Source organism: Amycolatopsis sp. NPDC102389 (genome assembly GCF_044765885.1).
In the GTDB taxonomy this organism is placed as follows: domain Bacteria; phylum Actinomycetota; class Actinomycetes; order Mycobacteriales; family Pseudonocardiaceae; genus Amycolatopsis.
In genome coordinates this window covers 1-55,267 of record NZ_JBIWKX010000039.1, presented here as the reverse complement: position 1 = coordinate 55,267, position 55,267 = coordinate 1, and the positions used below count along the sequence as shown (strand labels likewise).

Here is a 55,267-nt window from a genome sequence, read left to right as displayed (position 1 = left end):
ACTCGGCTTCGACACGCTGTGGTTCGGCGAGTACCTGGGGCGCGAGGCCTTCACACAGGCGGGCCTGCTGCTCGCGGCGACCTCCCGGCTGACCGTCGCCACCGGGATCGCGCGGTTCTCGCACCGGGCACCCGTCGCCGCGGCCGCCGCCGAGCGAACCCTCGCCGAGGCCTACCCGGGCCGGTTCATCCTCGGGCTGGGCGGACACCTCCCGGGCACGAAACCGCTGGAAGCGATGCGCGGCTATCTCGACGAAATGGACAAGGCCGAACTGTCCACACCGGACTCCCCGCGCCGGCGCCTGCTGGCCGCCCTGGGGCCGAAGATGCTCTCCTTGGCCGCGGAGCGCGCCGATGGGGCGCATCCGTACTTCGTCCCTGTGGAGCACACCGCGCTGGCGCGGGAAACCATGGGGCCTTCGGCTTTCCTCGCCGTCGAGCAGGCCGTCGTGCTGGGGTCGGATCGGGAGATCGCGCGGCGCCACGTGTCGACGTACCTGGACCTGGCGGCCCACCATCGGGCGAACCTGCGGCGGTTCGGGTTCACCGAGGAGGACTACGGGTCCGACCGGCTCGTGGACGCGCTCGTCGCCGTCGGGGAGGACGCGATCTCCGCGCGTGTACAGGCGCATCTGGACGCCGGTGCCGACCATGTCTGCCTGCAGGTCCTGACCGGGGACGACCGGATCCCGCTGGCCGAATGGCGGGTTCTGTCGGGGGTCGGGGGTAGCGTGCGGAAGCGTGACGTCACCGGCTGAGCTCGCCTTCGAAAAGGCTCGGGAACTGATCGACGCGCGAGACCTCGCCGGGCTCGCGCGCCTGATCGGCGACCTGCCCACCCTCGTCCACGCACACGGGAAGAACGGGAACGACCTGCTCGGCATGGCCGCCGCGACCCGCGACGAGCGGCTGTGCCGGATCCTGCTCGACCACGGGGCCGATCCGGCGTCCGCCAACGTGCACGGTTGGACAGCGTTGCACCAGGCCGGGTACGTCGGGCTGCCGCTACTGGTCACGATGCTGCTCGACGCGGGCGCGCCCGTCGACGTCCCGGCCAGGGGCGACGGCGGGACGCCGCTGGTGGTCGCGCTGTTCTGGGGCCATCGCGAGGCGGCGGAGCTGCTGGCTTCGCGCAGCCTCTCCCCCGGCAACCTCCGGGTGGCGGCGGGGCTCGGCCGGGCCGACCTGCTCGACGAGCTGCTCGCGCCGGACGGCACGCTCTCCCCCGCGGCGGGCGCGCATCGCGAATTCCACCGGCCGCACAGCGGTTTCCCGGAATGGCGGCCGAGCGATGATCCGGCCGAGATCGTGAACGAGGCGCTCTCGTGGGCGGCGCGGAACGACCGCTCCGACGCGGTGCGGACCCTGGTGGCGCGGGGTGCCGACGTGGACGCCGACGTCTACCGGGGCACGGCACTGACGTGGGCCGCCGCTCAGGGCAAGGCTTCGGCGATCAGGACCTTGGCGGAGCTCGGCGCTTCGGTCGACCATCGGGGGACGTTCGGCGGCCTCTCGCATGGGGAGGGTGTCACGGCGCTGCACCTTGCCGTGCAGGGCGGGCACATCGACGCGGTGCGGGCTCTGGTGGAAGCAGGGGCGGATCCTTCGGTCGAGGATTCGCTGTACTCGTCTTCGGCCTTGGGGTGGGCTGAGCACTTCGAGCAGACGGAGATCTTGGCGGTCCTGCGGGGCACCTGAGACCCCGCGCGCCGCGGCTGTCCCGATCCTGACGCCTCCTGGCCCGGCCGAGCCTCGCCGAAAGTACGACGCTCACCGAACAATGGGCCCATGCGAGCGATCAGCCAGAACCGCCTGGGCGGCCCCGAAGTCCTCGAACTCGTCGACGTCGCAAGACCTGCCCCTGGCCCGACCCAGATCCTGGTCCGGGTGCATGCCGCCGGCGTCAACCCGGTCGACTGGAAGACCCGCGAGACCGGCGGCATCGGCCCGATGGGCGATCCGCCGTTCATCCTCGGCTGGGACGTGTCCGGCGTGGTCGAGGAGGTCGGCGCGGGTGCGTCGTTGTTCTCCCCCGGCGACGAGGTCTTCGGCATGCCGTCCTTCCCGTTCCAGGCGGGCGCGTATGCCGAATACGTCGCCGCGCCGAGCCGTCACTTCGCGCGCAAGCCGTCCACTTTGGACCATGTGCACGCGGCCGCGGTCCCGCTCGCGGGACTGACCGTCTGGCAGAGCCTCGTCGACACGGCGGACATCCGGCCGGGGCAACGGGTTCTGATCCACGCGGCGGCGGGCGGCGTCGGGCATCTCGCGGTCCAGATCGCCAAGGCGCGCGGCGCCTACGTGATCGGGACGGCCAGCGCGGCCAAGCACGAGTTCCTTCGCGGCCTCGGCGCGGACGAGCTCATCGACTACCGCACGACGGACTTCGCCGAGGAAGTCCGCGACGTCGACGTCGTCCTCGACACGATCGGCTTGGAGTACGGGCCCCGGTCGCTCAAGACACTGCGCCGCGGCGGCAGGCTCGTTCAGCTCACCCGCACGAACGACGAGCGGATGCCGGAACTGGCCGAGGCCGCCGGAGTCACCGCCGGGTTCACCCTCGCCGAACCGGACCGCACCGGACTGCTCGCGCTGGCCGAGCTCGTCGGCAGCGGGCGGCTCAAGCCGTCCATCGACACCGTGTTTCCGCTGGAAGAGACCGCGAAGGCCCAAGAACTCGTGGCCACGGGGAAGACCACGGGGAAGGTCGTGCTGTCCGTCGCGGACTGACCAGGTGGACAAGTGGAGTCTGTAGTCCGTATCGTCAGAGGCGGACTACAGACTCCGTTTATGTCTGACTGGGAGAACTTCATGACCACACCCCGCGACGTCTTCGACGAACTTTCCGCGAGCATCACCGCTCGGCGCTGGGACGAGATCTTCGCGCTCTACTCGGAGGACGCCGTCGTCGAAAACCCGCAGCGGCCACCGGTGCCGACCAGGTACGAAGGCCGCGAGACCCTGCGGAAGCTTTTCGCCGGCGGACTCAACGTGCGCATGGACAGGGCGGATGTCCTGATTCACGGGACAACCGACCCAGAGGTGATCGTCGCCGAGTATCGCAACGTCGGCGAGGCACTGGACACCGGGAAGCCCTTCGACATCGCCAATATCCAGTTCCTCCGCGTGCGCGACGGGCTCATCGTCCACTCGCGCGACTATCACGACTATCTGCGCCTCATCGCGGCACAGGACGGCCTGGAGGAGCTGAAAAAGAGCTTCGAAACCGCGGAGCGGGAGCTCACGCCGGTCCCGCCGCGCCCCGCGTCGACAGCGGATCCGAAGAGCCCGCGTGGCGTTTTCGAGCGGCTCGCCTACGGTGTCGCGGACGGCGACTGGGCGGGCCTACCGGATCTCTACGCCGAGGAAACCCATGTGACGCACCCGTTCCTGCCCGGGGCGGCGACCTTGAAGTCCCGGGAAGACCTGCGTGAGCACTTCAAGTTCGGCGAACGCGGCAAAGTCCGGTTCCAGGTCCGGGATCTGGTCATCCACGAGACCCTCGATCCGGAGGTAGTGATCGGCGAATTCGCTTACCAGGGAACGGCGGGCGACAGCGCGGAATTCCAGGTTTCCAACATCTTCGTGCTGCGCGTGCGCGACGGGCTGATCGTCGAATCACGTGACTACGCCGACCACCTCGCCATCGCGGCCGCCACCGGCAGGCTCGACGAACTGATCGCACAGCTTTGAAGCTTGTCAGGTTGACCCTGACGGGATAGGTTGTCAGGACCAACCTGACAAGGGGGTCCGTGGTGAACCGCTGTTCCTTCTGCAAGCGTTCGGCCGACAACGTCGAAACCCTGGTCGCCGGAGCCGGTGTCTACATCTGCGACGAGTGCGTGGTGTTGTGCGCCGACGCGATCAAGAACAAGCCCGCCGGACTGAAGCGCGCCACGCCCGTTTGGGAAGGCGTCGACGACGCGGCCCTGCTGGAACACCTGCCGCGCATCGAAGCGATCCGTCATCTGATCGACGACGACCTGCGGTCTTGGGTCGGCGAGGCTCGTCGCCGTGGCATTTCGTGGGACCGGATCGGCGAAGCGCTGGGGATGCGCCGTCAATCGGCGTGGGAACGGTTCGCTTAGGCGGGCAAGTCGAATTCGCCGTCCCGGACGCCTTTCACGAACGCGTCCCATTCCGTCGGCGTGAACACGAGGACATGGCCGTCCGGATCCGACGCCTGTCGCATCGCGGTATAGGTGACGCCGTCGGTGTGCGGGACCAGCGCGTACTCGGCACGGTCTTCGAGGTTCGCACCCTCCGGCTCCGCCCGGATCCACACCGCGTCACTCAAATCCAGGTCGGGCCTGATATGAGCCTTGTCGTCCACCGGCTGCTCACTCATGGTGTCCACGCTATCGCTTTCCGGTACGCAAGCTGAAGGGGACTTTGCCCTCATCAGATACAGCGAAGGGGCCTTTCGCCGCATCGGATGCGGTGAAAGGCCCCTTCAGCCCACGAACTAGGCGGTCTCGGTGATCGGCCGGTCCACCCACGACATCAGGTCGCGCAGCTTCTTGCCGGTCTCCTCGATCGGGTGCTGGTTGCCCTGCTCCTCGAGCTTGGTGAAGTTCGGCCGCCCGGCCTCGTCCTCGGCGACCCATTCGCGGGCGAAGGTGCCGTCCTGGATCTCGCCGAGGATCTTCTTCATCTCTTCCTTGACCGCCGGCGAGATGACGCGCGGGCCGCGGGTCAGGTCGCCGTACTCGGCGGTGTCGGAGATCGAGTAGCGCTGGCGCGCGATGCCGCCCTCGTACATGAGGTCGACGATCAGCTTCAGCTCGTGCAGCACCTCGAAGTAGGCGATCTCCGGGGCGTAGCCGGCCTCGGTGAGCACCTCGAAACCGGTCTGCACCAGCGCGGACGCGCCACCGCAGAGAACGGCCTGCTCGCCGAAGAGGTCGGTCTCGGTCTCTTCGGTGAAGGTCGTCTTGATGACGCCGGCGCGGGCGCCACCGATGGCGGCCGCGTAGGAGAGCGCGAGCGCCTGCGCGTTGCCGGAAGCGTCCTGCTCGACCGCGATGAGCGCCGGGACGCCCTTGCCGTCGACGAACTGGCGGCGGACCAGGTGGCCCGGGCCCTTCGGGGCGACCATGGCGACGTCCACGTTCGACGGCGGCTTGATCAGGTCGTAGCGGATGTTGAAGCCGTGACCGAAGAAGAGCGCGTCGCCGTCCTTGAGGTTCGGCGCGATGTCCTGCTCGTAGATGAAGCGCTGCTTCGTGTCCGGCGCGAGGATCATGATCAGGTCGGCTTCGGCGCTGGCCTCGGCCGGGGTGAGCACGCGGAGACCCTGCTCCTCGGCCTTGGCCCGCGACTTCGAGCCCTCGGGCAGGCCGATGCGGACGTCGACGCCGGAGTCGCGCAGGCTCAGCGAGTGCGCGTGGCCCTGGCTGCCGTAGCCGATCACGGCGACCTTGCGACCCTGGATGATCGAAAGGTCCGCGTCGTCGTCGTAAAAGATTTCCACTGCCATGAGGGGTACTACTTCCTTTCCTGACTTACAAACAAAGAATGACTAGCGAGCGGAGGTGGCGGTGATCGAGCGGGAGCCCCGGCCGACCGCGACCATGCCGGACTGGACCAGTTCACGGATGCCATAGGGCTCCAGCATCCGGAGCAGGGCACCGATCTTGTCCGAGGTCCCGGTGGCTTCGACGGTGAGCGCCTCGGGAGACACGTCCACCACCTTCGCGCGGAACAACTGCACTGTTTCGAGGACCTGGCTGCGCACGGTGTTGTCGGCCCGGACCTTCACGAGCAGCAGTTCACGCTGCACGGCTGTGGACTTTTCCAGTTCCACGATCTTGATGACGTTGACCAGCTTGTTGAGCTGTTTGGTCACCTGTTCGAGCGGTAGCTCCTCAACGGCGACCACGATCGTCATCCGGGACACCTCGGGATTCTCCGTGGGCCCGACGGCGAGGGATTCGATGTTGAAACCACGCCGGGAGAACAGTCCGGAAACCCGCGCGAGGACACCGGGTTTGTTCTCGACCAGAACGCTCAGGGTGTGCACGCTCATCGGGCGTCTCCTTCTGCGGCCGCGTTGATTTCCGCCTCGGCGGCGACCTCGTCGTCGTCGAAGAGCGGGCGGATCCCGCGCACGGCCATGATTTCGTCGTTACCGGTGCCCGCGGCCACCATGGGCCACACCTGGGCATCCTTCCCCACCACGAAATCGATCACGACGGGGCGGTCGTTGATCTCCATGGCGCGCCGGATGGTGGCGTCGACGTCCTCCTTGGTCTCGCAGCGGAGCCCGGCGCAGCCGAGCGCCTCCGCGAGAAGGGTGAAGTCGGGGATGCGGTGCTTGTGGGTACCGAGATCGGTGTTGGAGTACCGCTCGGAGTAGAAGAGGTTCTGCCACTGGCGGACCATGCCCAGGTTGCCGTTGTTGATGACGGCGACCTTGATCGGCGCGCCTTCGATGGCGCAGGTGGCCAGTTCCTGGTTCGTCATCTGGAAACAGCCGTCGCCGTCGATCGCCCAGACCTGCTTGTCCGGCACGCCGAACTTGGCGCCCATCGCGGCGGGGACGGCGAAGCCCATCGTGCCGAGGCCGCCGGAGTTGATCCAGGTGCGCGGGTTCTCGTACTTCACGAACTGCGCCGCCCACATCTGGTGCTGGCCGACGCCCGCGGTGTAGACCGCATCCGGGCCGACGAGTGAACCGATGCGCTCGATGACGTACTGCGGCGAAAGCGTCCCGTCCTCGGGCCACTCGTAACCGGCCGGGTAGTCGTCGCGCCAAGCGCTCGCCTGCGTCCACCAGTCCGTCAGATCCGGCTTCGCGGACTTGTCGGTCTCGGCGCGGACGGCCTCGATCAGCTCGGTGATGATCTCCGCGCAGTCGCCGACGATCGGCACGTCCGCCTTGCGGTTCTTGGAGATCTCGGCCGGATCGATGTCGGCGTGGACGATGGCGGCGTCCGGCGCGAACGACGACAGCTGGCCGGTGACGCGGTCGTCGAAGCGGGCGCCGAGGGCGATCAGCAGATCCGCGCGCTGCATCGCGGCGACCGCGGCGACCGAACCGTGCATGCCCGGCATGCCCAGGTGCTGCGGGTGCGAATCGGGGAACGCGCCGCGCGCCATCAGCGTGGTGACGACGGGGATCCCGGTCAGCTCGGCCAGTTCCATCAGCTGGCGCGAGGCGTCGGCCTTGACCACGCCGCCGCCGACGTAGAGGACCGGGCGCCGCGACTTGCTGATCAGCCGGGCGGCCTCGCGGACCTGCTTGCCGTGCGGGCGCAGCGTGGGCCGGTAGCCCGGCAGCCGCATCTCCGTCGGCCAGGAGAAGGAGGTCATCTCCTGCAGGACGTCCTTGGGGATGTCCACCAGGACCGGGCCGGGGCGGCCGGTCGAGGCGAGGTGGAAGGCCTCCGCGATGGTGCGCGGGATGTCCGCCGGGTCGGTGACCAGGAAGTTGTGCTTGGTGATCGGCATCGTGATGCCGCAGATGTCGGCTTCCTGGAAGGCGTCCGTGCCGATCAGCGCGCGGGACTGCTGGCCGGTGATGGCGACGACCGGCACCGAGTCCATGTTCGCGTCGGCCAGCGGGGTGACCAGGTTGGTCGCGCCGGGACCGGAAGTGGCCATGCACACACCGACCTTGCCGGTCGCCTGCGCGTACCCGGTGGCGGCGTGGCCGGCGCCCTGTTCGTGACGGACCAGGACGTGGCGGACCTTCGTCGAGTCGAGCAGCGGGTCGTACGCCGGGAGAATGGTGCCGCCGGGAATACCGAACACGACCTCCGCGCCCACCGCCTCGAGCGAGCGGACGAGCGACTGCGCGCCCGTGACCCGCACCGGGGTCCCGGCGGGCGGCGCCGGCTTGGGTCGGGCACCGGAGGTACCGGAGTTCGCATCAGCTCGCGAGGTGGCACTAGTCATCGCTGTTTGCCTCGTCTTGTCTAGTCACTCGTTCGGGTATTCATTGGCTGGTTCGGCAGTGAAATTGTTCCAGGCAACAAAAAACCCCCGCCGACCGGAGTGGTCGCACGAGGGTCGCGCGTCGACGCAGCGGAGACTTCCCTAAGCGTCGACGCGCTTGGGAAGTACGAGGCCGGTCTGCGTTGTCACGAGAGTGAAGCTAGCCGGTCGCCGTCAAGAGTGTCAACTCTGCGGGACGGCGATTCCGCATGCTGGACACCTTCGATGTCTCGCGCGACCCGCGTTCGGGGCCTTCGAGGCGGCGGTGCACCATCTTTGACGTGGCAGAAGAAAAGCAGCGGGAACAGGCGAACGAGGACCGCAAGGCCGTCTTCAAAATCCCGAACACGGCATTGCTGGCGATCGCTTTCCTCGTCGTCTGTGTGACGCCTGTCGCGTTCGGCGACGTGCCGTATCTCCAGTGGCTCTACCTCTTCCCGATCGCGCTGGCGGTGTTCGTCATCCGGACCCGCACGACGGCGACGGCGAAGGGGCTGGAGGTCCGCACGATGTTCGGGCGCAAGGACCTGCCGTGGACGTCCCTCAAAGGCCTCGCCATCACTGACAAGGCGAAGGTGCAGGCGGTACTGAAGGACGAGACCAAGGTCGCTCTCCCCGCCGTGCGCACCCGCCATCTTCCGGTGATCTCGCTGGTCAGCGCGGGCCGGATGGCCGATCCTTCCGGGCTGACCGACGACGTGGGCGAGACTCCGGAAAAGCGCGGCGATTCCGGGGAGTAGGATTGGTAGGACCAGTTTGGCGCTCGTTCGCCCTGGTCCCCATCCCGAACCTTGGAGTCAGCCGTGCCTCAACTCCGTTCCCGGACCACCACCCACGGCCGCAACGCGGCGGGCGCGCGCTCGCTTTGGCGCGCCACCGGAATGACCGACAGCGACTTCGGCAAGCCCATCGTCGCCATCGCGAACTCCTACACCCAGTTCGTGCCGGGGCACGTGCACCTCAAGGACCTCGGCGAGATCGTGGCCGGCGCGGTGAAGGAGGCGGGCGGGGTCGCCCGCGAGTTCCACACGATCGCCGTCGACGACGGGATCGCCATGGGGCACAGCGGAATGCTCTACTCGCTGCCCTCGCGCGAGATCATCGCCGACTCGGTCGAATACATGGTGAACGCCCACCAGGCCGACGCGCTGGTGTGCATCTCCAACTGCGACAAGATCACCCCCGGCATGCTGAACGCCGCCATGCGGCTGAACATCCCGGTGGTGTTCGTCTCGGGTGGACCGATGGAGGCCGGGAAGGCCGTGGTCGTCGGCGGTGTCGCGCAGGCGCCGACCGACCTGATCACCGCGATCGCCGCGTCGGCCAGCAGCGAGGTCGACGAGGACGGTCTGTCCATTGTGGAGCGCTCGGCGTGTCCGACCTGCGGTTCGTGCTCGGGCATGTTCACCGCGAACTCGATGAACTGCCTCACCGAGGCCCTCGGGCTCTCGCTGCCGGGCAACGGTTCCACTCTCGCCACGCACGCCGCCCGCAAGGCGCTGTTCGAGGACGCGGGCCGCACGGTCGTCGAGCTGTGCAAGCGCTGGTACGAGCAGGACGACGAGTCCGTGCTCCCGCGCTCGATCGCGTCGAAGAAGGCGTTCGAGAACGCGATGGCCCTCGACATGGCGATGGGCGGTTCGACCAACACGGTGCTGCACATCCTCGCCGCCGCGCAGGAGGGCGAGGTCGACTTCACCATCGACGACATCGACGCGATCGGCCGCCGCGTGCCGTGCCTGTCGAAGGTCGCGCCGAACTCGGACTACCACATGGAGGACGTCCACCGCGCGGGCGGAATCCCGGCCATCCTCGGTGAGCTGCACCGCGGCGGGCTGCTGAACACCGACGTCCACTCCGTGCACTCGCCGGATCTCGAGTCGTGGCTGTCCACTTGGGACATCCGGGCGAAGGAGCCGTCGGAGCGGGCGATCGAGCTGTTCCACGCGGCGCCGGGCGGAGTCCGCACGACCGAGGCGTTCTCCACCGAGAACCGCTGGTCCTCTTTGGACACCGACGCCGCGGACGGCTGCATCCACGACGTCGAACACGCCTACACCAAGGACGGCGGGCTCGCGATCCTGCGCGGCAACCTCGCCGAAAACGGCGCCGTCATCAAGTCGGCGGGCATCGACGAGGAACTGTGGCACTTCGAGGGCCCGGCCCGGGTCCTGGAAAGCCAGGAAGAGGCGGTCTCGGCCATCCTCAAGAAGGAGATCCAGCCCGGCGAGGTGCTGGTGATCCGCTACGAAGGCCCGGCGGGCGGCCCCGGTATGCAGGAGATGCTGCACCCGACGGCGTTCCTCAAGGGTTCGGGGCTGGGCAAGAAATGCGCGCTGATCACCGACGGCCGGTTCTCCGGCGGCTCGTCGGGCATCTCGGTCGGGCACATCTCGCCCGAGGCCGCCGCGGGCGGGGCGATCGGCCTGGTCCAGAACGGCGACCGGATCCTGCTCGACGTCCACGAGCGGCGGCTCGAACTGCTCGTCGACGCGGACGTGCTCGCCGAGCGGCGCGCGAAGATGGAGGCGAGCGAGCGGCCGTGGCAGCCGGCCTCGCGGGACCGGAAGGTCACCGCCGCGCTGCGGGCCTACGCGCGGATGGCGACTTCGGCCGACACCGGCGCCGTCCGGGACCCGAGCAAGTAGCACGCATTCAGAGGACTAAATGCGCCCTTTGCGCATTTAGTCCTCTGAATGCGAGACGTCAGCGGCAGAGGACGATCACCACGACCGAGGCGGCCGCGGTCAGCAGCAACCCGATCAGCCCGAACGAAAGCGGCCGCTTCCGCCACGGGGTGTTGACGTCCAGCGCGATCCGCCCGGAGCCCGCGAGCAGGACGGTCAGCGAAGCGGCGGCCAGCAGGAGTTCGAACTCGAAACCCTGCCCCTGCTTCTGGAAGAACCCCCCGCCGAACTTCACGTAGACGATGTTCGCGCAGACCCCGAGCAGCGCGGCGGCACCGATCGGGGTGAACAGGCCCACCAGCACGAGCGCGCCGCCTGCCATCTCACTGATCCCGGTGATCCACGAAAGCAGCGTGGTCTGGCTGGTGTAGCCGAAGTCGCCGAGCACCCTGGCGAAGCCGCCGACCCCCGGGCCGCCGAAGGCGCCGAAGAGGTGTTGGAGCCCGTGCGCGCCCATCGTCACGCCGAGTACCACTCGCAGGACGAGCAGACCGAGATCGATCCCGCCCCTGGTCTCCGCCGGGCCGGGGCCGCTGTCGGCGTCGGCCACGTCCGAGATCATGCTGGTCTGATAGTCATCGCTCACGCGCGAAGGGTAGGGGAAACCGGCCCGTCAGGCGACCGAACCGCCGGAGCGGATCAGAACAGGGTCGCGGGTTCGACCGGTTCGGGCTCGGGCAGCGGGTCGAGACCGGGCACCAGGGCACGCACGTCGTCGTGGAACCGGCGGGCGAGCGCCGGGGCGTCGTCGTTGTCGGGCGTGTGCACGAAGACCGTCGGCGACCGGCCCTCGCGCAGCCATCCGGCGACCACCTCGGCCCACGGCCGCCATCCCTCGACGGTCACCTCGGCCGAGTCCCGGCCCAGGTAGCGGACGACCGGGTGGCCGGTCAGCGCCCGCGTCCGCCGCGGCAGCCGGGGTTTCTTGGCCCAGGCGTCCTGTTCGGCCTCGCTGACCGGCGGACTCGCGAAGAAGACCGTGGTGTCGAACGGCACCCACTCCGCGTCCGCGTCGGCGAGTGTCCTCTCCAGCAGCGACGTCGCGTCGGTGTGGAACGCCGGGTGACGCACCTCCACGGCGCGCCGGAGACCGGCGGGGAGACGGCGCAGGAAGCGGCCGAGGGCGTCGACGTCCGGCGGGCCGAACGAGCCGGGCAGCTGGGTCCACAGGACCGCCCGTTCGCCGAGGGGTTCGATCGCGTCCAGGAACGCCCGCATCTCGGTCTCGACACCGGCGAGCCGTTTCTCGTGCGTGACGATCTTGGGCAGCTTGACCACGAACCGGAAGTCCTGGCCGGTCTGCCGCGCCCACGTCTCGACGGTTTCCCTCGCGGGGGTCGCGTAGAACGTGGTGTTGCCCTCGACCGCGTTGCACCAGCCGGCGTAGGCCCTCAGCCGCTCCCCGGCGGGCGTCGACCGCGGCACGAACCGCCCGGCCCACGCCTTGTGCGTCCACATCGCGCACCCGACATGAAGATTCGCCACGCCGATCAGTATTCGCCGTGGACCAGGTTCTTCGGCAGCTCCCCGCCCAGATAGTGGCTCAATTCCCGGGCCACCACCGCGTAGGCGCGCTGCCGCCGCCCGCTCACGGCGCCCGCGACGTGCGGTGTCAGCAGCAGTCCCGGCACGTCCCACAGCGGATGCCCGTCGGGCAGCGGCTCCGGGTCGGTGACGTCGAGGGCGGCACGCAGCCGTCCCGACGCGAGTTCCGCGACGAGCGCGTCGGTGTCCACGACCGGTCCCCTCGAAACGTTGACGAGGATCGCGTCGTCCGGCATCGCGGCCAGGAACTCCGCGTCGACCATGCCCCGCGTGTGCGGCGTGAGTGGCACCATCAGGACGGTGACGTCGTGTTCGGGCAGCAGGGCGGGGAGTTCGCCACTGCCGTGGACACCCTCTCGGGCGGTCGCTCCCACCATCGTGCAGCGCACGTCGAACGTCTCCAGCCGCCGGCGCAGATGCCTGCCGAGGTCGCCCGCGCCGATGATGAGGGCGCGTTTGCCCTGCAGCGTGTCGGTGGTCCGGCGCTCCCAGTGCTTCCGCCGCAGGCCGTCGGTGAAACCGTCGAGACCTCGATAGATCGAGAGCAGGACCGCGACGACCCACTCGGCCGAGCTTCCGCCGTGCGCGCCGCGGCAGGTCGAGAGCAGGACGCCGTCCGGCACCTTGCCGACCCAGTCCTCGGCCCCCGCCACCAGCAGCTGCACGAGTTTGACGTTCGGCAGTTCGCGCCAGAGTTCCTCGCTGGGCTGGTCACCGGTCACGAGGACCTCGGCCTCGGCGGCTTCGGCGGGCACCCGCTCGCCGCGGCGGTACACCACCGGACGCACGCCCTCGATCTCCGAAAGCGCGGCCACTCCCTCTTCGTCGGGCACGAGAACGGTCACTGTCATGATCGCCACGGTATCGAGAGACTCTTACCGGTGGCTCACGTACGCCCACCTAGGCTGGCCCCGTGCGTACCCGGTACCGGCGGAAATGGACCGCGCCGCTGGCCATCTTGGCCTGCGGTGCGCTGATGCTCTCCGGCTGCGCCGAATTCGACAACACGGCCGCCGGGCAGAAGTTCACCCCGGTCAATCCGCCGTCCCCCGAGGTCCCGCCGCAGATCGGGCCGGGCGGTGAAGCGGGCGACGCCGGTCCCGGCCGGGGGAACGGGCCGAACCAGACACCGTCGCCGGTCCCGCCCCCGCAGGGGTGCAAGGACTTCGACAAGGCCGTCATCGCGACCTGCCTGGACACCGTGGCCGCCGTGGCCGCGATCCCCGGTGACGGCACCGCGCCCAGCGCGCTCGCGGGAGAACGCAAGAGCGGCCGGATCCTGCTCGCCGCCGCGGAGAAGGACCCGGCCGCCTGGGCGGCGATCCCCGTGGACGGCTCGGGCGACGGCGGCCTCACCTCGCTCGCCCTCTCCCCCGGTTTCGCCGAAGACCAGCTCGTCTTCGCCTACATCACCACCCCGACGGACAACCGGGTCGTCCGGCTGGCGAAGGGCCAGGCGCCGAAACCGGTGCTGACCGGCATCCCCAAGGGGGCCACCGGCAACCGCGGCGCGATCGGCACCGACGCCAAGGGCGCGCTCCTGGTCGCCACCGGCGACGCGGGCAATCCCGGGCTCGCGGCCGATCCGTCGTCGCTGGCCGGGAAGGTGCTGCGCATCGACACCTCCGGCAAACCTGCGGCGGGCAACCCCACGGCTGGTTCGGCGGTCTTCTCGACCGGCGTGCACTCCCCCGGCGGTATTTGCCGTGACCAGACCGGTTCCCGCGTCTGGCTCACCGACCGCCTGGCCGACAAGGACGTCCTGTACCGGCTTCGCGGCGGTCAGCCGCTCACCACCCCGGCCTGGAGCTGGACCGACAAACCCGGTGTGGCGGGCTGCGCGGATTTCGTCGGCGCCACCGGCTATCTCACGATCACGACGTCGATCGCGGGCAACCTGCAGAACCTGCCGGTCACCCCGGACGGGGCGGTGACCGGCAAGCCCAACGTCTTCATGGACGGCAAGGTCGGCAAACCGCCGAAGACCTTCGGCAGGCTGTCCGCGATGAGCATGGTCAACCCGCAGATCGCGCTCGCCGGGACGGTCAACAAGGACGGCGGCGCACCGGTTTCCAGTGACGACCGCGTCGTCATCATCACGCCTTCGGCCAGCTCCGGCGGGGGCGGCAAGGACTGAGCGGCCCTTACCGGGACGGCCTCGGAGGGGCGGGCGGGGTGAACCGCGTGAACGACGGCGGCATGGCCTTTTCCTTGCCCTGCGGGTCGAACAGCTCCGGCACGAGCCGGTAGCCGTCTCCCAGCGTGTTCGCGGCGGCGGTGAGCCGGCGCGGCTCGGTGGACGGCCAGCGGCCGGTGTCCGCCCGGGACAGCAGGGTGCGCAGCAGGACGATCTCCTCGGCCGCGTTGAACGAGCAGTGCCCGCCCCGGCTGACGTAGGTCTGCCTCAGCAGAGCGGGATCGCCGTTGCGCCGGACCTGGTCGCCGTACCACCGAACCTGCCCCGCGACGGCGCCACCGTCACCGGTGGTGTGCGTGGTCAGCACGGGTGACGGCGTGGTCCCGCGCGCCACGGTGTAGCGGTGCATGTAGGCCTCCGCCTTCGGATCCGCCGAAATCCGGGGAGCCGCGGCGAGCCGGTCCAGGTCGGCCTCCAGATCCACGCCGCCCGTCCGGTAGGCCTGCCGGACCAGGTCGAGACCGCTGGATCGGGCGAGCTGACGCCGATAGTCGATCCCGGTGTTCGACGACGGGTTCCCGCCGGCCCGGTGCTCGATTTCGGGACGCGCGGCCGGTCCGTAGCCGTACAGGTAGGCGCCGGCGACCCACATCGCCTGCTGGGCGAGACGGTCGGCGGGCGCCGCCGGCTCCGGCTCGTGCGCGAGCGCCCAGCCCGGAACGGTGCCCAGCGCTCCGGCCAGCGCGATCCGCGCCCGGCCCGCTTCGGTCTTCTGGGCTTCGGTCACGACGGCTTCGAGCGCCGCCTGCGCGGCCTGCGGATCACGGGGCCGGACCAGGTCGATGTCCGCTCCGGGCGCCAACAGCGTCTTGAGCGCGAAGAGCATGTCCAGCGCGCTGTTCCACGTGCCGTTCGTGTCGTACTCACCGCATTGGCTCAGGACGCCGTCGAACCGGCCCGGGTTGTTCTCCGCCAGCTTCAGGGAGATCACGGCACCCATGGACATGCCGCTCGTAAGGGTCCGTCGTGGTTTGCCCACGTTGTCCTGAAACCAGTCCAGCAACGCGATCTGATCGGTCAAGGCCTCCTCGATCGCGTGCCCGAAGACGCCCTTGTAGTTCGACGCGGCCAGCGCGTAACCCTGGTCGAGCAGCCATCTTTCGGTCTCCGGCCGGGTGGCCAGCATGATCCGCTCCGGCTTCCACGGCTCCACGTAAAGCCCGTGGCTGTAGAGCACCAGCGTTCCGTTCCAGCGTTTCGGCACTTTGACCAGGTAGTCGGCGCCATCGATCGTCCCCTCATGGACGCGCGGGGGTTCTTCGGCCGCCGCCGGCGCGGCGGTGCACAGCGCCCCGAAGAGGAGCGCGACGAGCACGGTGACGAGTGTCCTGCGTGGAGTGGTCATACAGGACAAAATAGGTGACCAAATGGTCACATGTCAAAGCGTTTTTCGTCGCCCCTCTTACGCGGTAAGGGGATCAGGGGCGACGGGTGCGGGTCTCGGCGCGGAGGAGGCGGACGTCGAAGAACGCGACGACGACGGAGATCGCGGCGGCCGCGAGGCCGAGATAGCGGCCGAGACCGGTCCCGATCTCGATACCGGCGGCGGAGAGGATCCCGCGCTGGTCGGCGTCGAACTGCCAGTCGAGGGTGGTCCAGCCGAGCACCATCAGCAGCAGCGCGCCGATGGCGGCCATCAGCCAGAGATGCGGCAAACCGGCGCGGCGGACGGCGTCGACACGGCCGAACAGCACGACCGCGAGGCCGGGAAGGAACAAAAGGAAGAGCGGTGCCCAGGCGAGAAAGCCCGAACGCCAAGCGTCACGCGTGACGTCGGTGGCGGGCAACGTCGCCAGCACGTCTTCGATTTCCGGGCGCGAGGCGGTCAGCGTCGTCCACGGAAGGAACAAGGCCACCAGCGCGAGCAGCCCGGCCGCGAGGCCGAGCCACTCACGCCAGGTGACCTTGTTCAAAGCGAGATCAGGCACCGACTCGCTCGACGATCAGTTCGCGCACGCGCTTGGCGTCGGCCTGGCCCTTGGTGGCCTTCATGACCGCGCCGACGATCGCCCCGGCCGCGGCCACCTTGCCGCCGCGGATCTTCTCGGCGACATCGGGCTGCGCGGCCAGCGCCTCGTCGACCGCCGCGATGAGCGCGGAGTCGTCGGAGACGACCTTCAGGCCGCGCTTCTCGACGACCTCGGACGGCGAACCCTCGCCGGCGAGCACGCCCTGCACGACCTCCTTGGCCAGCTTGTTGGTCAGCTCACCGGAGTTGACCAGCGCGATGACCTCGGCCAGCTGCGCCGGGGTGATCGCCAGCTCGGCCAGCTCGATCTCGCGGGAGTTGGCCTCCTGCGCCAGCGTGTTGACCCACCAGCTGCGGGCCTCGTCCGGCGTCGCGCCCGCCTCGACGGTCGCGGCGACCAGGTCGACCGCACCGACGTTGAGCAGGTCGCGCAGCGCCTCGTCGGTCAGGTTCCACTCCTGCTGGATGCGCTTCCGGCGCTCCGACGGCATCTCCGGCAGCGTCTTGCGCAGCTCCTCGACCCATTCGCGCGACGGCGCGATCGGGACCAGGTCGGGCTCCGGGAAGTACCGGTAGTCCTCGGCGGTCTCCTTGGTACGGCCCGAAGACGTGGTGCCGTCGGCCTCCTGGAAGTGCCGCGTCTCCTGCTTGATCGAGCCGCCCTCGGCGAGGATCGCCGCCTGGCGGGTCATCTCGTAGCGCACGGCGCGCTCGACGCTGCGCAGCGAGTTGACGTTCTTGGTCTCGGTGCGCGTGCCGAACTCGGTCGCGTCCTTGGCCATCAGCGAGACGTTCGCGTCGCAGCGCAGGGAACCCTGGTCCATGCGGACGTCAGAGACGTCCAGCGCGCTCAGCAGATCCCGCAGGGCGCTCACGTACGCGCGGGCGACCTCGGGGGCGCGGCCGCCGGTGTGCTCGATCGTCTTGGTGACGATCTCGATCAGCGGCACGCCGGCGCGGTTGTAGTCGAGCAGCGAGTGCTCGGCGCCGTGAATCCGTCCGGTGGCGCCACCGACGTGCAGCGACTTGCCGGTGTCCTCCTCCATGTGCGCGCGCTCGATCTCGACGCGCACGACCTCGCCGTCGTCCAGCGTCACGTCGAGGTAGCCGTTGAAGGCGATCGGCTCGTCGTACTGCGAGGTCTGGAAGTTCTTCGGCATGTCCGGGTAGAAGTAGTTCTTCCGGGCGAACCGGCACCATTCCGCGATCTCGCAGTTGAGCGCGAGGCCGATACGGATCGCGCCCTCGACCGCCTTGCCGTTCACGACCGGCAGCGAACCGGGCAGACCGAGACAGGTCGGGCACACCTTGGTGTTCGGCTCGCCGCCGAACTCGTTGGCACAGCCGCAGAACATCTTGGTGTTCGTGTTCAGCTCGACGTGCACCTCGAGGCCCAGCACCGGGTCGAACCGCTCGATGACGTCGGCGTAGTCCATCAACTCAACCACGGCGGTCACTTCTTTCCTCCCAGCTCCGGAACCTCGTGCACCAGCGAGCCACCGTTGGCGGCGTCGCGCGCGACCTCGTAGGCGGCGCCGACGCGGTACAGCCGGTCGTCGGCCATCGCGGGGGCCATGATCTGCAGGCCGACCGGCAGGCCGTCCTCATGCGACAGTCCACTCGGGACACTCATCGCGGCGTTGCCGGCGAGGTTCGACGGGATGGTGCAGAGGTCCGCCAGGTACATCGCCATCGGGTCGTCGACGCGCTCGCCGATCTTGAACGCGGTGGTCGGCGTGGTCGGCGAGACCAGCACGTCCACCTTTTCGTACGCGGCTTCGAAGTCCCGCGTGATGAGCGTGCGGACCTTCTGCGCCGAGCCGTAGTACGCGTCGTAGTAGCCCGAGGAAAGCGCGTACGTGCCGAGCATGATGCGGCGCTTGACCTCGGGGCCGAAGCCCTTTTCGCGGGTCAGCGACATGACCTCTTCGGCGCTGTGCGCGCCGTCGTCGGACACGCGCAGGCCGTAGCGCATGGCGTCGAACCGGGCGAGGTTCGACGAGCACTCGCTCGGCGCGATCAGGTAGTACGCGGGCAGCGCGTAGGTGAAGTTCGGGCACGAGACCTCGACGACCTCGGCACCGAGCGCGCGCAACTGCTCGACGGCGGCCTCGAACGACCGCAACACGCCCGGCTGGTAACCGTCGCCGGCGAATTCCTTCACCACGCCGACGCGGACGCCCTTGAGGTCGCCGGTCAGGCCCTGGCGGGCCGCGGCGACCACCGGCGGGACCGGCGCGTCGATCGAGGTCGAGTCCATCGGGTCGTACCCGGCGATGACCTCGTGCAGCAGAGCGGCGTCGAGCACCGTCCGGGCGCAGGGGCCGGCCTGGTCGAGCGACGACGAGAAGGCGACGAGACCGTAGCGGGAGACACCGCCGTACGTCGGCTTCACGCCGACGGTGCCGGTGACCGCGCCGGGCTGGCGGATCGAGCCGCCGGTGTCGGTGCCGATCGCGATCGCGGCCTCGAACGCCGCGATCGACGCCGAGGAGCCACCGCCGGAACCGCCCGGGATGCGGGCGTGGTCCCACGGGTTGTGCGTCGGGCCGAACGCGGAGTTCTCCGTGGAGGAGCCCATCGCGAACTCGTCCATGTTGGTCTTGCCGAGCACCACGACACCGGCCTCGCGCAGCTTGCGCGTCACGGTGGCGTCGTACGGCGGGATCCAGTTCTCCAGGGTCTTCGAACCGACCGTGGTCGGGATGCCCTTGGTGGTCAGCACGTCCTTGAGCGCCAGCGGGACACCGGCGAGCGGCGACTTCGGCGCCTTGCCCTCGGCGACGTCGGCGTCCACCGCGCGGGCCGCGTCGAGCGCGCCCTCGGTGTCGACGTGCAGGAACGCGTGGATGTGGTCGTCGACCTCGGCGATCCGGTCCAGGTGGGCCTGGGCGACCTCGACGGCCGAGACCTCACGGGACTGGATCTTCTCCGCCAGCTCGGCGGCGGTCAGCTTGACGATTTCGGTCACTGTTCTTCTCCCAGAATCCGCGGCACCCGGAAACGACCCTCTTCGCTGGCCGGCGCACCGGCCAGCGCCTGCTGCTGGGTCAGCCCCGGTCGGACCGTGTCCTCACGGAACACGTTGGTCAGCGGCACGGCGTGCGACGTGGGCGGGACATCCTCGCCTGCGACCTCGCTCACCTTGGCCACCGAGTCCAGGATCTGGTCGAGCTGGCCTGCGAAGACGTCCAGCTCCTCTTCGGTGACGGCAAGCCTGGCCAGCTTGGCGAGGTGTGCGACCTCGTCGCGGGAAATGTTGGGCACGCGGGTGACTCCCGGGGTGTGCTGTGCGGGTTCTGTCGGAAGCTGCAAGTCTATGGTGGCGGCGTCGGCGGACTCGACTGGGTTATGCCGCGGCCTGCGCTCCCATGTCGGGTAAGGAGTGCCTGGTTCGTTATCCCGCGCCCCGGACGTCGGTCCCCATTACCTCGTCCGGTCTGTCACAATCGGCGCCCGGCGTAGCGCGTTCCACGGCGAGGCTGGGACGCCTGAGGCGAGAGGGGCGCGTGTGTCGTTCCTGATCCGGGTCCAATTACCGGACACCCCGGGGACCCTCGGCGCGGTCGCCACCGCGCTCGGCACCGTCGGCGCCGACATCCTGAGCGTCGACGTGGTCGAACGGGGCGGCGGTGTCGCCATCGACGACCTCGTCGTCGAAATCCCCTCCGGCAGGCTGCCGGACGCGCTCATCACCGCCGCCGAAAGCGTCGACGGGGTCGAGGTCGACGCCGTCCGGCCGTACGCCGGGGTGCTCGACACCCACCGCGAGCTCGAACTGGTCGAGGAGATCGCCGCGAAGCCCGCTTCGGGGCTGGAGATCCTCGCCGAAGGTGTGCCGCGGATCATCCGGGCCGGCTGGGCCGTCGTCGTCGAGCACGCCGACGCGGGCGCGATCCGGCTGGCGTCGTCCAACGCCGCGCCCGAAACGCCGATCACCGACCTGCCTTGGCTGCCGCTGGAACGCGCCACCATCCTCGACGCCGAGGAGGCCTGGGTGCCGGAGACGTGGAAGGAATTGGGGACCGAACTCGCGGCGACGCCGCTGGGGAAGCCCGGCAAGGCGCTGCTTGTCGCGCGACCGGGCGGGCCGAACTTCCGGGCCGCCGAGGTGGCTCGGCTGGCGCATTTCGCGGGGATCGTCGCCGTCGTGCTGGACAGCTAGCTCCCGCTCACGAGTCGAAGATCGCCTCGGCCCGGAGCTCGGGGACGACCTCGGCGATACGCACATAGTCGACGTCCTTGTGGATCAGGACGGCCTTGTGCCGCACCGCCACCGCCGCGATGAGGCAATCCATCGCGGAACGGACCCGGTGCCCGTCCGCACGGACGGCCCGGGAGATCTCCGCCGCGCTCCTGAAGTCGATCGCGGGATCGACGCCCAGGTTCACGAAACCGGCGAGGGTCCGCTCAAGACGAGGGAGCGCCTCGGCGCTCGCACCCGCCAGCAGCTCCATGACGATCGGCTCGGAGGTCACGATCATCTTCGGCTGCGCGGCCAGCTCGACGACCAGATCCCTCGCACGCGTGGCGCGTTTGCGCAGGAAGTCGATCCACACGGAGCTGTCGATCAGGCACCGTTGTTCAGGAGGCATCGCGCCACTTGCGGTCCGCGGAGTCGTCGCGCATCTCGTCCAGCTCCGCGTCCCAGCCGATCCCTTCCAGCGCCAGGATGTCGGCGGTGGTGATCACCGGCGCGGCCTTTCGCAGCGCGAAATCCACCGCGTCCTTCTTGGTCTTGAACCCATAGCGATGCATCACGGCGGCGACCAGCTCGTCGTCTATGTCGATATTGGTCCGGCTCATACACCAACGATACACCAACGAGGTGTATCGACTCAGAGTTCCAGGCGGTAGGCGATCAACGTGACGCCGGGATGCGGCTCCCAGTCCCGTTCGGGCAGCCGCACGAAGCCGAGCCGCTCATAGAGCCGGTGTGCCCGCGTCATCGTCTCCAGGCTGCACAGCACCACCCGTGCCGCGCCGAGTTCCCGTGCCCGCGCGATGACCGCCCTGGTCAGGGCCTCGCCGATACCGCGCCCGGTCGCCGAGGGCAGCACCCCGAGCATGCGGAACTCCAGTTCGCCCTCGCGCGACAGCTCGGCGAAGGGCGTCCCCGGCCGGGCGATGGTGACGGTGCCGACGAGCGTGCCGTCCCCGTCCACGGCGACCAGCAGCTCGGCCAGTTCGGCACGCCGGGCGGCGTCGAGCAGTTCGGTGGCGTAGCCCACGCCGTCGACGAGGTTCCGCTCCGCGGAGTACGCGGCCAGCGTGAGCTCCCCGACGGCCTTCAGCTCTTCGGGCCGGGCGGGCCGGATCTCCAGGTCACTCATCGCTTTCCTCCCCGGTCGGCAGGGCGAGCTCGGCCGCGGCCTCGGGCCCCTCTTCCAGCAGCACCCGGAAGCCGTTCTCGTCGAGCACCGGCACCTTCAGCTGGACGGCCTTGTCGTACTTCGTTCCCGGCGCGTCGCCGACGACGACGAACGCCGTCTTCTTCGACACCGAACCGGCCGCCTTCCCGCCGCGGGCCATGATGAACTCCTTGGCCTCGTCACGGGAGTAGTCGTTCAGCGAACCGGTGACGACGATGGACAGGCCTTCGAGGTTGCGCGGGACGGACTCATCGCGCTCTTCCTCCATCCGCACGCCCGCCGCGCGCCACTTCTCGACGATCTCGCGGTGCCAATCGACCTCGAACCATTCCTTCGCGGCTCGCACGATGGTCGGGCCGACACCGTCGACGGCGGCGAGCTCCTCTTCGGACGCGTTCTCGATCCGTTCCAGCGAACCGAATTCCCGGGCGAGCGCCTGCGCGGCCGTCGGGCCGACGTGCCGGATCGACAGCCCGACGATGACCCTCCACAGTGGACGATCCTTGACGGTTTCCAGATTCTCCAGCAGTTTGCGCCCGTTCGCCGAGAGCTCCCCCGCCTTGGTGCGGAACAGCTCGACCTGGAGCAGCTTCTCCTCGTCCAGGTCGAAGATATCGCCCTCGTCGTGCACCACACCGGCGTCCAGCAGCGCCACCGCGGCCTCGTACCCGACCACCTCGATGTCGAAGACGTTCCGGCTCGCCAGGTGGAACAGCCGCTCCCGACGCTGCGCCGGGCAGAACCGCGCGTTGGGGCAACGGATGTCGATGTCGCCCTCCTTCTGGTACGCCAGTTCGGTGTCGCAGTTGGGGCAGCGCAACGGCATGACGAACTCGCGCTCTTCACCGGTGCGCGCGTCGGCGACCGGGCCGAGCACCTCGGGGATGACGTCGCCCGCCTTGCGGATGACGACCTTGTCCCCGATCAGCACGCCCTTGCGTTTGACCTCTTCCTGGTTGTGCAGCGTCGCCATCGCGACCGTGGACCCGGCCACCTTCACCGGCTCCATCACCGCGAACGGGGTGACCCTCCCGGTGCGGCCGACGTTGACCTGGATGTCCAGGAGCGTGGTGATCGCCTCTTCCGGCGGGTACTTGTAGGCGATCGCCCAGCGCGGCGCGCGCGAGGTCGTGCCGAGACGGCGCTGCAGCGCGACCTCGTCGACCTTGATGACGACGCCGTCGATCTCGTGCTCGGCGTCGTGCCTGTGCTCTCCCCAGTACTGGATGTGCTCCAGCAGTTCCTTGCCCGAAGTCAGCACCTTGCTGTGCGGCGAGACCGGCAGGCCCCACGCGGCGAGCGCGTCGTACGCCTCGGACTGGCGCTTCGGCTCGAAGCCCTCACGTTTGCCGAGGCCGTGGCAGATCAGCCGCAGATTGCGCGACTTCGTGATCTTGGGATCCTTCTGCCGCAACGACCCGGCGGCGGTGTTGCGCGGATTCGCGTACGGATCCTTGCCCGCCTCGACCATCTTCGCGTTCAGCGCCAGGAAGTCCTCGACGCGGAAGAACACCTCGCCGCGAACCTCGACCAGCGCGGGCACCGGGAACTCGTCCGTCCCCGTCAGCCGCTCCGGCACCTGCTCCAGCGTGCGGACGTTGAGCGTGACGTCCTCGCCGGTGCGGCCGTCGCCCCTGGTCAGCGCGCGGGTCAGGCGACCGTTCTCGTACAGCAGGTTGATCGCGAGCCCGTCGATCTTCAGTTCGGCGAGGTACTTCGTCGCGCCGATCTCCTTCTGGACCCGCTCGACCCAGGCCTCGAACTCCTCGGTGTCGAAGACGTTGTCGAGGCTGAGCATGCGCTCGAGGTGATCGTGCGCGACGAACTCGGTGGAGAACGTGCCGCCGACGTTCTGCGTCGGCGACTCCGGCGTCACCAGCCCTGGGTGCTCGTCCTCGATGGCCTGGAGTTCGTTGAGCAGCTCGTCGAACTGGCCGTCGGACACGATCGGTGAATCCAGCACGTAGTACCGGAACTGGTGCCCGCGGATCTCCTCCGCCAGCTCGGCATGCCTTTCACGGACTTCGGCCGGCACGTCGGTGACGTCCTGCGCGGGCGCTGGGTTCTCGGGAAGTTCGCTGCTCACGGGGGTGACTCTAGTCGGGGGCACCGACATTTCCGGACAGCCCGCCGACCACCTCGCGCAGTTCCAAGAGGGTCAGCTGCCCCTCCTGCGCCTCGGTCACCAGCTCGACCTTGCCCAGCCGTTCGGCCGCGACACGCTCACCCAGCGTGGCGTCCAGCGGCAGGAAGGTCATCGTCGTCCGGGTCTCCGGCGCGAGCTCTTCGATCAGCGGATGGAACACGGTCACGTCCACCCGTCCGGCTGATTCGTCCACCTTCGCGGTCACCCGGACGTCGGCGAGCGCGATGCGCGTCTCGCCGAGGTTGACGGTGACCTCACTCGGATCGGGCACCGGCGGCACGGAGTCGTGGTACTCCCAGATCGCGTCCTCCGGCGGCGCCGCGGCCTTCCACGCGTCGGTGTACGGGCGCAGTTCCGGATCCTCCTGGCCGGTCAGCACCAGCGAATAGATCGCCCGGTGCCCACGATCGAGGGAGAAGTGCAGCCGGGGGTGCAGCGCCTCGACGATGGTGCAGAGGTCGTGTTCCACGCGGTGCGGTTCGCGGTCGCCGAGGGCGGCGCTGACCTCCGGCAGGAGCGCGAACCAGGCCTCCCAGAACGTCTCCGCCGCGGCGGCCGCGTCCTCGGGGATCGGCTGCTCCGGCCAGGCGGTGCGGGGGTCGGGAACGTCCTCGGGCTTACGGGAACGGCGGAACAAACGCATGACGGGCACGCTACCGCGCCGCTCACCAGCCTTCAGGCGGTTCGGTGAAAGCCTTGCCGGACTCACGGCTGAGCGTGAGCGCGCGGCGCATCCACTCGGGAGTGGCACCCGCGAGCCCGCACGCCGGGGTCGGCACGACCAGGTCCGCGAGGATCTCGCGGCGGAAGCCGAGCCGGTCGACGAGCTTGAGCACGGGCGAAACCACGTCGCGCAGCTCCACCGGCACGCCGGGATCGGTGGTGGGGACGAGCCCGAGCATCAGTGTCGTGCCGGAGTCCAGCGTCTCGCCGATTTCGTCGAGCTGCCCGGGGGAAGCGCCCTTCAGCAGAGTGAAATCGAAGGCGATCGCCCGCGCCCCCGCCGCGCGCAGCAACGAGATCGGCGGCTTTTCGGCGCAGCAGTGCACCGCGACCGGCTGACCGGTGACGCGCTCCGCCCCGGAGATCACCGTCGACAGCAGTTCGCGGGCCTCCGGCGCGGGCACGGCGGGAACGGTGCCGTAGCCGGACGCCGTCGGGAGATCGCCGGCGAGGACCGCAGGCAGCGACGGTTCGTCGAACTGGATCACCACCGGCGCCCCGATGCGCGACTTCACTTCGTCGACGTGCTCGGCCAACCCGTCGAGCAGCGACGCGGCGAAATCGCGCAGCGCGCCCTTGTCGGTGAGGATCCGGTGCCCGCGCGGGAGTTCGACGTTCGCGGCGAGCGTCCACGGCCCGGCGACCTGGATCTTGAAGGCGGGCGGCGCGGCGCCCGCCTTTTCCCGCGCCTCCTGGACGGCGTCGAGGTCCCAATTCATCAGGTCGACGGCCCGCCGGTGGTCGTGCCCGGGACGGGCGGCCACCCGGTAACCGCTCGGCACCACCTCGACGGCGAGGTCGACGAGCAGCGCCGCCGTGCGGCCGATCATGTCGGCCCCGACACCGCGGGCGGGAAGTTCGGGCATACAGGGGAATTCGGGCAGTTCGCCGAACACGATCGAAGCGGCCTCGACCGGATCGGTACCGGGCAGGGAACCGATCGCGGTGGCCGCGCCTGGAGGCCAAGGTCGTTCGTTCACACCCGGATTCTCCCCTTGGTCCGACCTGGCGGGACGGCGGGGCGGGGGAGGACACGGACATTCGACGCAATTGCCGTCGGCGAGCCCCAGACGGCGCCGGGCGCATTACGCTGACCTGCCATGACGAGCTCTCCACAGCCCGCCGGCTGGTATCCCGACCAGCAGAACCCCCGGCTGTACCGGTGGTGGGACGGGCAGGCCTGGACCGCGAACACGCGGCCGTCGCACGACGCCGAGATGATCGAGCTGGACATCGAAGGCGCGGCCGACCCGAACAAGATCCGGGCGCAGGCGGCGAGGGGGACCCAAGGCCGGGCCACCGGGGTGGTCGGCGGCGGAACGCTGTTCTCCGAACCCGTGCTGGTGGTCAACCAGCGCGCGAAACTCATCGAGATGTCGAACGAGTTCGGCGTGTTCGACCAGAACGGCAACCGCCTCGGCGGCGTCGTCCAGGTCGGGCAGAGCACGTTGAAGAAGGCCATCCGGCTGTTCACGAAGTACGACCAATTCCTGACCCACCGCTTCGAGATCCGCGACGCGAACCACAGCACCGTGCTGAAGGTGACGCGGCCGGCGAAAGTGTTCAAATCCCGGTTCCTGGTGACGAAGGCCGACGACTCCCCCATCGGGGAAATCGTGCAGGAGAACGTCTTCGGCAAGATCCGGCTGGGTTTCGTGGTCGACGGGCAGAAGGTCGGCGGGATCTTCGCCGAGAACTGGCGGGCCTGGAACTTCGTGATCAAGGACCACGCCGACGTCGAGATCGCGCGGATCACCAAGACCTGGGGCGGTTTCGTGAAGGCCGCGTTCACCACCGCGGACAACTACGTCGTCGAGATCCACCGGCCGCTGCGGGATCCGCTGGCGTCGATGGTGGTCGCCTCGGCACTGACCATCGACACGGCACTGAAGCAGGACGACAACTGACGCCCCGCGTTTAGTCCTCTGGATGCGGTACTTGCACGCGCAAGGAACGCAATCAGAGGACTGAACGCGGGCGGACGAGTGACCGGGGTCTCACCCTGCTCAAGTGGACACTCGGCTTCCGGCGGCTCAAGGTGGAGGGACTGGGCGGCACACCGGAGTGCGTCCGGGACGGAGGTCACCATGGAGCCGTTGCCCGAAGACGGCGAACGGGACTGGGCCGAGCCAGGCGTCTACACGGTTTCGCCGGGGGTCCACCGGATCCCGCTGCCCCTGCCGCAGGACGCGCTGCGCGCGGTCAACGTCTACGTCGTCACCGACGGCACCCGTCTGGTCCTCGTGGACTCGGGCTGGGCGCTGGAGTCCGCGCGCGAACGGCTTTCGCGCGGGTTGAAGGCGCTCGGCGCCGGCCTCGGCGACATCGACGAATTCCTGATCACCCACGTGCATCGTGATCACTACACCCTCGCCGTGGAACTGCGCCGCGAGTTCGGCGGCAGGCTCGGGCTCGGGAAACGGGAAGAGCCGTCGCTGGTGCGTTCCGGCGATCCGGACCGGTTCCCGATGGAGGCGCAGGTCGGCCTGCTCCAGCGTTGTGGCGCGGACCCCGTCGTCGAGGAGCTCGCCAGGGCCTTCGGTGGTGTCCGGCACACCGAGGCGCATCTGTGGGAGCAGCCCGACGAATGGCTCGTCCCCGGAAAACGCGCGATCGTGCCCGGCCGCGAGTTCGACGTCGTGCCCACGCCGGGCCATACGGACGGGCACGTCGTCTTCGTCGACGACGAGGCGGGGCTGGTGTTCTCCGGCGACCACGTGCTGCCGCACATCACGCCGTCCATCGGCTTCCAGCCGGTGCCCACGGAACTGCCGCTGAGCGACTATCTCGACTCCTTGCGCCTGGTCCGCGAGATGCCGGACCGGCGCATGCTCCCCGCGCACGGCCCCGTCACCGGCAGCGTCCACGCCCGCGTGGACGAACTGCTGGAGCACCACCGCGATCGGCTCGAGGTCATGGGCTCCGAGATCACCGCGGACGTCACGACGGCGTACGAGGTCGCGTTGCGGCTGGGCTGGACGCGCAAACAGCGCAAGCTGCCCGACATGGACCCGTTCAACCAGATGCTCGCCGTGCTCGAGACCGGTTCGCATCTGGATCTGCTGGTGGCCCAAGGGAAATTGACCGCGACCGAGGCCGACGGGGTGCGACACTACGCCTCATGATCATCCGTCAAGCGCGCCGGGAAGACGTCGCGGCGATCGTCGGGATGCTCGCCGACGACCAGATCGGCAGCACCCGTGATTCCGCCGACGACCTCACGCCGTACCTCAAGGCCTTCGAGCAGATCGACGCCGATCCCGCGCAACTGCTGATCGTCGCCGACGACGGCGGGGAGGCCGTCGGCACGCTCCAGCTGTCGATCATTCCCGGTCTGGCCAGGAAAGGCGCGCTGCGCGGGCAGATCGAGGCCGTCCGGGTGCGGGCGAGCCATCGCGGCTCCGGCCTCGGCGGCGAGCTGATGACGTGGGCGATCGACGAATCGCGGCGGCGGGGCTGCGCCCTCGTGCAGCTGACGTCGGACGTGAAACGCGAGGACGCGCACCGGTTCTACGAACGCCTCGGTTTCGAAGCGAGCCACACCGGCTTCAAGCTGAAGTTCTGACCTCCTCCCGCATTTAGTCCTCTAAATGCGGGAGAAGTCAGCGGGTCCCCGAGATCTTCGCGCTGCCGAGCACCAGATCGCCTTCGGCCGCGTCGGTGCGGTACAGCACGACGACCTGCCCAGGTGCGACGCCGCGCAGCGGCTCGCGCAGCTGAATGGTGACCGAGTCCCCGGAAACCTCCGCGACGGCCTCGACGATCCCGCCGTGCGCGCGCACCTGAACGACGCATTCGGTCGGGCCGTCCAGCGGCCGCTCGCTCGGCCAGATCGGGCGGTCCGCCTCGATCACGTTCACGCCGAGGTCCCGCGCGGAACCGACCTTCACGGTGCCCGAGACCGGCTCCAGCGAGAGCACGTAGCGCGGCCGCCCGTCCGGCGCGGGCGCCTCGATGCCGAGCCCCTTGCGCTGGCCGACGGTGAAGCCGTGCACGCCGGTGTGCTCACCTAGCACGGCGCCGGTCTCGGCGTCGACGAGCTGCCCGGGACGCTGACCGAGCCGCTTCTCCAGGAAGCTCTTCGTGTCGCCGTCCGGGATGAAGCAGATGTCGTGGCTGTCCGGCTTCTTCGCCACCGACAGGCCCCTGCTCGCGGCCTCGGCGCGGACGTCGGTCTTCCACGAATCACCCAGCGGGAACAGCGAATGCCGCAGCTGTTCCGGGGTGAGCGAAGCCAGCACGTAGGACTGGTCCTTGCCGGAGTCGACGCTGCGCCGCAGCTCCGGCACACCGTCCACAAGGGACAGACGGGCGTAGTGCCCGGTGGCGACGGCGTCGAAGCCGAGCGCCATCGCCTTGTCCAGCAACGCTTCGAACTTGATCTTCTCGTTGCAGGTGACGCACGGGTTCGGCGTCCGGCCGGCGGCATACTCGCCGACGAAGGTCTCGATGACCTCTTCGGTGAAGCGCTCGGCGAAGTCCCAGATGTAGAACGGGATGCCGAGGATGTCGGCGGCTCGCCGCGCGTCGCCGGAGTCCTCGATCGTGCAGCAGCCGCGGGATCCGGTGCGCAGCGTGCCGGGCTTCGCCGACAACGCCAGGTGCACGCCGACGACCTCGTGCCCGGCGTCCACGGCGCGCGCGGCGGCCACCGCCGAGTCCACTCCCCCGCTCATCGCGGCCAGTACGCGCATCTTCCTCACACCTCTTGCTTCTGCGTCTGCTTGCGCATTCCGGCGAGTCCCGCCTGCCTCGCCCTGTCGACGACGCCCGCGATCTCCCTCGAAACCGCTTCAACGTCTTCCGGCGCCGAGGTATGCCCGAACGAGAACCGCAGCGACCCGCGCGCGGCCGCGGGTTCGGCACCCATGGCCAGCAGCACGTGGCTCGGCTGCGCGACACCCGCCGTGCACGCCGATCCAGTGGAACATTCGATGCCCTTGGCGTCCAAGAGCATCAACAGGCTGTCACCCGCGCAACCGGGGAAGGTGAAATGGGCGTGCGAGGGCAGGCGCTCGCCCTCGCCGCCGTTGAGCACCACGTCCGGCACCTCGCGCCGGACGGCCTCGATCAGGTCGTCACGCAGCTCGGCGACGCGTTTCGCGTACTCCTCGCGCCCGTCGACCGAGGCCTTCACCGCCGTCGCGAACGCGATCACCGCGGGGACGTCGAGCGTGCCCGAACGCACGCTGCGCTCCTGGCCACCGCCGTGCAGGACCGGCACGCACGCGGTGTCGCGCCCGAGCAGCAGCGCCCCGATGCCGTACGGGCCGCCCAGCTTGTGCGCGGTGAGCGTCAGCGCGGCCGCGCCGCTTTCGGCGAAGTCGACCGGCACGGCGCCGACGGCTTGGACGGCGTCGGTGTGCAGCGGGATCTCGTGCTCGGCGCAGACGGCGGCGAGTTCGGCGATCGGGTTGACCGTGCCGACCTCGTTGTTCGCCCACATCACGGTGACCAGCGCGACCGTTTCGGGGCTTTCGCCGATGGCGGTGCGCAGCGACTCGGGAGTGACCCGGCCGGCCTCGTCCACCTCGACCCAGACGATCTCGGCGCCCGCGTGCTGCTCCAGCCACTCGACGGACTCGAGGACGGCGTGATGCTCGACGGTGCTGCACAGCACCCGGCGGCGCTCGGCATCTTCGCCGTTGCGGGCCCAGAAGATGCCCTTGACCGCGAGGTTGTCGCTCTCCGTGCCACCGGCGGTGAAGATCACCTCGGACGGCCGGGCGCCCAGCGCCTCCGCGATCACCTCGCGGGCTTCTTCGACCCGGCGGCGGGCCCGGCGTCCCGAGGAATGCAGCGCGGAGGCGTTGCCCACTGTGGACAGCGCCTCGGACATCGCCGCTACGGCTTCGGGCAACATCGGAGTGGTCGCCGCGTGGTCGAGATAGGTCATCGCATCCTTCAGGGTAGCCCGTTCCGGGGCGTGACCAAGCCCACCCTGCTCAGCGGGTGGCGCCGCTCATACCCGACGGCCACCGGCCGGTCACCCGCACACCGAGCAACGCGATGCCGGTCAGCACGATCGACAGCACCAAGATCGCCACCGAAGGCTCCTTCGCCGACGCCAGCGAAGCGAGCAGAACACCACCCAAACCGATGGTCAGGGCCGATCCGACCCAGTCGCCGAGCTGCAGCGCCGAGGTGTTGAACCCACGTTCGGCTTCCGGCGAGTAGCGGAGCAGCAGCACCGAGATCGCGGGCATCGCGATACCCATCCCGGAGCCGCCGATCGCCGACGCCACGAACGCCATCCAGCCGGGGAACGCGGGCAGCGGGACGAAGGCGAAGATCGCCAGACCGGCCGCGACCAGCGCGAACCCGGTCCGCAAGGACGCCTCACGGGACCAGTCGAGCATGCGGCCCTGCAGCATCGACCCCGCCGACCAGCCCAGCGCGGTCACCGTCAGCGGCAAGCCGGCCAGCGCGGGGCTGTAGCCGTGGACCTCGGTCATCGTGAGCGGCAGGTACGCCTCCATCCCGGCGTACGCCCCCGCGATCAACGCGCGGGAAGCGATCACTGTCGGCAACCCCGGCCGCGACGTCAGCGTGCCGGCGGGCAGGAGTTTGCGGAGCGCGTACGCGAGGGCGACCAGGCCGGCGCCGCCGTAAGCCAGCGCCACGAAGGACGGATGCTGCGCCGCCCAGGTGAGCGCGGCGACACCGAGGGCGGCGACCACCGCGGGCACGACCCCGGCGCGCCGCGCGGATTCGGCGGGCGAGTGCGGGGGCAGCTTGCGGGTGACGACGACCAGCAGCGCGAGCCCGATCCCGGTCAGCGGGATCAGCCCCAGGAACACCCAGCGCCAGCCGACGCTCACGGTCACCACCCCCGCGACCGACGGCCCGATCACCGCGGGCAGCACCCACGCGGCGGCGTTGGCGGCGTAGATCACCGGGCGTTCCCGGTCGGTGAAGGTGAGCGCGATCAGCAGCGACACCGAGACCAGCAGGAGCCCGGAACCGAAGCCCTGCAACGCCCTGCCGAGCAACAGCAGCGGCATGTCGTGCGCGAGCCCCGCGACCAGCAGCCCGGCGGCGAACAGCGCGGTACCGGCGAGCAGCGCGGGCGCCGGGCCCTTGCGATCGCCGAGGCGTCCGGAAAGGACGGTCGCGACCACGCTGGCGACCAGAAACGTGGTGAACGGCCAGGCGTACAGCGCGAGGCCGTCGAGGTCGGCCACCATCGTCGGCATCGCGGTGGCGACGCCCATGCTTTCGAACGCGATGAGCGTGACCATGAGCAGCAGCCCGATGGTGGTCACGCGGTGCTCGGGTGTCCAGAGCACACCCTTCGGCTCGGCCTTGCCCCCAGTGATCGTCATACGGCAAGCCTGCAACCTCCAGCCCGGTGGAGGTCAAGCTCAGGACACGGCCTCCAGCCGCAGCTCCCGTGCCAGCACGGCGGCCTCACCGCGTGAGGTGACTTCCAGCTTTCCCAGGATCTTCCGCACGTGGAACTTCACCGTGTGCTCGGTCAGCGCCAGCTCGTCGGCGATCTGCCGGTTCCGCTTCCCGCGCGCGATCCCGGAGAGGACTTCGAGTTCACGCGGGTTCAGCCGGTCCAGCGGGCGCAGTTCCGGCGTTTCCCGCACGCCCAGCGGCAGGACGGCGGTGATCGTGGCGCCCCAGTCCGGTACCGCGTCGACCTCCCAGCGGCCGCCGAGCGGGGTGATCCGCTCGGTGAGGCCGGTGGCGGGCACGGCGCGGGCGACGTCCGGGCCGTCGTCGCGCACGGTGACCAGGAGGCGCTGCCCGTCGATCCGCCAGGACGCCCGGACCCGGGTGCTGCCCCGCTCCAGCGCGGCGAGCACGAGGCCGCGCGAGACCGTGCGGGCGGTGTGCGCGATGTCCTGCGGGAGCGGCCGTTCGTCGTCGGGCCCGGCGAAGTCGACGGTCACGTCGTTGTGGCGCTTCAAGGGATCCAACTGCGTGACGAGGGTACCGAACGCCTCCGAAGCGGGCTCGACCGAGAGCTCCTGGTCGCGGTCCGCGATCGAGCGCAGTTCGACCAGGGCGGCCGCGGCGAGGTCGGTCGCGGTCTGCCGGGCGGCGGCGTCGCCGAGCCGGCGGGACCGCAGCACCGCGAGCAGCGACGTCAAGGTGGTGGCGTGGGTCTGCCCCAGATCGGTGATCGCCCGCGCCCGCGCGGTCGCCGCCGCGATGTTGCTCTCCAGGACGGCGGGTTCGGGGTCGGTGGCGCGCTGGGCGGCGTTCACGCTGACGATGTCCCACAGCTTGGCGGCGAACGCCAGCGCGCTCTCCGCGGGCTCGTCCTCGGCGGGGACGAGCGCGATCATCGCGCCCTTGCCGATCACCGGCGCCGAGGTCAGGACGACGAGTTTCCGGCGTTTCCCGCCGAGCGTCTCTTCCGCCACCACCGCCTGGCCCGGGACGCCGAGCGCGGCGAGCCGTCGCAGCTCCGCGCTCGTGACCGCACCGGTGATCTCCGGGTCGCCGTGGACCTTGATCGGCAGACGGGAGCAGTCGCCGGTCTCCATGGCGGCCGCGCGATGCGGCAGGACGGCCGCGGCCGTCGCGGAGAAACGCGGCAGGAGTTCGGGGCGCGGAGCGGCGAGCATGTACTCGACCTGGCTCAACACGTGCAGCGGATCCATGACTCCACAGTAGGCGCGTCGCGGCGCGGGGACGCTGCTCTCCCGGCTAGTGAACACTGCTCGTCCGAGTGGTTCGGACAGGGCGGGGGCGCCGGTTGACTGATCGCAGCGAAGAAAATCCGATGAGGAGTGAACATGCGAGCGATCACCATCACCCAGTACGGCGAACCGGATGTCCTGCGGCTTGCCGAGGTCCCGCTGCCGGAGCCCGGCGCGGGTCAGGTGCGGGTCGCGGTCAAGGCCGCCGGCGTCAACCCGATCGACTGGAAGATCCGGTCCGGCGCGATGGCCGAGGTCCGTCCGGTCGACTTCCCGCACATCCTCGGCCTGGAACTGGCCGGCGTGGTGGACGCGGTGGGTGAAGGCGCCGATTTCGCCGTCGGCGACGAGGTCTTCGGCTGGTCGGACACCGGCACGTACGCGGAATACGCGCTGGCGAGCAAGGTCATCCGCAAACCCGCCGGGCTTTCGTGGTCCGAGGCCGCCGCGCTGCCCATCGCCGGCGAAACCGCGTTGCGGGTACTGGGCGAACTCGAGGTCAAGCCGGGCGAGACGGTGGTGATCCACGGCGCGAGCGGCCAGGTCGGCCGGATCGCGACGCAGGCCGCCGTCGCGCTGGGCGCCACGGTCATCGGGCTCGCCGGTGCTTCGTCGCTGGACGAGGTGAAGGCGCTCGGCGCGGTGCCGGTCCAGTACGGCGAAGGCTGGGTTTCGCGGGTCCGCTCGGTCGCGCCGGACGGCGTCGACGCGGTGTTCGACGCCGCCGGTTTCGGCGTCCTGGGTGATTCCGTCGAACTGCTCGGCTCACCCGACCGGCTGATCACCATCGCGGACGCGGCGGCTTACGCGCAGGGGCTGAAGTTCTCGGCGGGCGGCTCGGAAACCCAGGCCGTGCTTGAGGATCTCGTCGCACGGGGGCTGAAGCTCAAGCTGGGCTCCAGCTACGCGCTCGCCGATGCCGCCGAAGCGCACCGGGAGAGCGCGACCGGTCACGCGGGCGGGAAGATCACGCTGACCTTCGAGTGAGCTGAAGGGGCCCATACCCGCATAGGACGCGGTGAAGGACGCTTTCACCACGTCCTATGCGGGGAAAGTCCCCTTCAGCCCGCCGGAGTTCGTGCGGGGGTAGAAGCCGGGGCCGCGACGGGACGCCGCCGCTGCACCGGGATCTGCACTCGCCCGAGCGCCGCCTGCACCGCGGATTCCGCCAGCAGGGCCAGTTCCCGCCGGTCCGAAGCGCGGCCCGGAGCGATCTCGGGACATACGTGCACCTCCAGCACCAGACCGCGCAAGGCCGCGACCCGCCGCAGTGAGGCGATGAGCGACTCCGGCCCGATGAACGCCGGCTGCGTCGTCTCCCGCCCGTCGGCGAGCCGGAAGCGCAGCGCGAGCGGCCGCACCGGGACCCCGCCGTCGATCGCGGCCTGGAAGGTCGCCGGGCGGAACCGGCCCGAACCCAGACCGCACCAGGTGGTGCCTTCCGGTGTCACGCTGACGAGTGATCCGCCGCGCATCGCGCCGGCGAGTTCGTCCATCGTCGCGGGCAGGCTCCGCAGGTTCTCCCGGTCGAGGAAGATGCTGCCGCCGCGGCGCACCAGCAGGCCGAGCACCGGCCAGGCGCCGACCTCTTTCTTGGCGAGCGCCCGCATCGGCTGCACGGCGTTGATCGCGATGATGTCCAGCCACGAGATGTGGTTGTTCACCACGAGCGCGCCACGGCCGGGCACGGCGCGGAACCGTTCGTCGCCGAGCACGCGCAGCTTCACCCCGAACGAGCGAAGGATCCCCGAGAAAAGCAGGCGCACCAACCGTTCCCGGGGCTTGCCGCGCAGCACGAGCACCAGCGGCGCCGACAGGAAGGCGCCGAAGATGACGCTGATCGCCGCGGTGAACCGCAGGACGCGCCGCGGGAACGCCACCGTCGGCGCTCCTTCGCTCAGGCAGCCGTCGCCGCACGGCGATTTCGGCATCCAGGCGTGAGTCATCCCTGCACTCCCAGGAAGAACTTGAGATACCGCTCGTCGACGTTGTGCAGATCCAGCAGGACGAAGAAGTCCGCGACCCCGAAATCCGCGTCGAGCGCCGGCGGGCCGTAGATCTTCGCGCCCAGCCGCGTGTAGCCCTTGATGAGCGGCGGGAGGATCGCGCGAGGCGGCCGCTCCAGGCCCTCGGTCCGCCAGGGGTTCAACGGCGTGACCCGAAGGGATTCGTCCGCATAGTGCTTGGCGCGCAGGGCATCCCAGACACCGGCGGCGTAAACCCCGCCATCGGTCAGCGGCACGGACGCGCAGCCCGCCAGATACCGGTGGCCGGCCAGCAGCATGTAGCGTCCGATCCCCGCCCAGACGAGGCTCACCACGGCGCCGCTGCGATGGTCGGGATGCACGCACGAACGCCCAGTCTCGACCAGCGAAGGACGCAGGGAATCGAGTGCGGTGAGGTCGAATTCGCTGTCGGAATACAGCTTTCCCGCCCGGGCCGCCCGATCGGGCGGCAACATCCGGTACGTACCCACGATCTCGCCGGTGTTGTCGTCCCGCACCACGAGGTGATCGCAGAACTCGTCGAAGTAGTCGACGTCGAGGCCGGGTTCCAGCGAATTGAGCGTCGCGCCCATTTCCTCGGCGAACACCTGATGGCGAAGGCGTTGCGCGGCAACGACTTCTTCATTCCCGTTCGCCACGAGGAGGGAGTAACGCGGCGCGTCGGCCGGGAGTTCGACACCTGCCTGGTCAGTACTGACGAGGAGCTGTGACGTCGTCATGACCCAGGTCTACCCCTGGAGGGGTACCAACGACAATGCGCCCGATGGCCGAATAGTGCACGTTCAGTTAATTGCGGGTTCTCAGGCTTCTCTCAGGGTGAAAAGTCACTTCCCGGTCACGAAAAAGGGGCCGCCGGGGAAATAAATCCCGGACGGCCCCTCTTCGAACGAAGGACTCAGCCCTTGCGCTTCTGGACCTCTTCGGTCAGCTGCGGCGCGACGTTGAACAGGTCGCCCACCACACCGAAGTCGGCGATCTCGAAGATCGGCGCCTCGGCGTCCTTGTTGACCGCGATGATGGTCTTCGAGGTCTGCATACCCGCGCGGTGCTGGATCGCGCCGGAGATGCCCAGCGCGATGTACAGCTGCGGCGAGACCGTCTTACCGGTCTGACCGACCTGGAACTGCGCCGGGTAGTAGCCCGAGTCGACGGCGGCGCGGGAAGCACCGACGGCGGCACCGAGCGAGTCGGCGAGCGCCTCGACGACGTCGAACTTGTCGGCCGAGCCGACACCGCGGCCACCGGAGACGACGACCGAGGCCTCGGTCAGCTCCGGCCGGTCGCCGCCGACGATCGGCTCGACACCGGTGATCTTGGCGGACTTCGCCGGGTCGCCCGCGGGGACCTCGACGGTCTCCTCGGCGGCGGCACCCTCGGCCGGGGCCGCCTCGACCGCGCCCGGGCGGACCGAGATGACCGGGACACCCTTGGTGGACTTGGACTTCACGGAGAACGCGCCACCGAAGATGGACTGGTCGACGCTGCCGTCGCCGTTCACGCCGACGGCGTCGTACAGCAGACCGGAGCCGAGGCGGACCGCGACGCGAGCGGACACCTCCTTGCCTTCGGCGCTGGCCGCGACGAGCACGGCGGCCGGGGAGGTCCGCTCCGCGAGCGCGGCGAGGACGTCCACCTTCGGGGTGACCAGGAAGCCGGTGGCGTTGTCGCCCTCGGCGACGTACACCTTGGCGGCGCCGTGCGCGGCGAGGGCTTCCTTCGCCTTGGCGGCGGTGCCGGTCGGGCCGACGACGACCGCGGACGGCTCACCCAGTTCACGAGCGGCGGTCAGCAGCTCGAGCGTGACCTTCTTGACTTCACCGTCGACGTGGTCGACGAGGACGAGTACTTCAGCCATTTCCCTATTCCTCCTCGAAACCTGTCTCAGATGAGCTTCTGCGCGACCAGGTAGGCGGCGACCTTGCTGCCGCCGTCACCCTCGTCCTCGACGCGCTCACCGGCGGTGCGCGGCGGCTTCGGGGAGGCTTCGAGCACGGACGACCACGCGTTGCCGAGGCCGACCTCGGCCGCGTCGACGCCCAGGTCCGCGACGGTCAGCGTCTCGACCGGCTTCTTCTTGGCGGCCATGATGCCCTTGAAGGAGGGGTAGCGCGGCTCGTTGATCTTCTCGCCGACGCTCACCACCGCGGGCAGGTTCGCCTCGAGGTGCGTGACGCCGTCCTCGGTGTAGCGGTCGGCCTTGATCGACGTGCCGTCGACGGTCAGCTCGTTCACGTGGGTCAGCTGCGGCAGGCCGAGCAGCTCGGCGATGATCGCCGGCACGGCGCCACCGCGGCCGTCGGAGGCCTCGTTACCGGTGATGACCAGGTCGAAACCTTCGACCTTCGAGATCGCGGCGGCCAGCACCTTGGCGGTGGCGATCGCGTCGGAGCCGTGAAGGGCCTCGTCGGAGACGTGGATGGCCTTGTCGGCGCCCATGGACAGGGCCTTGCGGATCGCGTCGGTCGCGCGGTCGGGACCCACCGAGACGACGGTGACCTCGCCCTCGCCGGCTTCCTTGATCTTCAGGGCTTCTTCGACGGCCTTCTCGTTGATCTCGTCGAGCACGGCGTCGGCGGATTCGCGATCAAGAGTGTTGTCGGCACCGGAGAGCTTCCGCTCCGAGTAGGTGTCCGGTACCTGCTTGACCAGGACAACGATGTTCGTCATGGGTCTACTTCGACCTCCCGTTAGTGGCCGGCGTCGGCCACGGGGCAACAGCTCTACTGGCCGGTAGATTAAGGCCATTTCAGTGCCGGGGCCCGCCGAGGTGACCTCATTCACCTGGATGCACGTTTTAGTGGGACCATCGTCCAGGTAATTCACCCGGAAGTGAGTGTAACCGGCCGACTAACCCGAACGGCCGTATTCCGGGGTACTCCCGGAGATGGTGAAGGGATAACCTGCCCCACCATGCGTTCCATGCCCGGCCCTGTCGCCGTGATCACGGACTCGACCGCCTGTCTTCCCGCCCCGGTCGCCGAACGCTGGGGAATCGGCGTCGTTCAGGTCCAACTGCAGGTCGGAGAGCAGCTCGACGAAGAGAACCGCTACGACCGCGAGGAGATCATCGGCCATCTGCGCGCCGGGACGCCGGTGAAGACGGCACCGCCCGAGGTCGCCGCGTTCTTCTGGGCGTTCCAGGACGCCGCGAGCAAGGGCGCCTCCGCGATCGTCAGCGTCCACATCTCGGGACGGATGTCGGAGACGGTGAACGCGGCCCGCGAGGCCGCCCAGCAGGTGAACGTCCCCGTCCACGTCCTCGACAGCGGGACCACCGGGATGAGCCTCGGTTTCGCGGCGACCTCGGCGGCCAAGGTCGCCGCCGCCGGCGGGCAGGCCACCCGGGTCATCGACGCGGCCGAACGCCGGTTCCGCGGCAGCCGCGAGATCCTCTACGTCGACACGCTGGAGTTCCTGCGCCGCGGCGGCCGGATCGGGGCGGCGCAGGCGTTCCTCGGCTCGGCGTTCTCGATCAAACCCCTGCTGACGCTGAAGAACGGCGAGGTCGCCCCGCTGACGCGGGTGCCGGGCCAGCGGCGGGCGCTCAACAAGCTCGTCGACCTCGCGGTGGAATGCGCGGGTGACCGGGACGTCGAAGTCGCGATCACCCGGTTCGGCCCGGACGAACGCGATCTGGAGATCGGCGGGCGACTGCGGGCGCGGCTGCCGCATATGGTCGACAGCACCCTGGTGGACGCCAGCATGATCCTGGGCGCCCACCTCGGGCCGGGCGCCATCGGTATCACGGTGTCGCCGGTGTAGCGCCTTCTTTGGGAATCGACACCCGTGAAGGGATCAGCGCCACCACCACCGGAAGCACCGCGCCCAGCGCCGTCGTCGCGACGATCAGCACCTGGTCCACCGGCTCGAAATGCGAGACGTGGCCCAGGTGGTAGAGGAAATGCGGCAGTCCGAACAGGAAGGTCGCGAGCGCGGCGAGCCTGGCCACGGCGGTCGTCCCGATCACGGCGGCGCCGATCAGGAGTGCGGCGAGCGCCAGGTTGAGGCCGCCGAAGTCGCGGATCAGGTGTTCGTTGAAGGGGCCGTCCATCGCCACCCAGCCGGTGCGGAAGCCGGGAAAGTCGCGGTAGAAACCGTCCGGGCTGACCAGCGGCCACAGCCCGACGGGCAGTTCGATGAGGCCGAAGACGACGAGCAGTACGCGGGTGAATGTCCGTTGCATACCTTCTGGACTGGACAGCGCCGCGAAACGTGACACGCGGGCCGAAGTGACCGGCCGGTAGGGTCGCGGCGTGACCACCCCAGCCACCAGGGCCGAAGCGCTGCACCTCACCGGTGAACGCACCGTGCCGGGCATCGCCGAGGAGAATTACTGGTTCCGGCGCCACGAGGCGGCGTATCAACAGCTCCTGCCCCTGTGCGAAGGCAAGACCGTCCTGGAGGCCGGCTGCGGCGAAGGCTACGGCGCCGGGCTCATCGCCACCGTCGCCGAGCGGGTGCTCGCCCTCGATTACGACGTCCCCACCACCGAGCATGTCGCCCGCCGCTACCCCGGCATCGGCGTGGCCAGAACGAACCTGGTGTTCCTGCCGCTGCGGGACGCCTCGGTCGACGTCGTCGCCAACTTCCAGGTGATCGAGCACCTCTGGGACCAGGGCGCCTTCCTCGCCGAATGCCGCCGCGTGCTCTCCCCCGGCGGACGGCTGATCGTCACGACGCCCAACCGGCTGACCTTCACCCCGGACAGCGACACGCCGCTCAACCCGTTCCACACCAGGGAGCTCGCACCGTCCGAATTGGGCGGACTGCTGCGTGACGCCGGTTTCGAAGTCGAGACGCTGCATGGTCTCCACCACGGCGAGGGTGTCGCGAAGCTCGACGCCAAGTACGGCGGCTCGATCATCGACGCCCAGCTCGACGTCGTCATGGGGCAGCTGCCCGGGCAGGCGACCTGGCCGGCGGAACTGCTCGCCGACGTCGAAGCCATCCAGGCCGCGGATTTCGCGATCCACGGCGAAGACCTCGACGACAGCCTCGACCTGGTCGCCGTGGCGGTGCGCCGATGACCGAGTACGAGGGCACGTTCTGCCTCGTCGTGCACAGCCATCTGCCGTGGCTGCCGCATCACGGATCCTGGCCGGTCGGCGAGGAATGGCTCTACCAGGCGTGGGCGCATTCCTATCTGCCGATGGTCAACCTCCTGCGCCGCTTCGCCGACGAGGGCCGCGAAGACGTCCTCACTCTCGGGATGACGCCGATCCTCGCCGCCCAGCTCGACGATCCGTACTGCATCGAGGCCTTCCACGATTGGCTCGGGCACTGGCAACTGCGCTCCTGGCACGCGTCCACGCTCTGGCACGGCGACCCGCTGCTGCGCGAGCTCGCGGCGAGCGAGTACCGGACGGCGCTCAACGCGTCGGAAGAACTCGAAACCCGCTGGCGCCATGGCTTCTCACCCATCCTTCGGTCCTTTGTGGACAACGGGACGATCGAACTGCTCGGCGGGCCGCTGGCGCATCCGTTCCAGCCGCTGCTCGACCCGGCGGTCCGCGACTTCATGCTGCGCGGCGGCCTCGCCGACACCGCGCTGCGGATCGGACGCCGGCCCGAGGGCATTTGGGCACCTGAATGCGGCTACGCGCCCGGGATGGAAGCCGGATACGCCGCCGCGGGCGTCCAGCGGTTCATGGTCGACGGGCCCTCCCTGCACGGCGACACCTCGGCGGCGCGGACCGTCGGCGATTCCGACGTCGTCTGCTTCGGCCGCGACCTCGAAGTCACGTACCGGGTCTGGTCGCCGAAGGCCGGATATCCCGGCCATGCCGCCTATCGCGATTTCCACACCTGGGCGCACGAAGTCGGCCTCAAACCGTCACGGGTGACCGGCAAAACCGTCGAGCCACCGGACAAGGCGCCGTACGATCCGGCGATGGCGACGGCCACCCTCGGCGGCCACGTCCAGGACTTCGTCGACACCGTCGTCGCCCGCCTGCGTTCGCTCAAGGCCGAGCACGGCCGCGAATCCCTCGTAGTCGCCGCGTACGACACGGAACTGTTCGGGCACTGGTGGCACGAGGGCCCGGCCTGGCTCGAAGGCGTCCTGCGCGCGCTGCCCGAGGCGGGTGTCCGCGTCACGACACTCAAGGGCGCCCTCGAAGCCGGTCACCTCGGCGGGAAGGTCGACCTTCCGGCGTCGTCGTGGGGCTCGGGCAAGGACTGGCGGGTCTGGGACGGCGAGCAGGTCGCCGACATGGTGCGGGACAACACCGCACTGCAGCACCGGATGCTCGACCTGGTCGCCGGAATGGACACGACGACGCGTGACGCCGTTCGCGATCAGGCCGTCGCCGAGGCGATGCTGGCGCTTTCGAGCGACTGGGCGTTCATGGTCACCAAGGACTCCGCCGCCGATTACGCGCGACGGCGGGCCGAAGTGCACACCGGACGGTTCGACACGCTCGCCGGGCTGCTCCGGGAAGGGGCGCTCGACCGCGCGCGGGAGACCGCGGCCGCGTTCCGGCGCGACGACGGGCCGTTCGGCCACGTCGACGCGCGTGATCTGCTGAGGAAATGACGAAAGGGGCACCATCATGGGGATCCATGACATCCCGCTGAAGACGCTCGCGGGCGAGGACACGACGCTCGGCGCGCTCGAAGGCAAGACGCTGCTGGTGGTGAACGTGGCGTCGAAATGCGGTCTCACGCCGCAGTACACCGGGCTGGAGAAACTGCAGGAACGCTACGCGGACAAGGGTTTCTCCGTCGTCGGCTTCCCGTGCAACCAGTTCGCGGGCCAGGAGCCGGGCACCGCGGAGGAGATCCAGACCTTCTGCTCGACGACGTACGGGGTTTCGTTCCCGCTGTTCGAAAAGCTGGACGTGAACGGGGAAGGCCGTCACCCGCTCTACACCGAACTGACCAAGGCGGCCGACGCGGAAGGCGCCGCCGGCGACGTGCAGTGGAACTTCGAGAAGTTCCTCGTCGCCCCGTCCGGTGAAGTGGTGGGACGATTCCGCCCGCGCACCGAACCCGAAGACGAGACGATCACCAAGGCGATCGACGCCGCGATCGGCTGATTCTCACTTTCGCGAACGGGCGGGCTCGCCGGAGATCCGGCGAGCCCGCCCGTTTCTTTTTGCGGCGAATCGGTGACTAAAGTCCCTGAATAGCCATGACACCGCGGCGATGGCCGGTTGATCGATCACAAACCCTTGCCACACAAGGGAAATCCTGACATCCACAGTGAAGCGCCATACCCGATTGCACTATGGCGCAGCTCAGCTCACAGGGGAAGACTCCTTCGTCGGGAGTCCCGCACTTCGTCAACGCCGACAACAGAAAAGTGTGGCAGACATGATCGAAAAGAACATGATCCCGAAGGAATTCCTCTCCCTCGCGACCGTTCAGGCGACCGAAGAGAGGAACCTGCTCGACAGGCAGAACGTCGTGGGTGTCGCGCTCGGCACCAAGTGGTCGAACGGAACGGACACCGGCGAAAAGGCGATCACCGTACTGGTCGACACGAAGCTGCCGCACGAACTGCTCCGTGACGACGACCTCGTCCCGGCGAAACTGGCCGGCGTGCCCACCGACGTCCAGGAGGTCGGAGTACTCCAGGCCGGCCGGACCGTGACACCGCCGAAGGTCAACGGCGCCGCCCCGGTCCAGGACGAAGCACCGGCACAGCAGCCCTCCCGCCAGGAAGGGCTCCGCGACATGGTCGACCCGCTCACGCTCGCCAGGCGTTTCCGCCCGGCGTTCGGCGGGCTGAGCGTCGGCCACTTCCAGATCACCGCCGGCACGTACGGCACCGCCGTCTACGACGCATCGGCGCTGCCCGGCAAACCGCAGAGGTACTACATCCTCAGCAACAACCACGTGCTGGCCAACACCAACGCCGCCGCCATCGGCGACCCGATCCTGCAGCCCGGCCCGTTCGACGGCGGCGTCATCCCCAGCGACGTCATCGCCAGGCTGAGCCGGTACGTGCCGATCAAGTTCATCACCCCGGGCCAGCCCGCCCCGCTGAACCTCGTCGACGCGGCCATCGCCGAAGGCCAGTTCCACGACCTCGACCGGCGGATCTTCTGGGTCGGCGACCTCCGCGGCACCAACCCGGCACCGACCGTCGGCACGCGGGTGCAGAAGACCGGCCGGACCACCAGCTGGACGACCGGGACCATCACGAACATCAACGCCACCGTCGACGTCAACTACGGCGGCGGCCGGGTGGCCCGCTTCGCACAGCAGCTGCTCACCACCGACATGTCAGGCGGCGGCGACTCGGGCAGCCTGGTGGCGGAACTGAACACGGATCTGGCCGTCGGCCTGCTGTTCGCGGGTTCGCCGGTGGTCACCGTGATCAACCGGATCACGCTGGTCGAGGCCGCGCTCGGGATCAGGGTGCACCCGTAGTGGCCGAAGAATCGCCTGATGCCGGCGCTGTCGACGCCGCTCTCGCCAGGGCGTCGCGGTGGCTCGACGACGTCCCCGGAGTCGTCGGGGTCGGACAGGGCGAGGCCGAGGGGGCACCCACGATCGACGTGTGGATGACCCCCGGCCACGACCCCGGGCAGCTGCCTTCTCAGCTGCTCGGGCTCCCCGTCCGGGTCCGGGATTCGGGCGGTCCGCTGGAGCCTCAGCCGGACTGACCCGCCTCGATGACCGCGCGATTGCGGGTGGCGACGGCCGCGGCGTCGACCTTCACCACCCGCCGGTCGTAGGTCAGCAGGCCGTTGACCTCGTTCTCGACGTCGGTGGTCTGGGTGTAGATCGCGCCGGAAAGGCCGGTTCCGGCGATGATCCGTTCGAGGTGCTCGCTGACCTCGGCATAGCGCTTGGTCAGCTGTGCCGAGGTCTTCGTCATCTCGTAGGCCTGGGGTTCTCCCGGCCAGCGGTGGTCGTCGAGGACCAGGCCGAGGCCGCCGTACTCACCGTCGACGATCACCCTGTGGTCTTTCACCGCGGGATTCCCCGGCCCGACGTAGGTGTGGTCGTCGTAGACGTCACCCGCACCGGTGTCCGGCCGGGAGAAACAGCAGTTCACCCCGCTGTTCGCGACGACGTGCCTGCTCGGATCGAGGTCCTTCACCAGGTTCGCGATCCGAGAGGTGTCGAATTCGCCCCAGCCCTCGTTGAACGGCACCCAGCCGACGATCGAGGTCACCCCGCGCAGCTGCTCGACCATCTCGATCAGTTCGGCTTCGAACCGCGCCTTCGCCTCCGACACCGGATCGGGCGCGGTCCCGGGCGGGCCGTCGAACGAGACCGTGAGCGACGGCATGTCCTGCCAGACGAGCAGGCCCAGCCTGTCCGCCCAGTGGTACCAGCGTTCCGGCTCGACCTTGACGTGCTTGCGGACGAAGTTGAAGCCGAGTTCCTTGGTCTTCTCCAGATCGAACCGCAGCGCCTCGTCGGTGGGGGCGGTGTGGATCCCGTCGGGCCAGTAACCCTGGTCGAGCGGGCCGTGGAGGAAGGTGATCCGGCCGTTGAGCGCGATCCGCGGCCTGCCTTGGGCGTCGGCGACCGTCCCGATCGTCCGGAGCCCGGTGTAGGACTCGACGACGTCGAGCACGTTGCCGCTCTCGTCGAGCAAGCGGACCTGGAGGTCGTAGAGATACGGGTCGTCCGGTGTCCACAAGCGCGGCGAAGGCACCTCCGCGCGCAACTGCCGTCCCGCCTCCCCCTCGACGCGGGTCACTTCCGCGCCGCCGGGTTCGCTGACGATCACCTCCACCCGGGCGCCGCCTGTGACCTTGGGCACAACGGTCACTCCATCGAGGTCCGGGGTCGTCAGCAGATCGCGGACGTGCGCGGACGGCACGGGCTCCAGCCAGACGGTCTGCCAGATACCCGAGGCGGCGGTGTAGAAGATCCCTTTCGGATCGTTCCGTTGCTTGCCGACGGGATGCGTCGCGGCGTCGGTCCGGTCCGTCGCGCGGACGGTCAGTTCCTGCGATCCCGACGGGCGCAGGACGTCGGTGATGTCCGCGCTGAAGGCCGTGTACCCGCCTTCGTGGACGGCCACCTCCTGGTTGTTGACCCAGACCGTCGCGGACTGGTCGACGGCGCCGAAATGGAGCAGCACCCGCTGACTGTCCCATTCGGACGGGACCTGGAACACCTTGCGGTACCAGAGGGTTTCGTCCCGCCGTCCGATCCCGGAGAGCGCCGACTCCGGCGGGAACGGCACCAGGATCCGCTCGCCGTACCCGTCGCGGCGGGGCGCGCCGCTGCCCGCGTACTCCCAGACGCCGTTGAGGTTCAGCCAGCGTTCGCGGACCAGCCGCGGACGCGGGTACTCGGGCAGCGCGCTGCCGGGTCCGACCTGCGCGGACCACGGCGTCGAGAGCACCGGTTCGACGGTCTTGAAGGCCGGTCCGGCCACGTTCACCGAAGACGTCATCGACCCGATGGTGGCAAAGATCGCCGCCCCTGTCGCCCTCGATCGGCTTCACCTGCAGGGGTGATCGCCCGGTCCCGGTGCCGACCGACTCACGAGTAACCTCCACCCATGCGCGTGCTGATGTTGTCGTGGGAGTACCCACCCGTGGTCGTCGGCGGACTCGCACGGCACGTCCATGCCCTGGCCAGGCATCTCGCCCGGCAGGGGCACGACGTGGTCGTCCTGTGCCGTCACACGGCGGGCACCGACGCCGAGACCCACCCGAGGACCGATCGTGTGGTCGAGGGCGTCCGGATCATCCGGGTCGCCGAAGACCCGATGCACGTGACCTTCGAACGGGACCTCGTCGCGTGGACGCTGGCCATGGGGCACGCGATGGTCCGCGCGGCCACCGACCTGCTGCGCACCTGGCAGCCGGACGTGGTGCACGCGCACGACTGGCTGGTCACCCATCCCGCGATCGCGATCGCGGAGGCCGCGCGGGTGCCGCTGGTCGGCACGATCCACGCCACCGAGGCCGGACGGCATTCCGGCTGGCTCTCGCATCCGCTGAACCAGCAGGTGCACTCCGTCGAGTGGTGGCTCGCGAACCGCTCGGACGCGCTGATCACCTGCTCGCAGGCCATGCGCCGCGAGGTGGCGCATCTGTTCGAGGTCGACGGCGACGCGGTCACCGTGATCCACAACGGCATCGAGGAACGCACCTGGCAGGTGCCCGCGGAGGAGGTCGCGCACGCGCGCGAGGTCTACAGCCCCTCCGGCGCGCCGCTTTTGCTCTACTTCGGACGGCTGGAATGGGAGAAGGGCGTGCAGGACCTGCTCGCCGCGCTCCCCCGGATCCGCCGCGCCAAACCGGGGACGCGGCTGGTCGTCGCCGGCAAGGGACGGCATCTGGAGGAACTGGTCGACCAGGCCCGCAAGCTGCGGGTCCGTCGCGCGGTGGACTTCGTCGGGCATCTGTCCGACCGCGAACTGCGCGCCGTGCTGGCCGCGGCCGACGCCGTCGTGCTGCCCAGCCGGTACGAACCGTTCGGGATCGTCGCGCTGGAGGCCGCCGCCGCCAAGGCGCCGTTGGTCGCTTCGACCGCGGGCGGGCTCGGCGAGGTCGTCGTCGACGGGGAGACCGGCCTGGCGTTCAGCCCCGGCGACGTCGACGCCCTCGGGGACGCCGTCGAGGCGGTGCTGGACGACGAGGTCGCCGCCGCCCGCCGCGCGCTGACCGCTCAGTCGCGCCTGGCCGCGGACTTCGACTGGGGCCGGATCGCCGAGGCGACCGTGGCGGTCTACCGGCGGGCCCGCGTCGGGGAACCGGTGGAACTGGGGCGGCCGAAGATCGCGACGGGCAACGCCTTCGAGCCGTGAGCGGCCGCTTTTCGTGTCGCGAAAGCCACTTTCGCGACGTCTGATGTCCCGAAAGTGGCTTTCGCGACATGCGCGCCGCGACCCCCCGGGGCTGTTCTAGGTGACGAAGATCAGAAGTGACAGGGCCGGACACAGTCCGGTTGGACCGAGACCCCGGCCGAAGCGGACACCGCGGGCGCGGCGAGGGCGACGGCGAGGACGGCGAAGGTCGCGGCCAAGAGCGTTCTCAACTGCTTCTTCATGGTGGCTCCTCGGGGAAACGGGCGGAATTCCCGCCCGGCGCCGAGCATCCGCGCGACCCGCCACCGAAACAACGGGGGTATCACTAGGTACCCCTACCTAATCGCGGTCCGTGACCGATTCGTCCGGTCCCGTGGCCGTAACTCGCGTGCTCGAGGCCGTAACTCGCGTGATTAGAGGCGTATCAGCGTGTTACGCCTTCAAACACGCGAGTTACGCCTTCAATCACGCGTGTTCGGTCCAGAAGAAAGCCGCGGAGACCGCGCCCACCGCGGTGTGGGGGTGGGCGGGGTCTCCGCGGCGAGGCGCACGCCCGACAGGCGCTACCGGAAGGGGCGCGCGCGTGAAGCGGGTCCGGTGGCGGGGAGCCGCCGCCACCGGACCCGTTGGGCCACACCGTCCCAAACCGGTGTGGAACCCGGCCGCCCCGCGTCAGGTAGGGGCGGCCGGAGCCTGATTCAGTGCGTGGTCAGGTATCGCGCGTACGCGCCGGTGGTGAGGAAGCTCGGCAGCTTCTCGCCCAGCGCGGTCTCGGTGAAGATCTCGTAGGCGTCGCCGAGGCGGGTGTTCTCACCCAGTTCGGCCCGCACCGTCGCCAGCTCTTCGTCCAAATAGGACACGGCGAGTTCGCGGGTGAGCGCGGTGCCGTCTTCGAGCTTCGTGCCGTTGCGGATCCACTGCCACACCTGGCAGCGGGCGATCTCCGCGGTGGCGGCGTCCTCCATCAGGTTGTGGATCGCCGCCGCACCGGTACCGCGCAGCCACGCGTCGATGTAGCGCAGCGCGACGTTGATGTTGGCGCGGACACCGGCTTCGGTGACCTCGCCGCCCGCGCTCGCGACGTCGAGCAGGTCCTCGGCCGTCACGGTGACGTCTTCACGCAGCTTGCCGAGCTGGTTGGGCCAGCCACCGAGGACGTTGTCGAACACCTCGCGGCAGACCGGGACCAGGCCGGGGTGCGCGACCCACGAGCCGTCGAAGCCGTCGTTCGCCTCGCGTTCCTTGTCCTGGCGGACCTTCTCCAGCGCGGTCGCGTTGATCTCCGGGTCCTTGCTCGGGATGAACGCGGCCATGCCGCCGATGGCGTGCGCCCCGCGCTTGTGGCAGGTGCGCACCAGCAGCTCGGTGTAGGCCCGCATGAACGGGACGGTCATGGTCACCTGCGCGCGGTCCGGGAGCACGAAATCCGCGCCGTGCGAGGAGAAGTTCTTGATGACGCTGAAGATGTAGTCCCAGCGGCCGGCGTTCAGCCCGGAGACGTGCTCGCGCAGTTCGTAGAGGATCTCCTCCATCTCGAACGCGGCGGTGATCGTCTCGATCAGCACGGTGGCCCGGATCGTGCCGCGCGGGATACCGAGTTCCCGTTGCGCCAGCAGGAAGACGTCGTTCCACAGCCGCGCTTCGAGGTGGTTCTCGAGCTTCGGCAGGTAGAAGTACGGGCCGCTGCCGCGGGCCAGCAGCTGGCGCGCGTTGTGGAAGAAGTAGAGGCCGAAGTCGACCAGGCTCGCCGAAACCGGGCGGCCGTCGATGCGGATGTGCTTCTCCACCAGGTGCCAGCCGCGGGGGCGGGCGACGATGGTCGCGGGCTCGTCGCCGATCGTGTAGCGCTTGCCCGCCTCGGTGGTGAAGTCGATGTTGCGGCGGATCGCGTCGAACAGGTTGAGCTGCCCGTCGATCACGTTGTGCCAGGTCGGCGAGGTCGCGTCCTCGAAGTCGGCGAGCCAGACCTTGGCGCCGGAGTTCAGCGCGTTGACCGTCATCTTGCGGTCGGTCGGGCCGGTGATCTCGACGCGGCGGTCTTCGAGACCGGGCGCGGCCGGGGCGACCGACCAGCTGCTGTCGTCGCGGATCGAGCGCGTCTCGGGCAGGAAGCCCAGCGGCTTCTCACCGGACTGCAGCTCTTCGCGGCGCAGACGGCGGGCGTCGAGCAGTTCGCGGCGGCGGCCGGCGAACGCGTTGTCGAGCTTGGCCACGAAGTCCAGCGCGGCCGGGGTGAGGATCTCGGCGAACCGGTCACCGGCGGGTCCGCAGACGTCGATCCGGTAGTTCAGCTTCTCAACCATGGTGTGCCTCCGCTGGGCTTCGCGAGAGATAGAGAGGAAGGGAGGTGGCGGTCTCCCCTGGGAGTCGAGAGACCGCCACCGGTCACCTGCTTGCGTGGATCAGAACTGCTCGGTCTCGGTGGAACCGGCGAGCGCGGTGGTCGAGCTCTCCGGGTTCAGCGCGGTCGCGACGTTGTCGAACCAGCCGGTGCCGACCTCGCGCTGGTGCTTCGTGGCGGTGTAACCGCGGTCCTCCGAAGCGAACTCGCGCTCCTGCAGGTCGACGTAGGCGGTCATGCCCTCGCGGGCGTAACCGTGCGCCAGGTCGAACATCGAGTAGTTCAGGGCGTGGAAGCCGGCCAGCGTGATGAACTGGAACTTGTAGCCCATGTGGCCGAGTTCGCGCTGGAACTTCGCGATCGTCGCGTCGTCCAGGTGCTTCTTCCAGTTGAACGACGGCGAGCAGTTGTAGGCCAGCATCTGGTCCGGGTACTTGGCCTTGATCGCCTCGGCGAACTGGCGGGCGACCTCGAGGTCCGGCTTGGAGGTCTCCATCCACAGCAGGTCGGCGTACTCGGCGTAGGCCAGACCGCGGTCGATGCAGGGGTCGATGCCGTTGGTGACGTTGTAGAAGCCCTCGGCGGTGCGCTCGCCGGTGACGTACTTGCGGTCACGCTCGTCGACGTCGCTGGTGATCAGCGTGGCGGCCTGCGCGTCGGTGCGGGCGACGATCAGCGACGGCACGTTCAGCACGTCCGCGGCGAGGCGGGCGGCGTTCAGCGTGCGCTCGTGCTGCTTGGTCGGGATCAGCACCTTGCCACCGAGGTGACCACACTTCTTCTCGGAAGCGAGCTGGTCCTCCCAGTGCACACCCGCGGCACCGGCGGCGATCATGCCCTTCATCAGCTCGAAGGCGTTGAGCGGGCCACCGAAGCCGGCCTCGGCGTCGGCGACGATCGGGGCGTACCAGTCGATGTCGGTGTTGCCCTCGGCCCAGTTGATCTGGTCGGCGCGGCCGAGCGCGTTGTTGATGCGGCGGACGACGGCGGGCACCGAGTTGGCCGGGTAGAGGCTCTGGTCCGGGTAGGTCTGGCCGGAGAGGTTGGCGTCGGCGGCGACCTGCCAGCCCGACAGGTAGATGGCCTTGAGGCCGGCGCGGACCTGCTGCACCGCCTGGTTACCGGTCAGGGCGCCCAGCGAGTGGACGTAGTCCTCGTTGTGCAGGAGGTCCCACAGCTTCTCGGCGCCGCGGCGAGCGAGCGTGTGCTCCTCGACCACGCTGCCGCGCAGCTTGACCACGTCAGCCGCGGAGTACGACCGCTTCACGCCCGCCCAGCGGGGGTCGGTCTCCCACTGCTTGGCCAGTTCGGCGGCCGCCTGCTCCAGCTGCTGCGCGTGCTGAGTCATCGGATTCTCCCGGTGTTGCGAAGTTTGCGAGTGATCGCCTTTCCTGATTCGACCCTGACATGACAGGGGAAATCGGATCCAGGCCTCCAATTTGCCAATTTCTGCGAAGCTTCCGTAGCATCTTGCAAAGGTTGCGAATCACAGGTTCGCAAGCACAGGCAAAATCCACGGGCTTGACCGTTCACTGAATCGTTCAGGCCCGGAAACCTTGCGGACAGAGAGGCCTCAGTGGACAAAACCTTCGCCGGAGCGAAGCTGCGGCATCTGCGCGAAAGCCGGTCGATGAGCCAGGCGGACCTGGCTCGTGTGCTGGAGATCTCACCCAGTTATCTCAATCAGATCGAGCACAACTCGCGGCCGCTGACCGTCCCGGTGCTCCTTCGCATCACGCAAGCGTTCGGAGTGGACACCGAGTTCTTCGCGAACAACGACACGGCCCGGCTGGTCGCGGACGTCAAGGAAGCGCTGCTCGACGAGGTCCTCGGTGTGGACGTCACGACCAGCGAGCTCAACGACCTGGCCACGAACCTGCCGACGATCGCGCAGGCACTGGTCAAACTGCACCGCAGCTACCGCAACGCCGTCGAGAACACCGCCGTGCTGACCACGGAAAACGGCCTCGGCCTGCATGGAAGCGCCGCCACCGCCCTGCCGCACGAAGAGGTCCGCGACTTCTTCTACGAGCGGGAGAACTACGTCGCCGAGCTGGACGAACGCGCCGAACGCATGGCGCACGACATCCCGCTGCAGCGTGGCCAGGTGCTGGCGGCGCTGAAGGAAACGCTGATCCAGCGCTACGGCGTCGACGTCACGAGCGAAGGCATCGACGAGACCAACGGCGAACAGCACCGGTACGAGCCCGGGCCGCGGGTGCTGCGGCTGGCGCCGAGCCTGCGCGTCGGGCAGCAGGCGTTCCGGATGGCCTCACAGATCGCGCTGCTGGAATACGACGACCTGATCACCGAACTCGCCGACTCGTGGGCGTTCTCCGGGCCCGCCGCGCGTTCGCTGGCCAGGGTCGGGCTCGCGAACTACTTCGCGGGCGCGCTGATCCTCCCCTATGGACCGTTCCTGTCGACCGCGGAACGCTTCCGCTACGACATCGAGCGGCTCTGCGACCACTTCGGCGTCGGCTTCGAGACCGTCTGCCACCGGCTCTCGACGTTGCAGCGGCCCAAGAACCGCGGCGTGCCGTTCTCGTTCGTCCGTGTCGACCGGGCCGGGAACATGTCGAAACGCCAGTCCGCGGCCGGTTTCCACTTCTCCCGCGTCGGCGGCGCGTGTCCACTGTGGAACATCTACGAGGCGTTCACCCAGCCCGGCAAGATCCTCACCCAGATCGCGACCCTGCCCGACGGTAAGAGCTACTTCTGGGTCGCGCGGACGGTGTCGCGCAACATCGGCGGCTACGGCAGCCCCGGCAAGACGTTCACCGTCGGCCTCGGCTGCGAACTGCGGCACGCGAAACGGCTGATCTACTCGACCGGGCTCGATCTCGACGACCGCGCCGCGGCCACCCCGATCGGCATGGGGTGCAAAGTCTGCGAACGACCCGCCTGCTCGCAGCGCGCGTTCCCGACGATCGGCAAGCAGCTGACCGTCGACGAGAACACCAGCACCTTCGTCCCGTACCCGGCGGTGCCCAAGGCGCCTTGAGCCGCCCTGATCTCCCTGGCAGGGTTGCCGTCGACGACCGCCGCCTGTGACGGCGGCCACCGCACTGGGGAGAAAGCGCATGATCTTGGTGACCGGGGCAGGCGGCAACGTCGGCTCGGAACTGACCGGAATACTGGCGCGCGGCGGGCATCCCGTCCGGGCGCTGGTCCGAACGCCGCGGCCGTTGCCGGACGGCGTCGACGGAGTATTGGGAGATCTGAACGAGGCGACGAGCCTGAAACCCGCGTTGGAAGGTGTCCGGGCGGTCTTCCTGCTCGGCGGCTACGAGGACATGCCCGGCGCGCTCGCGGCGATGCGGGACGCGGGCGTCGAACAGGTGACGCTGCTGTCGTCCCGTTCGGCCGTCGGCGGGCACGCGGACAACGCCGTCGCCGGAATGCACATGGCGGCCGAGGCGGCGGTCCGCGCGTCGAAGCTGGCGTGGACGTTCCTGCGGCCGAGCGGGTTCATGTCGAATTCGCTGCAGTGGATCCCGCAGCTTCGGGCGGGGGACGTCGTCCGCGAGCCGTTCGCGAACGTCCCGGTGGCGACGATCGACCCGTACGACATCGCCGCCGTCGCCGCGGAATCGCTGACCACACCGGGGCACGAGGGGCGGGCGTACGCCATCACCGGCCCGGGTTCGCTCCGGCCCGCCGACCGGCTCCGCGTCCTGAGCGAGCTGCTCGGACGGGAGCTGCGGCTGGATCCGCTGTCGGACGCCGAGGCCCGCGTGACGATGAGCGCGGAGATGCCGGAGAAGTACGTCGACGCCTTCTTCCGCTTCTTCGCCGAGGGCGAGTTCGACGATTCCGAGGTCACCGGCGCCGTCCGGGATCTGACCGGACGGGAGCCGCGGCCGTTCGTGGACTGGGCGCGGGCGCACCTGGCCGCCTTCCGCTAACCGCATTCAGAGGACTGAATGCGGGGTGTCAGACCAGGAAGTGGAAGAGCGGGCTGCCCGGCTCCACCCGCTCCACCTGCAGCGGGCTCACCTCCAGCCGGTGCAGCAGTCCTTCCAGGTCGCCGGGCCGCGCGAGTTCGATGCCGATCAGCGCCGGCCCGGTCTCCCGGCTGTTGCGCTTCACGTACTCGAACCGCGTGATGTCGTCGTCCGGCCCGAGGACCTCGTCGAGGAACCGCCGCAACGCGCCGGGCTCCTGCGGGAACCCCACCAGGAAGTAGTGCTTCAGTCCTTCGTGGATGAGCGACCGTTCGAGCACTTCGCCGTAACGGCTGACATCGTTGTTGCCGCCGGAGACGACGCACACGACGATCTGGCCCGGGTCGATCTTCACCGTCGTGCCGAGCGCGGCGGTCGCGAGCGCGCCCGCGGGTTCGGCGATCACGCCGTCGGATTGGTACATCGCCAGCATTTCGGTGCAGATCGCGCCCTCGGCGACGTCGGTGAGCTCGACACCTCCGTCGCGGACCAGCGGATACGTCACCGATCCGGCCAGCGCGACCGCCGCACCGTCGACGAACGTGTCGACGCTCTCGAGCCGCACCGGCTCACCGGCCGCCAGCGCGGCCGCCATACAGGTCGCGCCCGACGGCTCGACCCCGACGATCCGCATCTCCGGCGCTCGTTCCGCGGCCCAAGCGGCGATCCCGGCGAGCAGGCCGCCACCGCCGACCGGCACCACCATGACGTCCGGGACGAAGCCGAGCTGCGCGACGACCTCCATCGCGACCGTGCCCTGCCCGGCGACCGTCTCCGGCGCGTCGAAGGCGGGGACCAGGGTCGCGCCGGTGCGCTCGGCGTCCTGCTTCGCGGCGGTGAAGGCGTCCTCGTAGGTCTCGCCGACAACGATGACCTCGATATGCGAGCCGCCCAGCGTCGCGATCCGCTCGCGCTTCTGCCGGGGAGTCGTGCCGGGCACGTAGACCCGGCCGTCCGCGCCGAGACGGCGGCACGCGTACGCGACGCCCTGCGCGTGGTTGCCCGCGCTCGCGCAGACGACGCCGCGCTTCCGGTGCTCCGCGTCGAGCTGGACGATGAAGTTGTAGGCGCCGCGGATCTTGTACGAGCGCACGGTCTGCAGGTCTTCGCGTTTGAGCCAGACGCGGGCGTCCACCCGCGCCGAAAGCCGCTCGTTCGGTTCGAGCGGCGTGCGGGTCACCACCCCGGCCAATCGCTTGGCGGCCTCTTCGACCGTTCGGGCGCTCACCGTTTCGATCCCTTGCACGAATGCTGAATGTACTGACCGCCTCCGGTCACGACCGAGAGTGGTCCGATCCAGTTCACGAGTTGTCGGGGGCCTGTGGTCCACTGGTCGCCATGGTGAGCAAGGTCGACGGAGTCCGGAGTCTCGATGCGTTGCGCGAGCTGGTCCACAGCGGCGCGGAGCCCGGGTACCAGCTCTTCTACGGCCACACCCCGCTCAAGAGCGGCCGGATCAACGCGGCCTGCCTGAGCCAGTGGTGGCTGGCGCCGTTCGTCGCGGGCGGCGAGCGGTACCCGACGGCCGAGCACTACATGATGGCGAGCAAGGCGGAACTGTTCGGCGATCACGAGGCCGCGGCGAACATCCGTCAGGCACCGGATCCCAAGACCGCCAAGATCCTCGGCCGTGAGGTCTCCGGTTTCGACGCCGAGGTGTGGGAGCGGCACCGCTTCGACATCGTCATCGACGGGAACCTCGAGAAGTTCCGCCAGCACGCCGAAGAGCGCGAGTTCCTGCTGGCCACGGGCGACAAGGTGATCGTCGAGGCGTCGAGGATGGACCTCGTCTGGGGCAGCGGCCTCGCCCGCGAGGACAAGAACGCCACCCGCCCCGACTACTGGCGCGGGCAGAACCTCCTGGGCTTCGCGCTGATGGAGGTCCGCGAGCAGCTGCGCGGCTAGGCCGTGTCCTGCAAGTCTGTTCGATGGGCTTCGTGATCCAGGTGGTTCCTGGCGGTGCGGGCGGATCGGCCTCGTACCGGGTCGTACTCGGCCGCATCCGCCCGTGC

General features: G+C 69.3%; 55 protein-coding genes (1 of these 55 cut by a window edge). 23 read left to right on the top strand and 32 right to left on the bottom strand.

Going from position 1 to position 55,267, the window contains the following annotated elements:
• The 5 genes from ACIRGA_RS28200 to ACIRGA_RS28180 form a co-directional block, all read left to right on the top strand.
• Positions 1-757 carry the 3' portion of a TIGR03620 family F420-dependent LLM class oxidoreductase gene (locus tag ACIRGA_RS28200; protein WP_400946286.1) on the top strand. 80 nt of this gene lie to the left of the window's left edge, so 757 of the gene's 837 nt are visible here — the last part of the coding sequence; its start codon lies off the left edge, out of view; its stop codon occupies positions 755-757.
• Positions 741-1,697, top strand: a complete 957-nt coding sequence (locus ACIRGA_RS28195; protein ID WP_400946284.1) for an ankyrin repeat domain-containing protein — start codon at positions 741-743, stop codon at positions 1,695-1,697. Before ACIRGA_RS28200 ends, ACIRGA_RS28195 begins: the two co-directional genes overlap by 17 nt.
• Before the next feature lie 90 nt (positions 1,698-1,787).
• Positions 1,788-2,729, top strand: coding sequence for an NADP-dependent oxidoreductase (locus tag ACIRGA_RS28190; RefSeq protein WP_400946281.1), 942 nt, complete (start codon positions 1,788-1,790; stop codon positions 2,727-2,729).
• A gap of 81 nt (positions 2,730-2,810) precedes the next feature.
• The gene (locus tag ACIRGA_RS28185) at positions 2,811-3,692 is read left to right on the top strand and encodes a nuclear transport factor 2 family protein (protein WP_400946278.1); all 882 of its coding nucleotides are present in this window, start codon (positions 2,811-2,813) and stop codon (positions 3,690-3,692) included.
• 62 nt (positions 3,693-3,754) lie between these two features.
• Positions 3,755-4,087, top strand: a complete 333-nt coding sequence (locus tag ACIRGA_RS28180; protein WP_400946275.1) for a ClpX C4-type zinc finger protein — start codon at positions 3,755-3,757, stop codon at positions 4,085-4,087.
• Here the strand turns inward: ACIRGA_RS28180 and ACIRGA_RS28175 are convergent.
• From ACIRGA_RS28175 to ACIRGA_RS28160, 4 genes are all read right to left on the bottom strand, one after another.
• On the bottom strand, positions 4,084-4,347 hold the full coding sequence (locus tag ACIRGA_RS28175; RefSeq protein WP_400946272.1) for a DUF397 domain-containing protein: 264 nt from the start codon (positions 4,345-4,347) through the stop codon (positions 4,084-4,086). The genes ACIRGA_RS28180 and ACIRGA_RS28175 overlap by 4 nt on opposite strands.
• 117 nt (positions 4,348-4,464) lie before the next feature.
• Entirely contained in the window at positions 4,465-5,478 is a 1,014-nt protein-coding gene (ilvC, locus tag ACIRGA_RS28170; RefSeq protein WP_016336537.1) for a ketol-acid reductoisomerase, read from the bottom strand.
• Positions 5,479-5,520: 42 nt separating this feature from the next.
• Positions 5,521-6,027 carry an acetolactate synthase small subunit gene (ilvN, locus tag ACIRGA_RS28165; RefSeq protein WP_005162051.1) on the bottom strand — a complete coding sequence of 169 codons (507 nt, stop codon included), beginning with the start codon at positions 6,025-6,027 and terminating at the stop codon, positions 5,521-5,523.
• Complete coding sequence (locus tag ACIRGA_RS28160; protein ID WP_400946270.1) at positions 6,024-7,898, bottom strand: acetolactate synthase large subunit; 1,875 nt, start codon at positions 7,896-7,898, stop codon at positions 6,024-6,026. The genes ilvN and ACIRGA_RS28160 overlap by 4 nt, the downstream gene beginning before the upstream one ends.
• 320 nt (positions 7,899-8,218) lie before the next feature.
• Here ACIRGA_RS28160 and ACIRGA_RS28155 point away from each other — a divergent pair, with 320 nt between their 5' ends.
• On the top strand, positions 8,219-8,677 hold the full coding sequence (locus ACIRGA_RS28155) for a PH domain-containing protein (RefSeq protein ID WP_400946268.1): 459 nt from the start codon (positions 8,219-8,221) through the stop codon (positions 8,675-8,677).
• Positions 8,678-8,740: 63 nt separating this feature from the next.
• Complete coding sequence (ilvD, locus tag ACIRGA_RS28150; protein ID WP_400946265.1) at positions 8,741-10,585, top strand: dihydroxy-acid dehydratase; 1,845 nt, start codon at positions 8,741-8,743, stop codon at positions 10,583-10,585.
• Between the two features lie 58 nt (positions 10,586-10,643).
• On the opposite strand, the gene ACIRGA_RS28145 is transcribed toward ilvD, so the two are convergent.
• The 3 genes from ACIRGA_RS28145 to ACIRGA_RS28135 all read right to left on the bottom strand — a co-directional run bounded on the left by ACIRGA_RS28145 (position 10,644) and on the right by ACIRGA_RS28135 (position 13,020).
• Positions 10,644-11,186, bottom strand: a complete 543-nt coding sequence (locus ACIRGA_RS28145; RefSeq protein WP_400946341.1) for a DoxX family protein — start codon at positions 11,184-11,186, stop codon at positions 10,644-10,646.
• A gap of 77 nt (positions 11,187-11,263) precedes the next feature.
• Positions 11,264-12,082 (bottom strand): DUF72 domain-containing protein, encoded by an 819-nt coding sequence (locus tag ACIRGA_RS28140; RefSeq protein ID WP_400946339.1) that lies wholly within the window; start codon positions 12,080-12,082, stop codon positions 11,264-11,266.
• A gap of 32 nt (positions 12,083-12,114) precedes the next feature.
• Complete coding sequence (locus ACIRGA_RS28135; RefSeq protein WP_400946262.1) at positions 12,115-13,020, bottom strand: 2-hydroxyacid dehydrogenase; 906 nt, start codon at positions 13,018-13,020, stop codon at positions 12,115-12,117.
• Positions 13,021-13,082: 62 nt separating this feature from the next.
• On the opposite strand from ACIRGA_RS28135, the gene ACIRGA_RS28130 reads away from it, so the two are divergent.
• Positions 13,083-14,306, top strand: a complete 1,224-nt coding sequence (locus ACIRGA_RS28130; protein ID WP_400946260.1) for a PQQ-dependent sugar dehydrogenase — start codon at positions 13,083-13,085, stop codon at positions 14,304-14,306.
• 7 nt (positions 14,307-14,313) lie between these two features.
• On the opposite strand, the gene ACIRGA_RS28125 is transcribed toward ACIRGA_RS28130, so the two are convergent.
• The 5 genes from ACIRGA_RS28125 to gatC all read right to left on the bottom strand — a co-directional run bounded on the left by ACIRGA_RS28125 (position 14,314) and on the right by gatC (position 19,602).
• A complete protein-coding gene (locus ACIRGA_RS28125) occupies positions 14,314-15,711 on the bottom strand; it encodes an alpha/beta hydrolase family protein (RefSeq protein ID WP_400946258.1) in 1,398 nt (465 codons plus the stop codon).
• A gap of 73 nt (positions 15,712-15,784) precedes the next feature.
• Positions 15,785-16,294 (bottom strand): hypothetical protein, encoded by a 510-nt coding sequence (locus ACIRGA_RS28120; RefSeq protein ID WP_400946256.1) that lies wholly within the window; start codon positions 16,292-16,294, stop codon positions 15,785-15,787.
• Positions 16,287-17,792 carry an Asp-tRNA(Asn)/Glu-tRNA(Gln) amidotransferase subunit GatB gene (gene gatB / locus ACIRGA_RS28115; RefSeq protein WP_400946254.1) on the bottom strand — a complete coding sequence of 502 codons (1,506 nt, stop codon included), beginning with the start codon at positions 17,790-17,792 and terminating at the stop codon, positions 16,287-16,289. The genes ACIRGA_RS28120 and gatB overlap by 8 nt, the downstream gene beginning before the upstream one ends.
• Complete coding sequence (gene gatA / locus ACIRGA_RS28110) at positions 17,789-19,306, bottom strand: Asp-tRNA(Asn)/Glu-tRNA(Gln) amidotransferase subunit GatA (RefSeq protein WP_400946252.1); 1,518 nt, start codon at positions 19,304-19,306, stop codon at positions 17,789-17,791. The genes gatB and gatA overlap by 4 nt, the downstream gene beginning before the upstream one ends.
• On the bottom strand, positions 19,303-19,602 hold the full coding sequence (gene gatC, locus ACIRGA_RS28105; RefSeq protein ID WP_005162012.1) for an Asp-tRNA(Asn)/Glu-tRNA(Gln) amidotransferase subunit GatC: 300 nt from the start codon (positions 19,600-19,602) through the stop codon (positions 19,303-19,305). Before gatC ends, gatA begins: the two co-directional genes overlap by 4 nt.
• A 244-nt stretch (positions 19,603-19,846) precedes the next feature.
• Between gatC and ACIRGA_RS28100 the strand changes: the two genes are divergently transcribed.
• Entirely contained in the window at positions 19,847-20,500 is a 654-nt protein-coding gene (locus tag ACIRGA_RS28100; protein WP_400946250.1) for an amino acid-binding protein, read from the top strand.
• 7 nt (positions 20,501-20,507) lie between these two features.
• On the opposite strand, the gene ACIRGA_RS28095 is transcribed toward ACIRGA_RS28100, so the two are convergent.
• Genes ACIRGA_RS28095 through ACIRGA_RS28070 form a run of 6 tightly spaced genes read right to left on the bottom strand, consistent with a single transcriptional unit; the run spans position 20,508 to position 25,556 of the window.
• A complete protein-coding gene (locus ACIRGA_RS28095; RefSeq protein ID WP_350580913.1) occupies positions 20,508-20,930 on the bottom strand; it encodes a PIN domain nuclease in 423 nt (140 codons plus the stop codon).
• Positions 20,920-21,141 (bottom strand): type II toxin-antitoxin system VapB family antitoxin, encoded by a 222-nt coding sequence (locus ACIRGA_RS28090; protein ID WP_400946247.1) that lies wholly within the window; start codon positions 21,139-21,141, stop codon positions 20,920-20,922. Before ACIRGA_RS28090 ends, ACIRGA_RS28095 begins: the two co-directional genes overlap by 11 nt.
• A gap of 32 nt (positions 21,142-21,173) precedes the next feature.
• Positions 21,174-21,668 (bottom strand): GNAT family N-acetyltransferase, encoded by a 495-nt coding sequence (locus ACIRGA_RS28085; protein ID WP_400946243.1) that lies wholly within the window; start codon positions 21,666-21,668, stop codon positions 21,174-21,176.
• On the bottom strand, positions 21,661-23,793 hold the full coding sequence (gene ligA, locus ACIRGA_RS28080) for an NAD-dependent DNA ligase LigA (RefSeq protein ID WP_400946240.1): 2,133 nt from the start codon (positions 23,791-23,793) through the stop codon (positions 21,661-21,663). Before ligA ends, ACIRGA_RS28085 begins: the two co-directional genes overlap by 8 nt.
• Before the next feature lie 10 nt (positions 23,794-23,803).
• Positions 23,804-24,496, bottom strand: coding sequence for a hypothetical protein (locus tag ACIRGA_RS28075; protein ID WP_400946238.1), 693 nt, complete (start codon positions 24,494-24,496; stop codon positions 23,804-23,806).
• Between the two features lie 22 nt (positions 24,497-24,518).
• Positions 24,519-25,556 carry a methionine synthase gene (locus tag ACIRGA_RS28070; RefSeq protein WP_400946236.1) on the bottom strand — a complete coding sequence of 346 codons (1,038 nt, stop codon included), beginning with the start codon at positions 25,554-25,556 and terminating at the stop codon, positions 24,519-24,521.
• 120 nt (positions 25,557-25,676) lie between these two features.
• Here ACIRGA_RS28070 and ACIRGA_RS28065 point away from each other — a divergent pair, with 120 nt between their 5' ends.
• From ACIRGA_RS28065 to ACIRGA_RS28055, 3 genes are all read left to right on the top strand, one after another.
• On the top strand, positions 25,677-26,483 hold the full coding sequence (locus ACIRGA_RS28065; protein ID WP_400946234.1) for a phospholipid scramblase-related protein: 807 nt from the start codon (positions 25,677-25,679) through the stop codon (positions 26,481-26,483).
• Between the two features lie 180 nt (positions 26,484-26,663).
• Positions 26,664-27,701, top strand: coding sequence for an MBL fold metallo-hydrolase (locus tag ACIRGA_RS28060; protein ID WP_400946231.1), 1,038 nt, complete (start codon positions 26,664-26,666; stop codon positions 27,699-27,701).
• Entirely contained in the window at positions 27,698-28,141 is a 444-nt protein-coding gene (locus ACIRGA_RS28055; protein WP_400946229.1) for a GNAT family N-acetyltransferase, read from the top strand. The genes ACIRGA_RS28060 and ACIRGA_RS28055 overlap by 4 nt, the downstream gene beginning before the upstream one ends.
• A gap of 37 nt (positions 28,142-28,178) precedes the next feature.
• On the opposite strand, the gene mnmA is transcribed toward ACIRGA_RS28055, so the two are convergent.
• Genes mnmA through ACIRGA_RS28035 form a run of 4 tightly spaced genes read right to left on the bottom strand, consistent with a single transcriptional unit; the run spans position 28,179 to position 33,194 of the window.
• On the bottom strand, positions 28,179-29,270 hold the full coding sequence (mnmA, locus tag ACIRGA_RS28050; RefSeq protein ID WP_073848121.1) for a tRNA 2-thiouridine(34) synthase MnmA: 1,092 nt from the start codon (positions 29,268-29,270) through the stop codon (positions 28,179-28,181).
• A gap of 5 nt (positions 29,271-29,275) precedes the next feature.
• On the bottom strand, positions 29,276-30,472 hold the full coding sequence (locus ACIRGA_RS28045; protein ID WP_400946226.1) for a cysteine desulfurase family protein: 1,197 nt from the start codon (positions 30,470-30,472) through the stop codon (positions 29,276-29,278).
• Between the two features lie 49 nt (positions 30,473-30,521).
• On the bottom strand, positions 30,522-31,901 hold the full coding sequence (locus tag ACIRGA_RS28040) for an MFS transporter (RefSeq protein WP_400946223.1): 1,380 nt from the start codon (positions 31,899-31,901) through the stop codon (positions 30,522-30,524).
• A gap of 39 nt (positions 31,902-31,940) precedes the next feature.
• Positions 31,941-33,194, bottom strand: coding sequence for a LuxR C-terminal-related transcriptional regulator (locus ACIRGA_RS28035; RefSeq protein ID WP_400946221.1), 1,254 nt, complete (start codon positions 33,192-33,194; stop codon positions 31,941-31,943).
• A 135-nt stretch (positions 33,195-33,329) separates the two neighbouring features.
• On the opposite strand from ACIRGA_RS28035, the gene ACIRGA_RS28030 reads away from it, so the two are divergent.
• The gene (locus ACIRGA_RS28030; RefSeq protein WP_400946219.1) at positions 33,330-34,220 is read left to right on the top strand and encodes an NADP-dependent oxidoreductase; all 891 of its coding nucleotides are present in this window, start codon (positions 33,330-33,332) and stop codon (positions 34,218-34,220) included.
• Between the two features lie 74 nt (positions 34,221-34,294).
• Here the strand turns inward: ACIRGA_RS28030 and ACIRGA_RS28025 are convergent, their stop codons facing one another.
• The 4 genes from ACIRGA_RS28025 to ACIRGA_RS28010 all read right to left on the bottom strand — a co-directional run bounded on the left by ACIRGA_RS28025 (position 34,295) and on the right by ACIRGA_RS28010 (position 37,906).
• Positions 34,295-35,179, bottom strand: a complete 885-nt coding sequence (locus ACIRGA_RS28025) for a lysophospholipid acyltransferase family protein (RefSeq protein WP_400946217.1) — start codon at positions 35,177-35,179, stop codon at positions 34,295-34,297.
• The gene (locus ACIRGA_RS28020; protein WP_400946215.1) at positions 35,176-35,958 is read right to left on the bottom strand and encodes a GNAT family N-acetyltransferase; all 783 of its coding nucleotides are present in this window, start codon (positions 35,956-35,958) and stop codon (positions 35,176-35,178) included. Before ACIRGA_RS28020 ends, ACIRGA_RS28025 begins: the two co-directional genes overlap by 4 nt.
• Before the next feature lie 176 nt (positions 35,959-36,134).
• Positions 36,135-37,094 carry an electron transfer flavoprotein subunit alpha/FixB family protein gene (locus ACIRGA_RS28015; RefSeq protein WP_037341881.1) on the bottom strand — a complete coding sequence of 320 codons (960 nt, stop codon included), beginning with the start codon at positions 37,092-37,094 and terminating at the stop codon, positions 36,135-36,137.
• Between the two features lie 26 nt (positions 37,095-37,120).
• Entirely contained in the window at positions 37,121-37,906 is a 786-nt protein-coding gene (locus ACIRGA_RS28010) for an electron transfer flavoprotein subunit beta/FixA family protein (protein ID WP_007031634.1), read from the bottom strand.
• Between the two features lie 243 nt (positions 37,907-38,149).
• Here ACIRGA_RS28010 and ACIRGA_RS28005 point away from each other — a divergent pair, with 243 nt between their 5' ends.
• Positions 38,150-39,001, top strand: coding sequence for a DegV family protein (locus tag ACIRGA_RS28005; protein WP_400946212.1), 852 nt, complete (start codon positions 38,150-38,152; stop codon positions 38,999-39,001).
• Here ACIRGA_RS28005 and ACIRGA_RS28000 read toward each other — a convergent pair.
• On the bottom strand, positions 38,982-39,422 hold the full coding sequence (locus ACIRGA_RS28000) for a hypothetical protein (RefSeq protein ID WP_400946210.1): 441 nt from the start codon (positions 39,420-39,422) through the stop codon (positions 38,982-38,984). The genes ACIRGA_RS28005 and ACIRGA_RS28000 overlap by 20 nt on opposite strands.
• Before the next feature lie 70 nt (positions 39,423-39,492).
• On the opposite strand from ACIRGA_RS28000, the gene ACIRGA_RS27995 reads away from it, so the two are divergent.
• From ACIRGA_RS27995 to ACIRGA_RS27975, 5 genes are all read left to right on the top strand, one after another.
• Entirely contained in the window at positions 39,493-40,266 is a 774-nt protein-coding gene (locus tag ACIRGA_RS27995) for a methyltransferase domain-containing protein (RefSeq protein WP_400946208.1), read from the top strand.
• Positions 40,263-41,774, top strand: coding sequence for a 1,4-alpha-glucan branching protein domain-containing protein (locus tag ACIRGA_RS27990; RefSeq protein WP_400946206.1), 1,512 nt, complete (start codon positions 40,263-40,265; stop codon positions 41,772-41,774). Before ACIRGA_RS27995 ends, ACIRGA_RS27990 begins: the two co-directional genes overlap by 4 nt.
• Before the next feature lie 16 nt (positions 41,775-41,790).
• Positions 41,791-42,276 (top strand): glutathione peroxidase, encoded by a 486-nt coding sequence (locus tag ACIRGA_RS27985; protein ID WP_400946204.1) that lies wholly within the window; start codon positions 41,791-41,793, stop codon positions 42,274-42,276.
• Between the two features lie 277 nt (positions 42,277-42,553).
• A complete protein-coding gene (locus ACIRGA_RS27980; protein WP_400946202.1) occupies positions 42,554-43,615 on the top strand; it encodes a serine protease in 1,062 nt (353 codons plus the stop codon).
• Positions 43,615-43,851, top strand: a complete 237-nt coding sequence (locus ACIRGA_RS27975; protein ID WP_400946199.1) for a hypothetical protein — start codon at positions 43,615-43,617, stop codon at positions 43,849-43,851. The genes ACIRGA_RS27980 and ACIRGA_RS27975 overlap by 1 nt, the downstream gene beginning before the upstream one ends.
• Here ACIRGA_RS27975 and ACIRGA_RS27970 read toward each other — a convergent pair.
• Positions 43,839-45,605, bottom strand: coding sequence for a glycoside hydrolase family 2 protein (locus tag ACIRGA_RS27970; RefSeq protein WP_400946197.1), 1,767 nt, complete (start codon positions 45,603-45,605; stop codon positions 43,839-43,841). The genes ACIRGA_RS27975 and ACIRGA_RS27970 overlap by 13 nt on opposite strands.
• A 108-nt stretch (positions 45,606-45,713) precedes the next feature.
• Here ACIRGA_RS27970 and ACIRGA_RS27965 point away from each other — a divergent pair, with 108 nt between their 5' ends.
• Positions 45,714-46,967 carry a glycosyltransferase family 4 protein gene (locus ACIRGA_RS27965; RefSeq protein ID WP_240600501.1) on the top strand — a complete coding sequence of 418 codons (1,254 nt, stop codon included), beginning with the start codon at positions 45,714-45,716 and terminating at the stop codon, positions 46,965-46,967.
• Positions 46,968-47,077: 110 nt separating this feature from the next.
• Here ACIRGA_RS27965 and ACIRGA_RS27960 read toward each other — a convergent pair whose 3' ends face one another.
• From ACIRGA_RS27960 to aceA, 3 genes are all read right to left on the bottom strand, one after another.
• Positions 47,078-47,209, bottom strand: a complete 132-nt coding sequence (locus ACIRGA_RS27960; RefSeq protein ID WP_255431241.1) for a hypothetical protein — start codon at positions 47,207-47,209, stop codon at positions 47,078-47,080.
• 456 nt (positions 47,210-47,665) lie between these two features.
• Positions 47,666-49,270 (bottom strand): malate synthase A, encoded by a 1,605-nt coding sequence (aceB, locus tag ACIRGA_RS27955; protein WP_400946194.1) that lies wholly within the window; start codon positions 49,268-49,270, stop codon positions 47,666-47,668.
• A gap of 99 nt (positions 49,271-49,369) precedes the next feature.
• The gene (gene aceA, locus ACIRGA_RS27950) at positions 49,370-50,656 is read right to left on the bottom strand and encodes an isocitrate lyase (protein ID WP_400946191.1); all 1,287 of its coding nucleotides are present in this window, start codon (positions 50,654-50,656) and stop codon (positions 49,370-49,372) included.
• A gap of 228 nt (positions 50,657-50,884) precedes the next feature.
• On the opposite strand from aceA, the gene ACIRGA_RS27945 reads away from it, so the two are divergent.
• Together ACIRGA_RS27945 and ACIRGA_RS27940 are read left to right on the top strand one after the other, a co-directional pair.
• Positions 50,885-52,312, top strand: a complete 1,428-nt coding sequence (locus ACIRGA_RS27945; RefSeq protein WP_400946189.1) for a short-chain fatty acyl-CoA regulator family protein — start codon at positions 50,885-50,887, stop codon at positions 52,310-52,312.
• A 79-nt stretch (positions 52,313-52,391) separates the two neighbouring features.
• Positions 52,392-53,216, top strand: coding sequence for an NAD(P)H-binding protein (locus ACIRGA_RS27940; RefSeq protein ID WP_400946186.1), 825 nt, complete (start codon positions 52,392-52,394; stop codon positions 53,214-53,216).
• 28 nt (positions 53,217-53,244) lie between these two features.
• Here ACIRGA_RS27940 and ilvA read toward each other — a convergent pair whose 3' ends face one another.
• Positions 53,245-54,501 (bottom strand): threonine ammonia-lyase IlvA, encoded by a 1,257-nt coding sequence (gene ilvA / locus ACIRGA_RS27935; RefSeq protein ID WP_400946184.1) that lies wholly within the window; start codon positions 54,499-54,501, stop codon positions 53,245-53,247.
• Between the two features lie 92 nt (positions 54,502-54,593).
• On the opposite strand from ilvA, the gene ACIRGA_RS27930 reads away from it, so the two are divergent.
• The gene (locus tag ACIRGA_RS27930; protein WP_400946182.1) at positions 54,594-55,160 is read left to right on the top strand and encodes an NADAR family protein; all 567 of its coding nucleotides are present in this window, start codon (positions 54,594-54,596) and stop codon (positions 55,158-55,160) included.
• Positions 55,161-55,267 lie beyond the last annotated feature (107 nt).

Coding starts and splice junctions, on each gene's coding strand:
- ACIRGA_RS28090 (WP_400946247.1), bottom strand. CDS start 21,141: ATGAGCCGGACCAATATCGACATAGACGACGAGCTGGTCGCCGCCGTG.
- ACIRGA_RS27980 (WP_400946202.1), top strand. CDS start 42,554: ATGATCGAAAAGAACATGATCCCGAAGGAATTCCTCTCCCTCGCGACC.
- ACIRGA_RS28035 (WP_400946221.1), bottom strand. CDS start 33,194: ATGGATCCGCTGCACGTGTTGAGCCAGGTCGAGTACATGCTCGCCGCT.
- aceA (WP_400946191.1), bottom strand. CDS start 50,656: ATGACTCAGCACGCGCAGCAGCTGGAGCAGGCGGCCGCCGAACTGGCC.
- ACIRGA_RS28040 (WP_400946223.1), bottom strand. CDS start 31,901: ATGACGATCACTGGGGGCAAGGCCGAGCCGAAGGGTGTGCTCTGGACA.
- ACIRGA_RS28020 (WP_400946215.1), bottom strand. CDS start 35,958: ATGACGACGTCACAGCTCCTCGTCAGTACTGACCAGGCAGGTGTCGAA.
- ACIRGA_RS28085 (WP_400946243.1), bottom strand. CDS start 21,668: ATGAGTGACCTGGAGATCCGGCCCGCCCGGCCCGAAGAGCTGAAGGCC.
- ACIRGA_RS28010 (WP_007031634.1), bottom strand. CDS start 37,906: ATGACGAACATCGTTGTCCTGGTCAAGCAGGTACCGGACACCTACTCG.
- mnmA (WP_073848121.1), bottom strand. CDS start 29,270: ATGCGCGTACTGGCCGCGATGAGCGGGGGAGTGGACTCGGCGGTGGCC.
- ACIRGA_RS28095 (WP_350580913.1), bottom strand. CDS start 20,930: ATGCCTCCTGAACAACGGTGCCTGATCGACAGCTCCGTGTGGATCGAC.
- ilvN (WP_005162051.1), bottom strand. CDS start 6,027: ATGAGCGTGCACACCCTGAGCGTTCTGGTCGAGAACAAACCCGGTGTC.
- ACIRGA_RS28160 (WP_400946270.1), bottom strand. CDS start 7,898: ATGACTAGTGCCACCTCGCGAGCTGATGCGAACTCCGGTACCTCCGGT.
- ACIRGA_RS28045 (WP_400946226.1), bottom strand. CDS start 30,472: ATGACCTATCTCGACCACGCGGCGACCACTCCGATGTTGCCCGAAGCC.
- ACIRGA_RS27960 (WP_255431241.1), bottom strand. CDS start 47,209: ATGAAGAAGCAGTTGAGAACGCTCTTGGCCGCGACCTTCGCCGTCCTC.
- ACIRGA_RS28075 (WP_400946238.1), bottom strand. CDS start 24,496: ATGCGTTTGTTCCGCCGTTCCCGTAAGCCCGAGGACGTTCCCGACCCC.
- ACIRGA_RS27940 (WP_400946186.1), top strand. CDS start 52,392: ATGATCTTGGTGACCGGGGCAGGCGGCAACGTCGGCTCGGAACTGACC.
- aceB (WP_400946194.1), bottom strand. CDS start 49,270: ATGGTTGAGAAGCTGAACTACCGGATCGACGTCTGCGGACCCGCCGGT.
- ACIRGA_RS27930 (WP_400946182.1), top strand. CDS start 54,594: ATGGTGAGCAAGGTCGACGGAGTCCGGAGTCTCGATGCGTTGCGCGAG.
- ACIRGA_RS27990 (WP_400946206.1), top strand. CDS start 40,263: ATGACCGAGTACGAGGGCACGTTCTGCCTCGTCGTGCACAGCCATCTG.
- ACIRGA_RS28000 (WP_400946210.1), bottom strand. CDS start 39,422: ATGCAACGGACATTCACCCGCGTACTGCTCGTCGTCTTCGGCCTCATC.
- ACIRGA_RS28015 (WP_037341881.1), bottom strand. CDS start 37,094: ATGGCTGAAGTACTCGTCCTCGTCGACCACGTCGACGGTGAAGTCAAG.
- ACIRGA_RS27970 (WP_400946197.1), bottom strand. CDS start 45,605: ATGACGTCTTCGGTGAACGTGGCCGGACCGGCCTTCAAGACCGTCGAA.
- ACIRGA_RS28140 (WP_400946339.1), bottom strand. CDS start 12,082: ATGTGGACGCACAAGGCGTGGGCCGGGCGGTTCGTGCCGCGGTCGACG.
- ACIRGA_RS28065 (WP_400946234.1), top strand. CDS start 25,677: ATGACGAGCTCTCCACAGCCCGCCGGCTGGTATCCCGACCAGCAGAAC.
- ACIRGA_RS28145 (WP_400946341.1), bottom strand. CDS start 11,186: ATGATCTCGGACGTGGCCGACGCCGACAGCGGCCCCGGCCCGGCGGAG.
- ACIRGA_RS27965 (WP_240600501.1), top strand. CDS start 45,714: ATGCGCGTGCTGATGTTGTCGTGGGAGTACCCACCCGTGGTCGTCGGC.
- ACIRGA_RS28005 (WP_400946212.1), top strand. CDS start 38,150: ATGCGTTCCATGCCCGGCCCTGTCGCCGTGATCACGGACTCGACCGCC.
- ACIRGA_RS28125 (WP_400946258.1), bottom strand. CDS start 15,711: ATGACCACTCCACGCAGGACACTCGTCACCGTGCTCGTCGCGCTCCTC.
- ACIRGA_RS28060 (WP_400946231.1), top strand. CDS start 26,664: ATGGAGCCGTTGCCCGAAGACGGCGAACGGGACTGGGCCGAGCCAGGC.
- ACIRGA_RS28055 (WP_400946229.1), top strand. CDS start 27,698: ATGATCATCCGTCAAGCGCGCCGGGAAGACGTCGCGGCGATCGTCGGG.
- ACIRGA_RS28175 (WP_400946272.1), bottom strand. CDS start 4,347: ATGAGTGAGCAGCCGGTGGACGACAAGGCTCATATCAGGCCCGACCTG.
- ACIRGA_RS28135 (WP_400946262.1), bottom strand. CDS start 13,020: ATGACAGTGACCGTTCTCGTGCCCGACGAAGAGGGAGTGGCCGCGCTT.
- ACIRGA_RS28190 (WP_400946281.1), top strand. CDS start 1,788: ATGCGAGCGATCAGCCAGAACCGCCTGGGCGGCCCCGAAGTCCTCGAA.
- ACIRGA_RS28030 (WP_400946219.1), top strand. CDS start 33,330: ATGCGAGCGATCACCATCACCCAGTACGGCGAACCGGATGTCCTGCGG.
- ACIRGA_RS27985 (WP_400946204.1), top strand. CDS start 41,791: ATGGGGATCCATGACATCCCGCTGAAGACGCTCGCGGGCGAGGACACG.
- ACIRGA_RS28025 (WP_400946217.1), bottom strand. CDS start 35,179: ATGACTCACGCCTGGATGCCGAAATCGCCGTGCGGCGACGGCTGCCTG.
- ACIRGA_RS28185 (WP_400946278.1), top strand. CDS start 2,811: ATGACCACACCCCGCGACGTCTTCGACGAACTTTCCGCGAGCATCACC.
- ilvC (WP_016336537.1), bottom strand. CDS start 5,478: ATGGCAGTGGAAATCTTTTACGACGACGACGCGGACCTTTCGATCATC.